Raw genomic sequence first — 51,867 nt, forward strand, 5'->3', positions numbered from 1 at the left:
GCGATCCCGTGCGACGGCCGCGGCCGCCTTCTGCTGGTGGCCGGCCTCCCTTTCGAGTTCGTCGGCGCGGCGCTGCTGCACCTCGGCCTCGGCCCGGGCCCGCTGCGCCTCGGCCGCCGCTGTCTCGGCGCGCTGCTGCGCCTCCACCACCGTGCCGTGGTTCTCCTTGGCACTGTGCCGCAGCTGCTGCGCCTCGTCACGGCGTGCGGCGGTGCGTCGCTTGCCCTGCCAGATCGCGATCAGAATGAGGATCAGGATCACCACGATGATCGCGATGATGATCCACCAGGTCGTGCTGTTCATGACATGCCTCCGTCAGATTCGGGATGTGGTGTACCCCGAACCCGCCGGTTCCAATCCCACCGGCGCCCGACGCCAGCGAGCACGGTCGCGTCGTTGACCCAAAAAACGTCCGCTACCTCGTCGCGTAGAACGCGACTGCCGAGGATGCGGCGACATTCAGGGAGTCCACTCCGCCGGCCATCGGGATGTTGACCCGCACGTCCAGCAGGCGGTCGGTGGCGCCGGTCAGCCCGTGCCCCTCGGTCCCGAAGACCAGCGCCAGCTTCGGATGGTCCCTGGCCACCAGTTCGTCGAGGGTGATCGAGTCCTCGCCGAGCGTCATACCGGCGACGACATAACCGTGCTCCTGCAATACCTCGATCCCCTTCGGCCACGGCTCGATCCGCGTCCACGGCACCTGGAAGACCGTGCCCATCGAGACCCGGATCGACCGACGGTACAACGGGTCCGCGCACCCCGGAGTCACCAGCACCGCGTCGACACCCAGCGCGGCCGCCGACCGGAACATCGCACCCACGTTGGTGTGCTCGACCAGCCCTTCCAGCACCGCGATCCGTGAACGACCGGCGGCCGCGAGGAGGTCCTGGTATGCCGGCAGGACCGGCCGGTGCACCGACGCCAGCGCGCCGCGGTGCAGGTGGAAGCCGGTCATTTGCTCGATCACGTCGTCGGCCGCGACATACACGGGTATGCCGGACGTCGTCGCCTGCTGCACCAGGTCCGCGAGGTCGGTGAGCCAGCGCCGACCCATCAGGTAGGACCGCGGCCGGTGACCGGCACCGAGTGCGCGCCGGATGACCTTCTCGCTCTCGGCGAGGTAGAGCCCGTGCTCGGGTTCCAGACGGCGGCGCAGCGCGACATCGGTCAGCCGGAAGTAGTCGCGGACCCGCTCGTCGCTGGGATCGGTGATCTCGATGACCGGCACGATGGATCAGCCTATGACTCGCTCACCGCGAACCAGCGACACGGTCGGACCGCGACGATCAGCGTCGGCGTCGATTCAGTCGCAGCCCAATGCGCTCCCCACGGAGTGAACCTCAGATCATCGTCGCGATCGCGATGACGCCGACCACCACGATGAACGCGCGCAGCAGCCAGGGCGGCAGCTTGCGGCCCACCTTCGCGCCGATGAATCCGCCGATGATCGAACCGATCGCGATGAGCAGCGCGACGCTCCACCGCACGTTGTGGAACGACACCGCGATGAAAACCAGAGCAGCCACGAAGTTGACGATCGTGCTCAGGATGTTCTTGATGCCGTTGAGTCGCTGCAGCGAGTCCGGCAGCAGGGCGCTCATCAGGCCCATCAGCAGCACACCCTGAGCAGCGCCGAAGTAACCGCCGTAGACACCGCACACGAACACGCCACCGGTCAGGATCAGCTGACGGCCGCCCGACATCGGTGCAGACTCGTCGGGTCGCCGCGCAGCCGCCCGGCGCTGCAGCCAGGGGCCGATGATCACCAGCACGATCCCGAGCAGGATCAACGTCGGGACGATCGTCTTGAACGCGGACGGCGGCAGCCAGATCAGCAGCAACGCGCCGACAGCCGCGCCCAGGAAGGACATCGGCGTGAGTTGCCGTAGCCGCGGTCCCGCACCCACGACTTCCTTGCGATAGCCCCAGGACCCGGAGACACCGCCGGCGACCAGACCGACCGAGTTCGAGATGTTGGCCGGCACCGCCGGGTAGCCGAACGCCAACAGTGTCGGGAAGGTGATCAGCGTGCCCGAGCCGACGACGGTGTTGATGGTTCCGGCCGCGACACCCGCAAGGGCGATCAGCAGGATGTGGGTCAGCGACATGTGGTCAGGGAAAATCAGCCTGCCGCGTGCCGGCCGCGGGGCTGCTGCACCGCACGCGCCGTCCATCGGTCACCGACTTGCTCGACGGTGAGGTCGAGACCGAAGGTGGCTGAGAGGTTTCCGGCGGTCAGGGTTGCCTCGATGGGCCCGGCGGCGACGACCTTGCCGTCGCGCAGCAGCAGGACGTCGGTGAAGCCGGGCGGAATCTCCTCCACGTGGTGGGTGACCAGCACCAGCGCCGGCGACTCGACGTCCTGGGCGATCTCGCCGAGCCGAATGACCAGGTCCTCCCGGCCGCCGAGATCGAGGCCCGCGGCGGGCTCGTCGAGCAGCATCAGCTCCGGGTCGGTCATCAGAGCGCGCGCGATCTGCACCCGCTTGCGCTCACCCTCGCTCAGCGTGCCGAACCGCCGGGCGGCCAGATGCCCCGCCCCGACGGCATCGAGCAACTCTGCGGCACGCTGGTGGTCGAGCTCGTCATACTGCTCGCGCCAGCGCCCGAGCATGCCGTATGCCGCCGTCACGACCACGTCGGCCACGATCTCGCCGTTCGGAATGCGCTCGGCGATGGACGCGGAGGCCAGCCCGATGCGCGGACGCAGCTCGAAGACGTCCACGGTGCCGAGGACCTCGGTCAGGACGCCGGCGACGCCGGACGACGGGTGCATGCGCGCTGCGGCAACCTGCAACAGGGTGGTCTTCCCGGCTCCGTTGGGCCCGAGCACAACCCAGCGTTCGCCCTCCTCGACCTCCCAGGTGACGGAGTCGAGCAGCCGCTTGTCTCCCCGTACGACGCTCACGTCGGCGAGTGCCAGCACATCGCTCATGGGAAGAGACCTTACGGCGTGGGGTGTGTCGGGCCGGCACCGGTCGTCCCTTGGGATTCTGTGTCCGGCATACGCTGGTGCGGCCATGCCCGATCTGCCTGCCGCCGTGCGTCTCAGCCTGTGGGTGACCGCTGCCTGGGCCGGCCACCTGGACCTGGAGGAGGCGGTCCGTCAAGCGCTGCCGGACGCCGACCACGTGGCCGGCGATGTCGGTCATCTCGCGATGTGGCAGGACTTCGGTGAGCGCGTGCTGGCGTGCGCTCTGCCGCGTGCCGGCGACGTCTCCGGCATGCCGCGCGGCAACCCCGAACTCAACGCAGCCGCAACCGAATCCGGGGAATGCGTCTTTGTGCCGGCCATCGGTGGCGCGCTGGTGCCGTCGGTCGAGATCTTCGGGCCTCAGGGCGACGAGGGTATGACGGTGCGCCTCACGGCCTACGACTGCTCACCGACCCCGACGCATCGCCTGGAGGAACTGCACGAGTCGCAGATCGAACGCGAGCTGCGCACCTCTCTCGCGCAGGCGTCGAACACGTTGGAGTCACTCGACATCGGGCCGTTCGCCGGCTCGAACCTGCGCGCCCGGGCCGACGAGGTGACCGCCCTGCGCGAATGGGGGCTGCCGTCGGGCCTGCCCGGCAGAGCTCTCCGCATCTTGCAGACCGCCGGAACCGTCGCAGCCGCTGCGGATTTCGCGCTCGACCACTCGCACGCGATCGACGTCGCCTCCGACGCCGGACGGCACCGGGCGCTCCGCGAGCTGCAGACCGCGGCTGATCGGGCCATGGCCCACGCCACGACCGCTGCGGCGTTGCATCTCGCCGGGCTACGCGCCTGAGACCGCTGCGTAGACCTCCTGAGTGCGCTGCGCGATGGTGTCCCAACCGAATTCGCGCACTGCACGCTCCCGTCCGGCCGCACCGCGCCGGCGCGCTTCGGCCGGATCGCTGACCGCGGCAGTGAGAGTCGACGCGAGGTCGGCGACGAACCTGTCCGGATCCTTCGGTGTGCCCGTCCCGTCTGTCACCTGGTCGATCGGGACCAGCCACCCCGTCTCCCCGTCGGCAACGACCTCCGGGATGCCGCCGGTCGCGGTGCCGACCACCGGGCAGCCGCACGCCATGGCCTCGAGGTTGACGATGCCGAGCGGCTCGTAGACCGAAGGACACACGAACACCGTTGCGGCAGAGAGCAACGCGATCACTTCCGCACGCGGCAGCATGTCCGGGATCCACACGACTCCGGATCGAGACTTCCGGAGCTCGGCAACCAGGTCTTCCACTTCTGCGAGGATCTCCGGGGTGTCGGGCGCCCCGGCGCACAGGATGAGCTGCACCTCCGACGGCAGCTCCGCGGCGGCGCGCAACAGGTAGGGCAGGCCCTTCTGCCGGGTGATCCGGCCGACGAAGATGACACTCGGTCGCGCCGGGTCGATGCCGTGCGCACGAACCGTCGCCGTCGCCTCGTCACTCGTGTCCCGATGCCACAGTTGGGAATCGATGCCGTTGTGCACCACGTGCACCTTCGCCGGGTCAAGACCCGGATAGCTCGCAAGCACGTCGGCGCGCATCCCGTGGCTCACGGCGATGACGGCGGCGGCACCGTCATACGCCGTCCCCTCGATGTATGACGACAGCCGGTAGCCACCGCCCAGCTGCTCGGCCTTCCACGGCCGCATCGGCTCCAGACTGTGCGCGGTCACCACGTGCGGCATGCCGTGCAGCAGCGAGGCGACGTGCCCGGCGAAGTTCGCGTACCAGGTGTGTGAGTGCACGATGTCTGCACCGGCGCAGTCGGACGCGATGGCGAGGTCGACTCCCATGGTCCGAAGTGCGGCATTGGCGTCCCGGAGTTCGGGCAGATCGGGATAGCCGGTCGTACCCGTCTCATCCACCGGACTGCCGAAAGCACGCACGCGGACGTCGTCGCCCACGCCGCGCAAGGCGCGCACCAGCTCGGCAACGTGCACTCCCGCACCGCCGTAGATGTTCGGCGGATATTCCTTGGTCAGCAGATCGACTCTCACAGGGCTGACGCTAGCGCTAGTCGGCCCTCTAAGTTATGTGCATGGTGCGACGTAATGGACCTTCTGTGTTGGCGATCGTCCTGGCCGGTGGCGAGGGCAAGCGGCTGATGCCGCTGACCGCCGACCGGGCGAAACCGGCGGTGCCGTTCGGTGGCATCTACCGGCTGATCGACTTCGCCTTGTCCAACCTGGCCAACAGCGGCTACTTCCGGATGGTCGTGCTCACGCAGTACAAGTCGCACAGCCTGGACCGGCACGTCGCCAAGGCGTGGCGCATGTCGACGATGCTCGGCAACTACGTCGCGCCGGTGCCGGCGCAGCAGCGCCGCGGCAAACAATGGTTCGCCGGCTCCGCGGACGCGATCTACCAGAGCCTCAACCTGATTCACGACGAGAAGCCCGACATCGTCGTGGTGGTGGGGGCGGACCACGTCTACCGGATGGACTTCGCCCAAATGGTCGATCAGCACATCGAGTCGGGTGCGCGCGCCAGCGTGGCCGCCATCCGGCAACCGATCGAGCTGGCAGACCAGTTCGGCGTCATCGAGCTGGCCGAGGGCGAGGGCCAGCGGATCGGCGCGTTCCGCGAAAAGCCTTCTGACCCGGTCGGTCTGGCCGATTCACCACACGAGGTTCTCGCGTCGATGGGCAACTACGTCTTCGACGCCGACGCGCTGGTGGAGGCGGTGATCACCGACGCTGACGACGAGTCCAGCAAGCACGACATGGGTGGCAACATCATCCCCGCCTTCGTCGACAAGGGCGATGCCTACGCCTACGACTTCCGGGACAACGAGATCCCCGGTGTGACCGAGCGCGACTTCGGCTACTGGCGCGACGTGGGCACGCTCGACTCGTTCTACGACGCGCACATGGACCTCGTGTCGATCCATCCGATCTTCAACCTCTACAACTACGACTGGCCGATCCGCACCATGGACACCGGCTATCCGCCGGCCAAGTTCGTGCACGGTGCCTCGGACCGCAGCGGGATGGCGACCGGGTCGATGGTCTCCCCCGGATGCATCGTCAGCGGATCGGTGATCGGCAACTCGATCCTGTCCACCAATGTGCGAGTGCACTCGTTCGCCCAGGTCGACGACGCCATCCTGATGGACAACGTGGACATCGGCCGGCACTGCCGCATCCAGCGCGCGATCATCGACAAGGACGTCCACGTGCCGACCGGCGCGAGTATCGGTCTCGACCACGACGAGGATCGCGCTCGTGGGTTCACCGTCACCGATTCCGGCATCGTCGTCGTCGGCAAAGGCACGGTCATCCCGGCGTGAACCTGCCTGCCGGACAACAGAATCCGTCATTCACCACCCTGCTCGTGACCCTCGTCGGCACGGACCGGCCCGGGGTGTCCGCGGACCTGCTGGCGGTCGCCGCTGCCGCCGGAGCGGTCGTCCTCGATCTCGAGCAGGCCGTGGTGCGCGGCCGCCTGATCCTCACGGCGTTGCTCGGACCGCGGGACGGCGCCGACAACCTGCCGACCGCCATCGAGCGGATGGCCGAGCGGCACGGGCTCACCGCGACGGTCGAGCCGGGTCACGGGGACAACCCATCCCGCCGCACCGGTCGAGCCTCCGTGGTGGTGCTCGGAGCACCCCTGGCAGCTGCCGGGCTGGCCGCCGTGACCGCAGCGATCGGCCGGCAGGACGCCAACATCGACCGCATCCGTCGGTTGTCCCGCGACCCCGTCACGACGATCGAGCTGGACCTGTCGGGTGCGGATGTCCCACGGCTGCGGCGCAGCCTGGCGTTGATCGCGGCCGAGCACGGCATCGACATCGCGGTGTCGCCCGGCGGCCTCGCCCGTCGCGGTCGTCGCCTGTTGGTGATGGACGTGGACAGCACCCTGATCCGTGACGAGGTGATCGAGCTCCTCGCCGCACATGCGGGACGCGAACGCGAGGTGGCCGCCGTCACCGAGCGGGCGATGCGCGGGGAGCTGGACTTCGAGCAGAGCCTGCACGAGCGGGTGCGCTGCCTGGCGGGGCTGGACGAGTCGGTCTTCGAGGACGTACGACGCGCCGTGCGCCTCACGCCCGGCGCCCGGATCCTGGTCCGCACCGTACGCCGGCTGGGCTTCTCGGTCGCGGTCGTCTCCGGTGGCTTTCTCGAGATCGTCGGTCCGCTCGCCGCCGAGCTCGGCATCGATCACGTACACGCCAACCGGCTGGAAGTGCGTGACGGGAAGCTGACCGGCCGGGTCGAGGGCACGGTCGTCGATCGCGCCGAGAAGGCACGTGCGCTGCGGCGATTCGCGGCCGCGGAGGGTCTACCGCTCTCCCGGACGGTGGCGGTCGGGGACGGCGCCAACGACCTGGACATGCTCGCCACGGCGGGACTCGGAATCGCGTTCAACGCCAAGCCGATCGTGCGCGAGCAGGCGGACACCAGCGTCAACGTGCCCTACCTCGACACAGTCCTGTTCATGCTCGGGATCTCGCGAGAAGACGTCGAGGAGGCCGACCGCATCGCCCCTGACGATGAGACGTCCGACGGGATCGGCGCTGCTTCCCTAGACTCGCCTCATGTCTGATCCTGCTCGTCGGTCGTTGCTGATCATCGGGGGTGCGGAGGACAAGGTCGGTCGCGTGACGATCCTGCGGCGCTTCGTGCGCCTGGCCGGTGGCCGCAAGTCCCGGATCGTCATCATCCCGACCGCCTCCTCGGTGCCGGAGGAGGTCGTCGAGGTCTACTCGACCGTGTTCTCGCGGCTCGGCGCCCCGCAGATCGACGCGGTCAACCCGCGCGACCGGGCACAGAGCAGCGACGAGGAGCTGCAGGCACTCATCGACGGGGCAACCGGCATCTTCCTGTCCGGCGGCAACCAGCTGCGCCTCAGCCAGCTCATCGTCGGCACTCCGCTGAGCGCGGCGATCCAGCGCGCCTACGAGAGGGGCGCCGTCGTCGCCGGGACGTCCGCCGGCGCCTCCATCATGAGCCGGTTCATGATCTCGATGGGCGACGAGGGCGTCACCCCCCGGCAGCGGTCCAGTCAGCTCACCGCGGGCCTCGGCCTGCTGCCCGGCGTCATCGTCGACCAGCACTTCGACCAGCGAGCCCGCTACGGCAGGTTGCTCTCGCTCGTCGCGTCGTCGCCCAGCCTGCTCGGGATGGGCATCGACGAGGACACGGCCGCCGAGATCACCGACGGCACGGAGCTGACCGTGGTCGGCTCGGGCGCGGTGTTCGTGGTGGACGCGCGCACCGCCGTCACCGACGCCCATGAGGCCGAGCGTGACGCGCCGCTGCTGGTCACCGGCGCGATCGTGCACACGCTGCCGTTCGGTGCGACGTTCGACCTGGAGTCGGCGACGCTCACCGATTTCGACGAGAAGTATGCCGATCTGGCCGTCTCCACCAGCCGCGATCGGCACGACACAGCCACCGCTGCTGCCGCACTGCGGCGGTGAGACACTCCACCCGTCATACAGCCACCACGAGAGGAGACGGTCGATGGAGCAGCCACCGATCAACGGGCAGCTGAAGGTCCTGCGGTCGCGCGTCTATCGCGGTCCGAACGTCTGGGACTACGGCCAGGCGGTCCACCTCCTCGTTGATCTCGGTGAGCTGGAGAACCATCCGACCAACACGCTGCCGGGCTTCACCGACGCGCTGCTCGAGTGGTTGCCGGGCCTCGCCGAGCACACCTGCTCGCGCGGTCACCGCGGCGGTTTCGTCGAGCGCCTGCGTGAGGGCACCTGGCTCGGCCACGTCGCCGAACACGTCGCGCTGCAACTCCAGCAGGAGGCGGGACACGACCTGCGCCGCGGCAAGACCCGCGGCGAGAAGGACCGGCCCGGCCTCTACAACGTGATCTTCGGCTTCTACGACGAGGGCGTCGGGGTGGCCGCGGGCGATCTTGCGATCCGCATGGTCAACGAACTGATCGTTCGCACAGCGGATTTCGACTTCGCCGCCGAGCTCGACCAGTTCCTCCGGCTCGCCGCGCGCACCGCCTTCGGCCCGTCGACCGCCGCGATCATCGACGAGGCGGTCAGCCGTGACATCCCGTGGACGCGGCTCAACCAGCACTCCCTGGTGCAGCTCGGCCAGGGCGTGCACGCTCAACGCATCCGGGCCACCATGACTTCCCGGACACCGGCGCTGGCCGTCGACATCGCCGGCGACAAGAACCTCACCGCCACCCTGCTCGGCTCGGCCGGGTTGCCGGTGCCCAAGGCCGTGACCGTGCGCACCGCCGAAGGCGCCGCCGCGGCAGCGCGCAGGATCGGCTTCCCCGTGGTGATCAAGCCGCTGGACGGCAACCACGGGCGCGGCGTGATCCTCGGCCTCCGGTCCGAGGAGGAGGTGCTGCGGTCGTTCCCGCTCGCGGCCGAGCAGAGCCGCCGCGGTGTCGTCCAGGTCGAGTCGTTCATCACCGGCAAGGACTACCGCTGCCTGATCATCGGCGGCCGGATGGCGGCCATCGCCGAGCGCGTCCCGGCGCACGTGATCGGCGACGGCACCCACACGGTCGCCGAACTCGTCGACATCACCAACGCCGACCCACGCCGCGGGGTGGGTCACGAGAAGGTCCTGACCCGCATCGCCGTCGACGATGCGGCGATCGAGCTGGTGCGCGAGCAGGGCTACGCAATGACCGACGTGCCGGTGAAGGACGAGATGGTCAAACTCGCGCTCACCGGCAACATGTCGACCGGCGGCATCTCGATCGACCGCACCTTCGACGCGCACCCCGACAACGTCGAGATCGCCGAGGAGGCAGCGCAACTCATCGGCCTGGACGTCGCGGGCATCGACTTCATCTGCCCGGACATCACTGCGCCGGTCCGGGAAACCGGCGGCGCGATCTGCGAGGTCAACGCAGCACCCGGCTTCCGTATGCACACGCATCCGACCGTCGGCGAACCGCAGTTCATCGCCAAGCCGGTCGTCGACCTGCTCTTCCCGCCCGGCTCGCCGTCGCGCGTGCCGATCGTCGCCGTGACCGGCACCAACGGCAAGACCACGACGTCACGGATGCTGGCGCACATCATGAAAGGCCTCGGCCGCAAGGTCGGGATGACGTCGACCGACGGCATCGTGATCGACGAGCGGCTGGTCATCAAGGCCGACGCTTCCGGTCCCCGCTCGGCGCGGATGGTTCTGCAGAATCCCCGGGTCGACTTCGCGGTGCTGGAGGTCGCGCGCGGCGGCATACTCCGGGAAGGCCTGGGCTATGACCGCAACGACATCGCCATCGTCACCAACATCGCGCCCGACCACCTCGGCATGCACGGCATCGACACGCTGGAGCAGCTCGCACGGGTGAAAGCTGTTGTCGTAGAAGCGGTTCCGCGCGACGGCTATGCCGTGCTGAATGCCGATGACTCCTTGGTCCGGGCGATGCGGCGCCGCTGCTCCGGCACCATCGTGTGGTTCTCGATGGAGCCGCCCGGCAGCCGGGTGCGTGATTTCATCGATGAGAAGTGCCGCCGGGGCGCTCGCGCCGTCGTGCTCGAGCCGTCGGACCGCGGCGAGATGATCGTGCTCAAGCAGGGCCGCCGGTCGATGCCGTTGGCCTGGACGCACCTCTTGCCGTCGACGTTCGGGGGCACCGCCCGGATGAACGTCGCCAACGCGCTCGCCGCGGCCGGAGCGGCGTTCGCGGCCGGTGCGCCGTTGCACGACATCCGACAGGGTCTGCGGACGTTCACGACGACCTACTACCTCTCCCCCGGCCGGCTCAACCGGGTCGAGGTCAACCACGCGGAGGTCTTCGTCGACTACTGCCACAACCCGCCCGGCATGCACCGGCTCGGGGAGTTCGTGCAGGGGTATGTCGACCAGCGCCAGGGTGCGGCGGACCACCGCATCTCGCGGATCGGCATGGTGGGCGCGGCCGGCGACCGTCGGGACGACGACATCCGCGAGTTGGGACGCGCAGCGGCGCAGTACTTCGACGTCCTGATCCTGCGCGAGGACGAGAACCTGCGACGTCGGGAGCCGGGCGCGGCCGCTGCGCTCGTGGAGGAAGGTGTCCGCGAGGCGATGGCCGCCGGCGCGCGCTGCCGGCAGGTGTTCACGGTCCTGAACGAACTGGCGGCCACCCGGCACGCGGTCCATCTGGCCAACCCGGGCGATCTGGTGATGCTGTGCGTCGACCAGCACGCCGCCGTGCTTGCGGAGCTGGAAAGCTTTACCCACCAAGCCAATGCCGGCGCTCGCACCGACGACGAACAACCGGGCGACCCCGACCTGGATCCACAGCAACTGGTCAGCGAAGCCGCCGAGGCGTCGGCCGCGGAGGACAGTGAATGGCGCGAGGCGGTCGGCGAGGGCGAGGACGCGCCGACGGCCAGCACCGTCTGAGTGGCTCGACGTCCGACACATCGCACGGTATGGCGCGCGCTCGGCATACCGGCGATGTAGCCAGCCATCCCGGTCCGACACATCGCGCGGTGTGGCGCGCGATGTGTATAACGGCCGGGCTGCCCGTCACTCGATCTCAGCAGTGAACCGCGTGAGCGATCGCAGGTAGCGCTGCACGTCGGGCTCGGCGCTGGAGGCCACCAGTCGGCTTGCCGTTGCCTTTAACGCCTCGGCGTCACGGCCGAGATCGTGCAGGGTGAGAGCACGGAAGAGCACGACGGCGACGTTGTCCGGATAGTCCGCAGCCAGTCTGTCGAGTATGGCGAGGGATTCCTCCAAGCGCCCCAGATGGCGCAGCGTCGACGCCTGCTGCATCAGCGCGCGATGCCGGTAGGGCTCGTCGATCCGGCTGTCGAGCGCCCGCTCGTACCACTGGAGTGCCTCAGCTTCGCGGCCCGCGGAGTCATAGGCACCGGCCAGCTCGTAAAGGACCCGACCGTCCTTCGGGAACCGCTGGTGCAGAGCCACCGCGGCCTCGATGCGCGCAGCGTCGTCGTCCAATTCCCACAGCTCGGCGATCTCGCGTTCGGCTTCGTGCTCGCCGCGTGCCGCCACGACCTTGCGCCGGACAGTCGCGGCATCGTCCGCGGTGGCACCGTGCGACATCAGCCACTGATGCAGCTTGGCCCGGTCCGAGTGCGTCATCAGCGCGAGCACGTCCCCGTCGTGGGCGGCGCCCAGCAATCCGGTCAGTCCACTGAACTCATCCGGCCACGACGCCGTCGGGATGACTCCGACGCGTGAAAGGCCTTGTCGCAGAAAGCTTTCCAACTCCTCCATGGACCGGCCACGCAGATAGTGCTCCTTGTGCTGGATCTGCACCCGATCTGCGCCCAGTCCGGCCAGCTCACCCATCCGGATGAGGATCTCGTCGGTCCGGTCACCACCGGTGCCCAACCCCAACTGCAGCTGGGATCCGGGGCGGACCAGGCCGCGGCCGACCCGCAACAGCGCCTCCAGGCCGCCCTCGTTGTGCGCCATGTCGAGGATGACGGTCGCCGTCCCGCCCTGCGGCAGGGTCACCGTGTAGATGTTCATCCGGCCAGGGTTGAGCCGATAGTCCGGCGTGAAGGTCCGCAGGCCCTCGACCACCGCCTCCCGGGGCAGCCCGGCTCCGAGACCCGCCGCGGCACCCGCCAGTGCATTCGCGATGTTGTGTTCGGACAGTCCGGACAGGGTCATCGGCACGTCCAGCAGATTCACCAGACGATCCGGCGACGCGCCGGGGAGCAGCACGGTGATGTCCCCGTCGAGCACGGTGATCCCGCGGCCGTGCGCTTCCAACGCTTCGCGCAGGGACGGCGACTCCGGGTCCAGGCTGAAGCACCACGGCTGCCCACTGGCGGAGGTGCGCATCGCCCAGACCCGCGGGTCGTCGCCGTTGAGCACGACCCATCCCTTGGGCTTGGTCACCTTGGTGATGATCGCCTTGACCTCGGCCAGCTGGTCGAGGGTGTCGATCCCGTCCATCCCCAGGTGGTCCGGGCTGACGTTCGTCACCACGCTGACGTCGTTGTGGGCGGTGCCGAGCCCGCGCCACAACATCCCGCCGCGCGCGGTCTCCAGCACGCCGAACTGCACACCGGGGGCTCCGAGCACGGCCCGCGCGCCACCGGGACCCGAATAGTCCCCGGTGTCGATCACCTCCCCCTGGACCAGCACACCGTCGGTCGAACTCCAGCCGGTGCGCAGCCCGGCCGTCATACCGAGGTGCGCGATCAGCCGGGTCGTGGTGGTCTTGCCGTTGGTGCCGGTGACCGCAACGACCGGGACCTTCGCGCGCAGCGGCCGAACTCGTTCACCGAGCGGCGCGACGCGCACCCGATCGCCTGCGGCAGCAACGGTTTCGTCGACCGGGGCACCGTCGAGCAGGTCGACGAGCAACGGCCCGAGCACGTCGGCAACCGCCTCGGCCCGGCCCGCGTTGGTGAGCGCGCACACCACCACGATCTCGTCGGGGGCGTCCCCGGGCCGCACTCGAACGCCGATCCGGACAACACCCGCTTCGCGCATGACCAGCCGGATCGCGCGCTCGACCAGCCGGCCCACGAAGCCCCGGCGGGCCTCACTGCCCGGCTCGCCCGCGTCCCGGGCGCGTACGCCCATGTCGCGCGCGAGGGTGCGCAGCTGCGCCGCGTCGGCAGCCAGATATCCGGGCAGCCGGAGGGTGAGTTTGGCCGCCGGACGGGTGAAATACAGATTGGGGCCACGCAGGATCCGCGCCCCGACGACGCGGACGCCGGCCGACGTGTTCATAGCCGAAGATGCTAGTGCGGCCGGCTACTGCCCCATCGCGTGCACGCCACCGTCGACGTGCACGATCTCGCCGGTGGTCGCCGGGAACCAGTCGGACATCAGAGCCACGCAGGCCTGGGCGGCCGGACCGGGATCGGTGATGTCCCAGCCGAGCGGTGCCCGCTCGCCCCACACCTGCTCGAACTGCTCGAAGCCGGGGATGGACTTCGCGGCCGTCGTCCGGATCGGCCCGGCCGACACCAGGTTCGAACGAATGCCCTTCGGTCCCAGGTCACGCGCGAGATAGCGGTTGGTCGACTCGAAGGCCGCCTTCGCCACACCCATCCAGTCGTAGACCGGCCAGGCGAACTTCGCATCGAAGGTCAGCCCGACCAGTGACGAACCTGCGCCCATCAACGGAAGTGCAGCAACGGCAAGCGACTTCAAGGAGTATGCCGAGGCCTGCAACGCCGTCGCCGCGTCCTCCCAGGTGCCGGCCATGAAGTCGAACGCTCCGGGCGGCGCGAAGCCGATGGAGTGCAGGACACCGTCGAGCGAGTCGACACCCGCGTCCTGCAGCCGGCTCGCGAGGCTGTCCAGCTGACCTTGATCGGTCACGTCGAGTTCGAACAGCTCCGGCGTGGTCGGCAGCCGTCTGCTGATCGTCTGGGTGATCCGCATGACGCGCCCGAACGACGTCAGGATCACCTCTGCGCCCTGCTCCTGGGCGATCCTCGCGACATGGAACGCGATGGACGACTCCATCGTGATGCCGGTGATCAACAGTCGTTTGCCTTCGACGATGCCTGCCACGTCGTCTCCTCGTTGTCTTCGTCGTTGCCGTCAGTGAATGGATGACGCTCAGTGGCCCATGCCGAGGCCGCCGTCGACGGGAATCACCGCGCCGTTGATGTATGCCGCCGCGTCGCTCGCCAGGAAGCGCACGACCTGCGCTACCTCGTCGGGCTCCGCCAGCCGCGCTGCCGGGATGGAGTCGACGTACGCCTTGCGCTGTGCCTCCGGCAGCGCCCTGGTCATGTCCGTGTCGATGAAGCCGGGGGCAACCACGTTGGCGGTGATGGCCTTCTTGCCGAGCTCTCGTGCGATCGAGCGCGCCATACCGACCAGACCCGCCTTGGACGCGGCGTAGTTGACCTGACCCGGTCCCCCCAACAGGCCGACCACACTGGAAACGAAGATGATCCGGCCACCCTTGCGGCGGATCATGCCCTTGGTGGCGCGCCGTGCACAGCGGAAGGCACCGGCGAGGTTCGTGTCGACGACCGTGTCGAAGTCCTCGTCCGACATCCGCATGAGCAGCGTGTCCTGGGTGATGCCGGCGTTGGCCACGACCACCTCGACGGGTCCGCCGAAGTGCTCCTCCGCGGCGCTGAACGCCGCGTCGACCGAGGCCGTGTCCGTCACGTCGCAGGCCACGGTGAGGGCACCTTCCGGGCCGTCGCTGCCGCTGCGCGAGGTGACCACCACGTCGTCGCCCGCCGCGACGAACGCTTCGGCGATCGCCCGGCCGATCCCTCGGTTTCCTCCGGTGATCAGCACGTTCTGCGGCATCTGGGCATCTCCTGACGTTGCTCTGCCCGGCCCGGACGGGCGCGGCGAGGACAGGCTATTCGACTACCTCCCGGTAGCGCGCACGGCGTGCACGGAGCGGAAGCCTAGACTGGAAAACGTGCCCCGCCCGAACGAACACCAACCTGTGCAGTCAGCCACCGACCTGCCGCTGCCGGGCAAGCACGACCTCGACACCCGGATGCGCAACTACGCGATCGCGATGGGCATCCGCACCGCGGCCTTCGTGCTCGCCTATTTCCTCGGCGGCCCGCTGCGCTGGGTCTGTGTGGGACTGGCCGTGCTGCTGCCGGAGGTCGCGGTCATCGGCGCGAACGCGGCCAATCAGAAGCGTCGTGCGGTGCGCGGCCGGCAGCGCCCGTTGTCCCCGCGGCAGCAGCTGCACGGCCCGCGCTCGTAACCACGCCTCGTGAACCTTTCCCGTCCGGAGCCGGCCCGGCCCACCCAGTGCAGCGCGAAGGGCTGCCGTCGCGACGCCTCATACGCAGTGCTGTGGCGCAACCCGAGGATCCACGCCGAGGATCGGCAGAAAACCTGGCTCGCCTGCGACGAGCACCGCAGCACGCTCTCGGATTTCCTGTCGCTGCGCGGCTTCCCGATCCAGGTCGTCCCGATCGACGAAATCGTGGGGATTGACTAGCCGCCGATGGCGGACATCGGGCGGTCGGGCTGCTGGAAGTTGGGTTCGCCGATGCCGTGCCCGCGGCGCTTGGCCAGCATGTTCGCCCGTATGACGTCAGCGAGTTCCTCGTCGCTCGCACCGGCCCGCAGCGGGGCGCGCAGATCACTCTCGTCACGTGCGAACAGACAGTTGCGCACCTGACCGTCGGCGGTCAGCCGCACCCGGTCGCAGGCCGCACAGAACGGCGCCGTGACACTCGCGATGACACCCACCGTCGCCGGGCCGCCGTCGACGAGGAACAGCTCCGCCGGGGCGCTGCCCCGTGCCTCGTCGGGCTGCGGCGTGAGGGTGAACCGCTCCCCCAGGCGCTCCCGAAGCTCCGCGGCCGTCAGCATCCGGTCGCGCTCCCAGGTGTGGCCGGCGTCGAGCGGCATCTGCTCGATGAAGCGCAGCTGCAGCTCCCGGTCCAGACACCACTGGAGCAGGTCAGCCGGGTTGTCCCGCCCGCTCGGGTCGTGCATCGCGACCGCGTTGATCTTGACCGGGTGGAGGCCGGCGTCCTGCGCCGCCTTGATGCCGCGCTCGACGTCGGCGAACCGGTCGCGGCGGGTGAGCTCCTTGAAGCGCTCCGGGTCCACGGTGTCGAGCGAAATGTTGATGCGCTGCAGCCCGGCCTCGGCGAGCGGCTGTGCCAACCGATCCAGGCCGATGCCGTTGGTGGTCATCGCGATCCGCGGCGCGTGCTCCAAGGCGGCGATCCGGCGGATCAGATCCGGCAGGCCACGACGCAGCAGCGGTTCACCACCGGTGAGCCGGATGGAGCGGATTCCGAGCCGGGTGAAGACGTCGATGACCCGGACCAGTTCGTCGTCCGTGAGCATCTCCGGACGCGGCAGCCAGTCGAGTCCCTCGGCCGGCATGCAGTAGGTGCAGCGCAGGTTGCAGCGATCGGTCAGCGAGACCCGCAGGTCCGTCGCAGTGCGGCCGAAGGTGTCCGGCAGGCCGGTGCCGGGAGTGTCGAGGCTGCTCATAGGTGTCCAGGGTAAGCCGGTTACGGTCGGGGTGTGCTTCGCAGGTTCCTCACCCGACGCTGGTTGGCGTGGTTGCTGGTCGCCGTGGTGTGGTCCGTCGCGTGTGTCTTCCTCGGCCGCTGGCAGTGGCACCGCTATGAGGGGAAGAAGCTGTCCCAGCACCAGCTCAACGACAATTACAACGCCAAAGCCGTTGGTATTGCGTCGATTCTGCCGGACCGGCACAGTGTGCTGACCCCGGACGACACCTGGAAACAGGTGGTCCTCAAGGGTCATTACCTCCCCGCCGGCCGCCTGCTGGTCCGCAACCGGCCGAACAACAGTTATTACGGTTACGAGGTCGTCATACCGTTCCAGCAATCGGACGGCGCCACGGTGCTGGTCGACCGCGGCTGGATCAACAACGGGCGCACGGCGGCGGGACCGTCCGCCGTCCCGCCGGCGCCGACCGGCACGATCACCGTCGTCGGCTGGCTCCGTCCCGGCGAAGCGGTCAAGGACAAGAAGTCCGTGCCCGGCCAGGTCAACTCGATCAACCTCGGCCAGATCTCACAGCTCACCGGCGAGCCGCTGCTCACCGGTGGCTACGTGCTGATGCGTTCGGAGAAACCGTCAACGGCGCAGAACCGGCGCGGCTTGGCGCCGCTCGAGAAGCCGTCGCCGGGCGAGTATGCCGGGATCAATCTCAGCTACGCGCTGCAGTGGTGGTTCGGCTCGGTCGCCGGACTGGTCTTCTATGTCGTACGACTGCGCCGGGAGGAACTGGCCGACGACGAGACCCGCCCCAAGAAGCCGAAGAAGGTCCGCATCTGGGACGAGGAAGACGAGTACCAGTAGGTCGAGCGCCGGTCAGTCGGCGGGAACGGGACTCGCGGCCGGTGTGTCGCGGAACTGGGTGTGATAGAGGTCGGCATACGTGCCGCCGGCGGCGAGTAGCTCCTCGTGGGTGCCGCGCTGCACGATGCGCCCTTCCTCCATCACGAGGATCACGTCCGCGTCGCGCACCGTCGACAGGCGGTGTGCGATGACGATCGAGGTGCGTCCCTCCAGCGCCGAGTCGAGCGCGCGTGAAACCGCCGCCTCGGATTCGGAGTCCAGGTGCGCGGTGGCTTCGTCGAGCACCACGACGGACGGCGCCTTCAGCAGCAGCCGGGCGATCGCCAGCCGCTGCTTCTCACCGCCGGAGAGCCGGTGTCCGCGGTCGCCGACCATCGTGTCCAGGCCGTACGGGAGCCGGCTGACCAGCTCCCAGACCTGCGCCTCGCGAAGGACCCGCTCGAGCTCGGCGTCGGTGGCGTCCGGCTTGGCGTAGAGCAGGTTGGCACGGATCGTGTCGTGGAACATGTGCGCCTCCTGCGTGACGACGCCGACCCGGTCGCGCAAGGAGTCGAAGGTGACGTCGCGCAGATCCACGCCGCCGAGCCGCACAGCGCCCGACGTCGGATCGTAGAGCCGGGATACCAGCCCGATGGTCGTCGTCTTACCGGCTCCGGACGGGCCCACCAGTGCGATCATCTGGCCGGGCTGCGCGCTGAACGAAATGCCCTGCAGCACCGTCGATCCACCGCCCTTGTCACGAGTGAGGACCGTCTGCAGCGACTCGATCGAGACCTGCTCCGCGGTCGGGTAGCGGAACACGACGTCGTCGAACTCGATGCCGAGCGGACCGGCGGGCAGCGCTCGGGCAGCTGCCTTTTCGGCCACCAGCGGCTTCAGGTCCAGTACCTCGAAGACCCGCTCGAAGGAGATCAGTGCGGTCATCACGTCGACGCGCACACTGGACAGCTGGGTCAGCGGTGCGTAGAGCCGACCGAGCAGGGCCGCCAGAGCGAGCAGCGTGCCGATGGTCAGCGCGCCGTGCACGGCCATGACGCCGCCGATGCCGTAGACGACGGCAGTGGCGAGCGTCGCGAGCAGGGTCAGGCCGACCAGGAAGATCGCGCGCTGGACAGCGATGCTGATCCCGAAATCACGCACCTTGGCAGCACGCTCGGCATACTCCCGGTCCTCCTGGGCCGGCCGGCCGAAGAGTTTCACCAGCAGCGCACCGGCGACGTTGAATCGCTCGGTCATCCGCGCGCCGAGGTCGGCGTTCTCGATCATCTGCCCACGGGTGAGGCCGGCGAGCCGGCGGCCGAGGATGCGAGTAGGGATGAGGAAGAACGGCACCAGCACCAGCGCGGCAAGGGTGATCTGCCAGGACAGCGCCGCCATCGCGGCGACGATCACCAGAACGCTGACCAGGTTGGAGACCACGTTGGACATGACCGAGGTGAAGGCCTGCTGTGCGCCGATGACGTCGGAGTTGAGCCGTGTCACCAGCGCACCGGTCTGCGCCCGAGTGAAGAACGCGATCGGCTGGCGCAGCACGTGCCCGAAGACCTCGCGACGCAGGTCATAGATGAGCCCCTCCCCCAACGTCGCCGACAGCCAGCGTTCGACCACACCGAGCGCCGCGTCGACGACCGCGACCACACCCGCCGCCGCTGCCAGCCAGACGACGAGAGCGGTGTTCTTGTCACCGACTCCCTTGTCGACGATTTCCTTGAGAATCAACGGTGTTGCGATCACCAGCAGCGCGTCGAAGACGACGAGCACCAGGAACGTCGAAATCGTCCCGCGGTAGGGACGGGCATAGCCGAGCACCCGCCGCGACGTCCCGGGCTTCAGTTTGGAGCCGTCTGTGGACTCGCGGGTCAGCGAGTGCAGCACCTGCCAGTTGCTCATCGTCCTCCTCGGCCGTCACGCCACGCCATTCTCCGTCAACGATGGCTTCCTCGCCGAAAGACGATGCCATCACACCGTCATTCGAGCGATTCGCCGTCAGTCGGCAACAACGGCGGTCGCTGATGTATGCCGGACGCCGGCGACACGGTGCACCGCTGCACACACCTCGCGACCGTCGCGACTTCCGCACGCCATACCGCCCTACACGCACACACCTCGCGACCGTCGCGAGTTATGTGCACAATCTCGCGAAAACCCGCCCACAACTCGCGACCGTCGCGACTTCCACACGGCCCGCCCGACGACGCGTTACGCCAGCTCCACGAGATCGGCGTAGTCCGGCCCCCACAGGTCCTCGACGCCGTCCGGCAGCAGCAACACCCGCTCCGGCTCCAGCGCCTCCACCGCACCGGGATCGTGTGTCACGAGCACGACGGCTCCCTCGAACGCGCGCAACGCACCGAGGATCTCCTCGCGGGAGGCCGGGTCGAGGTTGTTGGTGGGCTCGTCCAGCAGCAGCACGTTGGCGGCCGAAACCACAAGGAGGGCAAGGGAAAGCCGCGTCTTCTCGCCACCGGACAGCACGCGCGCCGGCTTCTGCACGTCGTCGCCGCTGAACAGGAACGAACCCAGCACCTTGCGGGTCTCCGTCTCGTCGAGGTCCGGCGCCGCGGACTTCATGTTCTCCAGCACCGTGCGATCGACGTCGAGGTTCTCGTGCTCCTGGGCGTAGTAGCCGAGCTTCAGGCCGTGGCCGGGCTTCACCTCGCCGGTGTCCGGCTGGTCCACGCCGGCCAGGATGCGCAGCAAGGTGGTCTTGCCGGCACCGTTGAGCCCGAGCACCACCACCTTGGAGCCACGGTCGATGGCCAGGTCGACGTCGGTGAAGATCTCCAGCGAGCCGTAGGACCGGGACAGCCCCTCCGCCATCAGCGGCGTCTTGCCGGAGGCCGCCGGCGTCGGGAAGCGCAGCTTGGCGACCTTGTCCTGCTGCCGCTGCCCCTCGGCACCCTGCAGCATCCTCTCGGCACGGCGGATCATGTTCTGCGCGGCGGTCGCCTTGGTCGCCTTGTAACGCATCTTCTCGGCCTGGGCGAGCAGTGCGGACGCCTTCTTCTCGGCGTTCTGCCGCTCGCGGTGCCGGCGGCGCTCGTCGGTCTCCCGTTGTTGCAGGTAGGTCTTCCAGCCGACGTTGTACTGGTCGATCGCCGCCCGGTTGGCGTCCAGGTGGAACACCCGGTTGACGACCTCGTCGAGCATCTCGACGTCGTGGCTGATGATGATCAACCCGCCGGAGTAGGTCTTCAGGTAGTCCCGCAGCCAGTGGATCGAGTCGGCGTCGAGGTGGTTGGTCGGCTCGTCGAGCAGCAGCGATTCGGCACCGGAGAACAGGATCCGGGCGAGCTCGACCCGGCGTCGCTGGCCACCGGACAGCGTCTCCAGCGGCTGGTCCAGAATGCGGGACGGCAGTCCGAGGGACGACGCCAGCGACGCGGCCTCGGACTCGGCGGCATACCCGCCCTTGCCGATGAATTCGTTGTCGAGGCGTGCGTAGCGGCGCATCGCCCGCTCACGCTTCTCGTCGTTCTCGTCGGCCATGGCCTTCTCGGCGGCGCGCAGGTCCCGTATGACGACGTCCAGTCCGCGCGCCGACAGAATGCGGTCCCGCGCGACCATCGTCAGGTCACCCGTGCGCGGGTCCTGCGGTAAGTAGCCGATGGCACCGGACGACGTCACCGTGCCGGCCGCGGGCTGTGCCTCACCGGCCAGCACCTTGGTGAGGGTCGTCTTGCCGGCGCCGTTGCGCCCGACCAGACCGACCCGGTCACCGGCGGCGACCCGGAAGGTCGCCTCCTCCAGAAGGATCCGTGAACCCGCACGCAACTCGATCCCCTGTGCGGTGATCACGATCGTCCTTTCTCACACATGACTGAGCGCCCGTCGCATGCGCTGGATGCCAGCGCGTTGCTTCAGGCGCCCGAACCTCTTCACTCGCTAGTGTACGTCCAGGGTCAGCAGCGCCCCAATCCGTTTACGGCGCTGCGGTGAGGAAGGGAACCCGGTCGTGACGTTCGACGACAACGCCAACATCGGCACCAGTGACGTCTCCAGCGGAGGCAGCGGTGGCGGCGGCGGCCTGATGCCGGGCGGCATCGCCGTCGGCGGCGTGGGCGGCGTGATCGTGATGATCCTGATGGTGCTCTTCGGCGGCGACCTGACCGGCGGTTCCTCCGGGGGCGGATACCCGGGGCAGATCACCAATGAGCAGGCAAATCCCTACGGACAGAACCAGATCGGCGGCAACGACGCCATCCAGCAGCAGCTCGACCAGTGCACGACCGGCGCCGACGCCAACAAGAACGACCTGTGCCTCATCAAGGGCACGGTCGCAAGCGTCGAAGGTTTCTGGAAGGTCTACCTGCCGGAGCAGACCGGCAAGCAGTACACCCCGGCCGTCACCAAGGTCTTCTCCGGCCAGATGCAGTCCGGCTGCGGGACGGCCAGCACCGAGATGGGCCCGTTCTACTGCCCGCTCGACAAGCAGGTCTACATCGACGCCGGCTTCTTCCAGGAGTTGCAGAGTCAATACGGTTCGGACGGCGGGCAATTGGCCAAGGAATACGTGCTGGCGCACGAGTACGGTCACCACGTCCAGGACATTCTCGGGCTGCTCGGCAAGGCGCAACAGGACCCGCAAGGTGCCGAGTCCGGCTCGGTCCGCACCGAGCTGCAGGCGGACTGCTTCGCCGGCATCTGGGTGTCGTATGCCGACGGCACCCGCGACTCGAGCATCAAACCGCTGCTGAAGAAGATCACCGACAAGGACATCGACTCCGCCCTCTCCGCGGCGGCCGCGGTCGGTGACGACCGGATCCAGCAGAAGGCGCAAGGGCGCGTCACGCCGGAGACCTGGACGCACGGGTCGTCCGCGGCCCGGCAGAAGTGGTTCAAGACCGGCTACCAGAGCGGCAGCATCAACGCGTGCAACACCTTCGACGTCGCCAACGTCGAGTGAGTCCGAGCCGGATGTGAGCCAGCTCACATTTGCCGGTCCTCCCGAGCAACCTGCCGTATGACGCGGGCGTCCTTCCTGCACACCACATCGCGTGGTGTGCACGAAGGAAGGGAAACGTCATGTCTCGCACCATTTTCCGCGGCAAAGCCGCGCTTGCAGTGTGCAGTCTGAGTGCGGCCGCCGTCATACCGCTGGCGTCGTCAGCACCGGCGCAGGCAGCGCCGTACTGTGGCATCACCTGGGGTTCGACCGCCAAGGTCACGACCGCCGTCACGTCGGACACCGTGCGCGGTGCCCGCGCCGGTCAGCACACGTGCTACGACCGGCTGGTCCTCGATCTGAGCGGCTACGGACGCAGCACCGGCTACCGGGTGCGCTATGTCACAGCGGTGACCGGGCCGTCCGGCAATGCCGTGCCGCTGGCCGGCGGCGCGCGGCTGCAGATCGACGTCAGCGCGGCGGCATACAACTCCTCCGGGAGTCCGACCTACCGGCCCGCTGATCCGCGGCACGCCGTGAACGTCACGGGCTACCGGACGTTCCGGCAGGTCGCGTTCGTCACGTCGTTCGAGGGGCAGAGCACCTTCGGCCTCGGCGTGCGGGCCCGGCTGCCGATGCGCGCGTTCGTCATCCAGGACCCGGCCGGCCAGCGGCTGGTGATCGACGTGGCTCACGCTTGGTGACAACCTCCGGCCGACAGGCTCACCAAACGCCCAGAGGCTCAGAAAACCGGGGCTCACGCCGGCGATTTTCTGAGCCTCTGAATACGTTTCTGAGCCTCTCGGCGAAAGGTGCCGCGGCTCGCTCAGATGTTGAAGCCGAGGGCGCGCAACTGCTCGCGACCGTCGTCGGTGATCTTGTCCGGGCCCCACGGCGGCATCCACACCCAGTTGATCCGGTGGGTCGCGACCAGCCCCTCGAGGGCGGCCGCCGTCTGATCCTCGATCACGTCGGTCAACGGGCAGGCCGCCGAGGTCAGCGTCATGTCGAGGACGGCGTTGTTGTCGCCGTCCACCGTGATCCCGTAAACGAGTCCGAGGTCGACGACGTTGATCCCGAGTTCGGGATCGACGACGTCACGCATCGCCTCCTCCACGTCGGCGACGTTCGGAGGGCTCACTACCTCACCCATGGTCATACTTCCGATCTGGTTGTCGTGTTGATGTCGACACCGGTCTGCGCCAAGGCATCGGTGTATGCCGCCCACGGCAGCAACGCGCACTTCACTCGTGCGGGATATTTCGACACTCCGGAGAACGCCACCCCGTCGCCGATGATTTCCTCGTCGCCCGGGTCCTGGCCCTTGGAGGTCAGCATCGCCCGCATCGCGTCATAGGTCCGCAGCGACTCGGCCACGGTGTGCCCGATGATCTGCTCGGCCAGCACGGAGGCAGAGGCCACCGAGATCGAGCAGCCGAGCGAGTCGTAGGAGACATCGGCCACCGTCTCCTCGACGAGGTGCACCCGCAGGGTGACCTCGTCACCGCAGGTGGTGTTGACGTGGTGGGCCTGCGCGTCGTACGGCTCGCGCAGCCCGGCGTGCTCCGGGTGCCTCGAGTGATCGAGGATCAGCTCCTGATAGAGGTCCATCAGCCGGCCGCTCCGAAGATGTCCGGCACCCGGTCCAGCGCCTCGAGGAAGACCTGCACCTCGTCCAGCGTGGTGTAGGGCCCGAAGCTGGCCCGCGTGGACGCGGTCAGCCGCGTCGCGCGGTGCAGCGGCCAGGCGCAGTGGTGACCGGTGCGGACGGCGACTCCCGAGTCGTCCAACACCTGTCCCACGTCGTGCGGGTGCACGCCTTCGACCACGAATGCCACGGCGCCCGTGCGCTTCTCGGCATCGAGCGGACCGAGCACGCGCACCCAGGACCGCGTCGCCAAACCGTCCAGGACTGCCTGGGTGATGGTGCGGTCATGTGCCGCGACGGCGTCCATGCCGAGGGCCGACAAGTAGTCACAGGCGGCGGCGAGACCGACCGCCTGGGATTCGTTCGGCACGCCGGCCTCGAATCGCTGGGGCGGCGCGGCATACGTCGAGCCCTCCATCCGGACCAGCTCGATCATCGAACCTCCGTAGAGGAACGGCGGCATCGCCTCGAGCAACTCCCGGCGGCCGACGAGCCCACCCACGCCATACGGCCCGAGCATCTTGTGGCCGCTGAACGCCAGGAAGTCGACACCGAGGGCGGCGAAGTCGACCGGCAGATGCGGCACCGACTGGCACGCGTCCAGCACCGTGATCGCGCCGACGGACTGCGCCCGTCGCACAATCTGCTGCACCGGGTTGATCGTGCCGAGCACGTTGGAGACGTGCGTGAACGCAACGATCTTCGTCCGCTCGTCGATGATCTGGTCGAGACCGGTGAGGTCGAGCTCTCCGTCATCGGTGACGTCGATCCAGCGCAGCGTCGCACCGGTGCGCCGGGCCAGCTCCTGCCACGGCACCAGGTTGGCATGGTGCTCCATGACCGTGGTGACGATCTGGTCGCCCGGCCCGATCCGGAACCGGTCGGTCACCGCCGGGTCGGCACCCGGGATCCCCAACTCCCCGGGAACTGAAGCGTTCCCGAACGCGTAAGCCACCAGGTTGAGCGACTCGGTCGCGCTCTTGGTGAAGACGACCTCGCCCGGGTCGGCACCGACGAATCGGGCGACCGTCGCGCGGGCACCCTCGAACGCCTCGGTGGCCTCCTCGGCGAGTTGGTGCGCGCCGCGGTGGGCGGCCGCGTTGTGCTGCTCGTAGAAGGCGCGCTCGGCGTCCAGCACGGCGCGCGGCTTCTGTGAGGTGGCGCCCGAGTCCAGGTAGACCAGCGGGCGCCCGTCGCGCACCGTGCGCCCGAGGATCGGGAAGTCGCCGCGCACCTGGTCGACGTCTAACCCGGACATAACGGTCAACTCCTCACGTGCGTTCGGTGATGTATGACGAGCCGTCGCTCAGGCGCGCGCCGGAGCGAGGAACCGGTCGTAGCCCTCTTCCTCGAGGCGGTCCGCCAGCTCCCGGCCGCCCTCCTCGGCGACCTTCCCGTTGACGAACACGTGCACGAAGTCCGGCTTGATGTAGCGCAGGATCCGCGTGTAGTGGGTGATGAGCAGGATGCCGGCGTCGGTGGACTCCTTGGCACGGTTGACGCCTTCGGAGACGATGCGCAGCGCGTCGACGTCCAGACCCGAGTCGGTCTCGTCGAGGATGGCCATCTTCGGCTTCAGCAGCTCCAGCTGCAGGATCTCGTGGCGCTTCTTCTCACCTCCGGAGAACCCCTCGTTGACACCGCGCTCGGCGAAGCCCTCCTCCATGCGCAGGTCGCCCATGGCCTGCTTGACGTCCTTGACCCAGTGCCGCAGCTTCGGCGCCTCGCCGTCGATCGCCGTCTTGGCCGTGCGTAGGAAGTTGGACACCGTCACACCGGGGACCTCAACGGGATACTGCATGGCCAGGAAGAGCCCGGCGCGCGCCCGCTCGTCGACCTTCATCGCGAGCACGTCCTCGCCGTCCAGCGTGACGGTGCCACCGGTCACGGTGTACTTCGGGTGGCCGGCGACGCTGTAGGCCAGCGTCGACTTGCCCGAGCCGTTCGGGCCCATGATCGCGTGCGTCTCCCCCGACTTCACGGTCAGGTTGACACCCTTGAGGATCTCCTTGGTGCCCTTGTCGGTCTCCACCGACACATGCAGGTCACGAATCTCCAGCGTTGACATGTTCTGCTCTTTCCTCAGCTTGCGGGGACCGCGACGTAGACGTCGCCGTCCTGGATTCGAACGGGGTAGACGGCGACCGGAACGGTCGCGGGCGGAGACGTCGGCACACCGGTGTTGAGGTCGAAGCGTGAGCCGTGCAGCCAGCATTCGATGGTGCAGCCGTCGACCTCGCCCTCCGACAACGACACGTTTGCGTGTGTGCACGTGTCGTTGATGGCGTGCACGATGCCGTCGGCATCACGCACCATCGCGACCCGGACGCCGTTGATCTCGGCGAGTGCTGCCTCGGCGATGCCCAGATCGTCGACTGCACACACCAGCTCGAACTCGTCGGTGATCTGCTCCGCCTCGCTCATCACTCGCCCCCTGCAGCGAGCTCGACGTCGATGGCCTCCATCAGCGGCTCGACGACGGACGGCACGCCGATCTTGCCGATCAGGTCGGCGAAGAAGCCGCGCACGACGAGCCGGCGTGCCTCGTGCTCGGGGATGCCCCGTGCTTGCAGGTAGAACAACTGCTCGTCGTCGAAGCGGCCGGTCGAGCTGGCGTGGCCGGCACCTTCGATCTCACCGGTCTCGATCTCCAGGTTGGGCACCGAGTCGGCGCGCGCGCCGTCGGTCAGGACCAGGTTGCGGTTGAGCTCGTAGGTCTCGATCCCCTCGGCCTCGGCACGGATCAGCACGTCGCCGACCCAGACGCTGTGCGCCGAATCCCCTTGCAGCGCGCCCTTGTAGGTGACCAGCGACTTGGTGTGCGGCGCATTGTGGTCGATGAAGGTGCGGTGCTCCAGGTGCTGGCCGGCGTCGGCGAAGTAGACGCCGAAGAGAGTGGCGTCGCCCCCGGGACCGTCGTACCGCACGTTGGAGTTGATCCGCACCACGCGGCCGCCGAGCGTCACGGCGATGTGGCGGTAGGTCGCGTCCCGGCCCACCAACGCCTCGTGCTGTGCCAGGTGCAGCGCATCGTCGTCCCACTGCTGCACGCTGACGACGGTCAGATGAGCACCGTCGCCGACCACGATCTCGACATTCGCGGTGTGCTCGCCGGAGCCGGTGTGCTCGATGATCACCAGGCCGCTGGAGTTGATGCCGGCCTCGATCACCACGTGGCCGTTGGACCGCTTGCCCGCGGCGCCGTGCACGTCCACGCGCACCGGCTCGGGGTATTCGGTGTCGGCAGCCAGTTTCAGGTGCAATGCCTTGGGGCTGCGCGCGTGGGCCAGGGCCGACGCCCGGTCACCCGGCCGCAACGCCGTCCCGCGCGGTGCTTCACCGGCAGCGAGCGGCGCGGCGACGACCGACTTGTCCGAGACGGTGACGCTCAGCGCCCCCTCGGCGGTCGGCTCGTCCGCGAACAGCCCGGTCAGCCGGTCGACCGGCGTGAACCGCCAGTCCTCCTCGCGCCCGTGCGGAATCGGGAAGTCGGCGCAATCGAACGACGTCTTGCGTGCACCGCGCGACTCGTCGGGGGCGAGGACCTCCGGGGTCAGTGACGGGTCGGTGTGTGTCTTGGCCTTGTCAGACAACAGCGGCATCAGCCGACTGCTCCTTCCATCTGCAGCTCGATGAGGCGGTTGAGTTCGAGGGCGTACTCCATCGGCAGTTCCCGGGCGATCGGCTCGACGAAACCGCGCACGATCATGCCCATGGCCTCGCTCTCGGTCATCCCGCGTGACATCAGATAGAACAGCTGGTCGGCGCTGACCTTGGAGACCGTCGCTTCGTGGCCCATTTGCACGTCGTCCTCGCGGACGTCGACATACGGGTAGGTGTCGGAGCGGCTGATCTGGTCGACGAGCAGCGCGTCGCACACGACGTTGGACTTGGAGTGCTTGGCGCCTTCGAGGATCTGCACCAGGCCGCGGTATGACGACCGCCCACCGCAACGGGCGACCGACTTGCTGACGATGGTCGAACTCGTGTTGGGCGCGCCGTGCACCATCTTGGCGCCCGCGTCCTGGTGCTGGCCCTCGCCGGCGAAGGCGATGGACAGCGTGTCGCCGCGCGCGTGCTCACCGAGCAGGAAGCACGCCGGGTACTTCATGGTGACCTTGGAGCCCATGTTGGCGTCGATCCACTCCATGGTGGCGCCCTCGCCGACGGTCGCCCGCTGCGTCACCAGGTTGTAGACGTTGGTCGACCAGTTCTGGATCGTCGTGTAACGCACCCGGGCGTTCTTCTTGACCACGATCTCGACAACCGCCGAGTGCAGCGAGTCGGTGGTGTAGACCGGCGCCGTGCAGCCCTCGACGTAGTGCACGTAGGAGCCCTCGTCGGCGATGATCAGGGTGCGCTCGAACTGGCCCATGTTCTCGGTGTTGATCCGGAAGTAGGCCTGCAGCGGGATCTCCACGTGCACGCCCGGCGGCACGTAGACGAAGGAGCCACCCGACCAGACCGCGGTGTTCAAGGACGCGAACTTGTTGTCTCCGGGCGGGATCACCGAGCCGAAGTACTCCTTGAACAGCTCCGGGTGCTCACGCAAGCCGGTGTCGGCGTCGGTGAAGATCACGCCCTGCGACTCCAGGTCTTCGCGGATCTGGTGGTAGACGACCTCGGACTCGTACTGTGCCGTGACACCACCGATCATCTGCTGCTTCTCGGCCTCCGGGATGCCCAGCCGGTCGTAGGTGGTGCGGATGTCGTCCGGCAGGTCTTCCCAGCGGGTCGCCTGCTTCTCGGTGGACTTCACGAAGTACTTGATGCTCTGGAAGTCCAGCTTGCTCAGATCCGACCCCCACGTCGGCATCGGCTTCTTCTCGAACAGCCGCAGCGCCTTCAGCCGGGTCTTGGTCATCCACTCCGGCTCGTTCTTCAACGTGGAGATGTCGCGGACAACCTCTTCGTTCAGGCCGCGACGAGCGGTGGCACCCGCTTCGTCGCTGTCGGCCCAGCCGAACTCATAGGCACCGAACTCCTTCAGTCCCGGGTTGAGCTCTTCGATGGTGCTCATCGCGAATCCCTTTCTGTCGATGCCGTAAGGGCGGTTGGAACGAACGTGGTGCAGACGTGATCACCGTGCGCGAGCGAGGCAAGACGCTGCACGTGGACTCCGAGGGTCCGCGAGAACGCCTTGGCTTCCTCTTCGCAGAACTGCGGGAACTCCGCGGCCACGTGCTGCACGGGACAATGTCCCTGACACAATTGAACGCCGGCGCGGGGGGTGCCATTCCCGACCGGCCGGGTGCTGGCGGCGAAACCCTGCTCGGTGAGCGCGGCGGCGAGCGCCTGGGTCCGGCTGTCGATGTCGCGTCCGGCGGACTCGACGACCGGGGTGGCCCGCTGCGCCATCGCGTCGGCGCGCCGGCGCGCGAACTCGGTCACCGCCTCGTCGCCTCCGGTCTCCCGCAGGAAGTGCAGCACGGAGCCGGCCAGCGAGTCGTAGTCGCCGCGCAGTCGTGCGTGGCCCAGCGCGGACACCACGAAGGAGCGGGCCGGACGGCCGCGCTTGCGCCCGGCGGCACCGGTCGGCTCGTGCTCTTCGACGAGCTCCTCGTGTGCCAGCCCGTCGAGGTGGCGGCGTACGGCGGCGGGGGTCAGGCCGAGCGACTCCCCGAGCTCGGCCGCCGTGATGGGGCCCCGCTCGGAGATCGTTCGCAGCACGCGCTCGCGCGTGCCGACCTCTCCACCGATAAACACAACATCAGTGTGACGTAATTCGACAGCCTGGATCCAGCCAGGCTTACCTAAGTTCGGGAATTCGGTGCTGTGATGCTCTTCACACTCGTCGCAACAACCCTGGGCCGCCGCTCCTGGGGACGAGGGGACGGGCACGAGCGTGCAGAATCACGACCTACACTTGGCGGTCGTGAGTGCTCCCGTTCCGCCGGTCGTCGTCGACGGCGTGACGCACCACTACGGCAGCAAGCTCGCACTGGACGGCATGAGTTGGCAGGCACCGCAGGGCGCGATCACGTGCGTTCTCGGTCCCAACGGCGCCGGCAAGACCTCGATCATGGAGATGGCCGAGGGGCTGCGTCGCCCCGAGAGCGGCACCGTCCGCGTGCTCGGCACCGACCCCTGGCGCGCCGACGCCACACACCGTCGCCGGGTCGGCGTCATGCTGCAGGACGGAGGTCTGCCCGGCTCCGTCAAGCCGCTGCGGCTGCTCGAGCACGTGGCGCGACTGTATGACGCCGGCAGCGACTTCCCGGCTCTTGTCGAAGAACTCGGCATCGACGAGTTCCGCCATACCTCCATCCGGCGGCTCTCCGGCGGGCAACGACAGCGGGTCGCGCTCGCCGCCGCATTGGTCGGCCGGCCCGACGTGGTCTTTCTCGACGAACCCAGCGCCGGACTCGACCCGCACGCACGACTGGACGTGTGGGAACTGGTCCGGCGCACCCGCGACCGGGGCTGCTGTGTGGTCGTGACGACCCACTCGTTCGAGGAGGCCGACCGGCTGGCCGACCGCGTCATCATCGTCGCGGCCGGCTCGGTGGCCTCCCAGGGCACCGTGACCGAGGTCAGCGGCACCGACGGCCTCGAGGGCACCTACTTCGCACTCACCCGCACGACCAAGAAGACACTGTCATGACGACACCGGCACTGCGGGCACGGAGCCAGGCGGGCTTCGAGATCCGCACGCTGCTCTCCAACGGCGAACAACTCCTCGTGTCGCTGCTGCTGCCGGCCCTCGCGCTCGTGGGGTTGGCCGTGAGCACGACGCCCGATCTCGGCCCGGGGCGCCGCATCGACATCGTCGTGCCCAGCGTGCTGGCGCTCGCCGTCGTCTCCACCGCGTTCACCGGGCAGGCGATCTCGACCGGTTTCGACCGCCGGTACGGCGTGCTGCGCCTGCTCGGTGTCACCCCGCTCGGCCGCTCCGGGTTGCTCGCCGGCAAGGCGCTCGCCGTGCTGGTGATCGTCGCCCTGCAGACTGTTGTGCTCGGCGTTCTCGGCGCGTGCTTCGGCTGGCACCCGGACCCGCTCGATGTCGTCGTCGGTCTGCTCATCATGCTCGTCGGCACCTGGACGTGGGTCGCGCTGGCACTGCTGATCTCCGGGGTGCTGCGCGCCGAGGCGGTGCTCGCGGTCGCGAACCTGCTCTGGGTGCTCTTCGCCGGTCTCGGTGGTCTGCTGCTGCCCACCCACCGGTTCCCCGAGGCAGCGGGCGCGCTGATCCGGCTCCTCCCGTCGGGAGCGCTCGGCGACGGCCTGCGTGACGCGATGACCGGCCACTTCGGCTCGCTCGGAGAGCCGGTCGTGGTCCTGCTCGTCTGGGGCGCTGTCCTCACCGCCGCCACCGCGGCCACCTTTCGATGGGACGACCGATGACCACCCGCATCCTGCCCGAGGTCCACCGCGACGAGGTGCCGGTCACCGGCTGGTCCCCGTTGCCGCCGGCCGCCGACACGAGAGGGCTCGCCGGCTGGCTGCGCCGGCTGTTCTGGCTCAACCTGGTCGTCGAGGTGCTGATCGTCGCGAGCGGCGGTCTGGTCCGGCTCACCGCCAGCGGACTCGGCTGCCCGGACTGGCCGCAATGCGTGCCCGGCTCCCTCACCCCGGTCAAGCACCAGGCCCAGTCCTGGCACAAATTCGTCGAGTTCGGCAACCGGACCCTGACCGGGCTGGTCAGCGTCGTGGCGCTGGCGCTGCTGGTCGCTCTCATCGTCGACCAGCGGCAGGGGTCCCGCCGCCGCGGCCTGTGGCCGCCGGTGGCGTTCATCCTCGCCGGCATCGGCGTGCAGGCCGTCGTCGGCGGCATCGCCGTGCACACCGAACTCAACCCGGCGATCGTCGCGACCCACTTCCTTGCGTCGATGCTGCTGGTGTGGGCGTCGGCCTGGCTGGTCTACCGGTCCCGCGAAACGGACCGTCCGGCACGGCCGGTCGTGCCGCGCGAGGTCCGCTGGCTGGCATACGTCACCGGCGCCGTGGTGGCCGTGGTGCTCTTCCTCGGCACCGTGGTGACCGGCTCCGGCCCGCACTCCGGCGACGATGCGGAGCATCCGGCCCGGTTGCACTTCGACATGCGCACGGTCGCCTGGCTGCACGCCGACACCGTCATGCTGCTCACCGGCCTGGTGGTCGCCGTGCTGCTCGCCACGGTGCTCGTGGCCCGGCATACCCGCGCACCGCGCGCGTGGACCTGGGTCATCGGCGTGATCGTGCTGCAGGGGATCGTCGGCTACACGCAGTACTTCCTCCAGGTGCCGGCCGGCCTCGTCGAGGTGCACATGATCCTCGCCAGCCTGCTGGTCGTCGTCACGACCTGGGCCGTGCTCAGCCTCCGCGAGCGCTGAGCGGCCGGTCAGCACTCACGGCGCCGCCGGATGGTGAAGAGCTGCAAGCCTTTCGGCCGGCCGGCATTGGTCGCCGTGATCGACTGCAGCGCCGGATACTTGCGGCGCACTTCGACCTCCAGGCGGTCGTGCAACGTGATCCCGGTCGCCGGGCAGTGGCCACACGTGCCGTCGAACGAAACCTCGACCCGGCCGTCCATGACCGACTCGACGTGGACCGCTCCCCCGTGCGAGCGCACGTAGTCTCCGGCCGGCCCGGCGAGCACCTCGTCCAGCGCCGCGGTGAGCAGCGCGTCGCCGCCGCACTGCGCCTCGTCATACGGCTGCCAGCCCGGCTCGACGATCGACGCCGAGAGGGCGTCCCTGATCTCCGGCAGCGCGTCCCGCCGGCCACGGCCGTCGGCCAGCCGGACCAGTACGGCACAGGACTCGCAGGAGATCTCGCGGACGACACCGGCGGCGACGAGTTCACCGAGCGCCCCGGGAGCCTCGCGCACCGGACCGACGAACGGCACCGACGACGGCGGCACCACCCACCGCACGGCCTGGGGATCGCCGGCGACCGTCTCGGGGTGCATCGGCAGCACGGCATCGCCGACGCTGGTCACGTGAGGGCCGCCACGACGGTGTGCACCAGCAGCGCGGCCGACCAGGCGAGCACGAACATGTAACCGAACGCGATCGCCGGCCACCGCCACGTGCCGGTCTCCCGGCGCATGACGCCGATGGTCGACATGCACTGGAGGGCGAAGAGGAAGAAGGTCAGCAATGCTGCGGTCGTCGGTGCGTCGAAGAGCTTCTCCTGGTGACCGTCGCGCTCGGTGGTCATGTGCTGCAGCGTGGTCTTCGGCGAGTCCGGATTCTCCGCCGCCGCCACCTGCCCGAGCGTCGCCACGAACACCTCGCGCGCCGAAAGCGAGGCCAGGACGCCGACATTCACCCGCCAGTCGAAGCCGAGCGGCTCGAAGACCGGCTCCACAGCGTGCCCGACATCGGCGGCGAGGCTGTGATCGAGGACGTATGCCGACGTGGCGGACGAGCTGGTCGTGTCGACACCCGCGTGACGCATCTCGGTGACGCTTCGGGTCGGCAGGTTGAGCAGCAGCCACAGCACCACCGTGACCACCAGGATGATGCGGCCGACCTTGCTCAGGAAGGCCTTGCTGGAGTCCCACACCGCGAGCCCGACCGACCGCAGACGAGGGAGCCGATAGCTCGGCATCTCCATGTAGAACGGCAGCAGCGCACCGTGCCGGCCGGTGATCCGCTTGAACACCCAGGCGGTGCCCATGGCGGCGAGCGCACCGACGAGGTAGAGCACGAACATCACCACGCCCTGGGCGCTGAACGGCCCGACACTTGCCGACGACGGAACCAGGAGGCCGATGAGCAGCACGTAGACGGTGAGCCGGGCCGAGCACGTCATCAGCGGCGCGCCCATCATCGTCGCGATCCGGTCTCGGGCGGACGGCAGCGAACGCGTCGCCATGATGCCCGGTATGGCGCACGCCCACGCCGACAACAGCGCCACGAACGCGCGGCCCTCGAGGCCGGCGCGCGCCATCAGCCGGTCCATCAGGAACGCCGCGCGGGAGAGGTAGCCACTGCCCTCCAGGATCGCGATCATGAGGAACAGCAAGGCGATCTGCGGCACGAACACCATCACGCTGCCGAGACCGCCGATGAGCGCATCACCCACGAAGCTGCCGAACCAGCCGGACCCGAGGTGCTCATGGGCCCACGCTCCCCCGGCGTCGAACCAGGACTGCACCAGGTCCTGCAAGGGAGTCGCCAGCGTGAAGATCACCTGGAAGAAGAGGAACATCGTCGCGGCGAAGATCAGCGTGCCGAACACCGGGTGCAGCAGCACCGCGTCCAACCGGCGGCTGCGCGCGTCGTCCTTGGGCGGCTCGTGGCGAGCCACGTCGAGCACCGACTTCGCCCAGGCCCGCGCCGGTCCGCGCTCGGTCGGCGGCGGTAACTCCGGAGCCCGCCATGCGTCGACGGTGCCGAGCCGGTCGCGCAGCGCGGCGAGCGCCTCGCGGTCCCCGGCGGACACCGCCAGCACGGGGACGCCGAGTGCGCGCTCCAGGGCGGCGACGTCGAGCGACCCCATCCGGCGGTGCAGGTCGTCGCCGAAGGTGAGCACGACGGTGGCGGGTATGCCGGTGTTGAGCGCTTGCCCGACGAGGATCAGGGAGCGTTCGATGGTGGTCGCGTCGAGCAGGATCAGCAGCGCGTCCGGGGTGCGCAGGCCGTCGTCGGCGGCGTCGAGCACGTCACGCACGACCTGCTCGTCGGGGCTGATCGGGTCGAGGCTGTAGGTGCCGGGCAGATCCTCGATGGTGACCTGGCCGGCGGGTGTGCGGGCGGTTCCCTCGTAGCGCGCGACCGTGACGCCCGGGTAGTTGCCGGTCTTGGCGCGCAGCCCGGTGAGCGCGTTGAAGAGGGTCGTCTTCCCGGAGTTCGGGCTGCCGAGCAGGGCGACGCGGGTGGTCCCGGCCGCGGACTCGACGAGGGTGTCACCCGGCTGGCAGTGGCTCACCGCGGCGCGACGAGGAGATGCCGGGTGTGCTCACGCCGGATGGCGATCTCATAGCCCGCGATCCCGTAGATGAAAGGGTCGCCCAACGGCGCGCGCCGCAGCACGGTGACTTCCGCGCCGTCGGCGAAGCCCAGGTCCTCGAAGCGACGCACGCAGGACCGGTCCAGGACGGCGTTCCAGCCGACGATCACCCCGCTCTGACCGGGCCGCAACTCGGCGAGCGGCCGGGCCCCGGTGTGGTCGACCCGATCAACGCTTCCGCCGGCCGGGCGCACTCGCGTCGCGATCGTCATCGAAAACCTCCGTAGGAGAGCCTTACCTTTCCCGTACTTAGGCGAGGCTACCCTCTATTCGGGGTTGGACGAAACCTGCCGATGCGTCGGCACCGGACAGCAGCGGCGTGATCAGTGGAGGTGGAGGAGCGGGTCGATCGCGACGCCCACGAAGACCAGCGTGAGATAGCTGATCGAGTAGTGGAACAGGCGCATCGGCTTGAGCACCTTGTATGACGCACCCGTCCGGGCGCGCTGCAGGAGCAGGTGCGCCTCGCGCAGGAAGACCGCACCGGAGGCCACGGCGATCACGGTGTAGACCACACCCATGTCGCCGATCGGGATCAGCGCCAGCGTGGTCAGCACCGTCACCCAGGTGTAGACGAGGATCTGCCGGGCGACGTTGACGTCCTCTGCCACCACCGGGAGCATCGGCACGCCTGCGTTGGCGTAGTCGTCCCGGAAGCGCATCGACAGCGGCCAGTAGTGCGGCGGCGTCCAGAAGAAGACGACCAGGAAGAGGATGAACGCCGACCAGCTCAGCGAGTCGGTCACCGCCGACCAGCCGATGAGCGTCGGCATACAGCCCGCGATGCCGCCCCAGACGATGTTCTGGGAGGTGCGGCGCTTCAGCAGCAGCGTGTAGAAGCCGACGTAGAGGACGATGGCGCCGAACGACAGCACCGCCGACAGCCAGTTGACCAGCAGTCCGAGCCAGAGCACCGACACGATGCCCAGCACCACGCCGAAGACGAGTCCGTTGCGCGGACTGATCACGCCGGTGGCGAGCGGCCGCCCCTCGGTGCGGTGCATCAACCGGTCGATGTCGCGGTCGAGATAGCAGTTGAGCGCGTTGGCCGAACCGGCCGAGAACGAGCCGCCGATCAGCGTCGCGAGGATCAGCCAGACGGACGGCACCCCCCGGTCGGCCAGGAACATCACCGGGAACGTCGTGACGAGCAGCAGCTCGATGATGCGTGGCTTGGTCAGCGCCAGGTAGTCGCGCAGCACCGCGCCGAAGGTCCGGGGCGGCGGGGGGCCGATGGTGCGGTCGGAGGCGCGGCCTTCGGCCGGGCGCGGCTCGATCGCAGTCACTCGCGTCACTTCCATGCTTGGGGAGGCGTCTGCCGGGAGCAGCCCGGTCCGCCTCGGGAACGCCCCGAGTCTATCCCGCCATGACACTTTGCTTTCGGTGCGGGTCGCGGGACTAGGCTCGACGAGGAAAGATCCAGTTTCGCCGATTCTTCGTGGGAGCCATCTGCCGTGACCCAGGACACCTCAGCCACCACCGGACGCCGGGACCCGGCGCTCGCGGAGCCCATCGCCACCGACGCCGGCTGGACCCCGGTCGACGTCCGGGCGGTCGACACCGTTCGAGTCCTCGCCGCCGACGCCGTGCAGAAGACGGGCAATGGACACCCGGGCACCGCGATGAGCCTCGCGCCGCTGGCCTACCTGCTCTACCAGCAGGTGATGCGCATCGACCCGAGCGACCCGGCCTGGATCGGTCGCGACCGGTTCGTGCTGTCCTGCGGGCACTCCAGCCTCACCCAGTACATCCAGCTCTACTTCTCCGGCTACGGCCTGGAGCTGAAGGACCTCGAGGCGCTGCGCACCTGGGGCTCGCTGACTCCCGGTCACCCCGAGTTCGGCCACACCGACGGCGTCGACATCACCACCGGTCCGCTCGGTTCGGGCATCGCCTCGGCGGTCGGTATGGCGATGGCCCAGCGCCGGCAGCGCGGCCTGCTCGACCCGGAAGCCGCGCCCGGCACCAGCCCCTTCGACCACCGCATCTGGGTGATCGCGTCCGACGGTGACCTGATGGAAGGCGTGTCGGCAGAGGCCGGTTCGCTGGCCGGGCACCAGGAGCTCGGCAACCTCATCGCGTTCTACGACCAGAACCAGATCTCCATCGAGGACGACACCGACGTCTCGTTCACCGAGGACGTCGCGGGCCGCTACGCGGCATACGGCTGGCACGTGCAGACCGTCGACTGGCGCCCGGGCAACAAGCCGGACAGCGACCGGGACACCTACACCGAGAACGTCGACGAGCTGCTGGCCGCGATCGAGCAGGCCAAGCAGGTCACCGACAAGCCGTCGCTCATCTGTCTGCGCACCATCCTCGCCTGGCCGGCACCGACCAAGCAGGGCACCGGCAAAGCGCACGGCAGCGCCCTCGGCGACGAGGAGGTCGCCGGCACCAAGAAGCTGCTCGGCTTCGACCCCGACAAGTCGTTCCAGGTCGAGGACGAGGTCATCGAGCACGTCCGCAAGGTCAAGGACCGTGGGCAGCAGGCGCACGCCGAGTGGGACAAGGCATACGGCGCGTGGCGAGAGGCCAACCCGGACCGCGCGAAGCTGCTGGACCGGCTGCTCAAGCGGGCGTTGCCGGACAACTTCGCCGCCGCGTTCCCAGTCTTCGACGCCGACCCCAAGGGCATTGCGACCCGCGCCGCGTCGGGCAAGATCCTCACCGCTCTCGCGCCGGTGGTGCCGGAGTTGTGGGGCGGCTCGGCCGACCTGGCCGAGTCCAACAACACCACGATGGCCGGCGAGCCCAGCTTCGTCCCGGCCGACTGGCAGACCGAGGAGTGGAAGGGCGGGCCCTACGGCCGCACCCTGCACTTCGGCATCCGCGAGAACGCCATGGGTATGTCGCTCAACGGCATCGCGCTGGAAGGTCTGACCCGGCCCTACGGCGGCACCTTCCTGGTCTTCTCCGACTACATGCGACCTGCCGTCCGGCTGGCCGCCATCCAGAAACTGCCGGTGACGTTCGTGTGGACGCACGACTCGATCGGCCTGGGCGAGGACGGCCCGACGCACCAGCCGATCGAGCACCTCGCGTCGCTGCGCGCCATACCGGGCCTGGACGTGGTGCGCCCGGGTGACGCCAACGAGACCTCGGTCGCGTGGCGCACCATCCTGGAGCACACCGACCGGCCCGCGGGCCTGATCCTGTCCCGCCAGGCGATCCCGACCGTCGACCGGTCCGAATACGCCTCGGCCGAGGGTGTCGCCCGTGGCGCCTATGTGCTGGCCGACACCGACGGCACCCCTGACGTGATCCTGATCGGCACCGGTTCCGAGGTCAATCTGGCGCTCGAGGCCCGGAAGGCTTTGGCGCAGCAGAACGTTGACGCACGTGTGGTGTCCATGCCCTGCCGTGAGTGGTTCGAAGCGCAGGACGAGGACTACCGCCACGAGGTTCTCCCCCCGGAGGTCAAGGCCCGGGTCAGCGTCGAGGCCGCGACGCCGTTCGGCTGGCGCGACATCGTCGGCGACGCGGGACGCACGGTCGGCATCGACCACTACGGCGCGAGCGCGGCCGGATCGGTGCTGATGGAGAAGTTCGGTTTCACGGTGGACCATGTCGTGTCCGCCGCGCAGGAGTCCATTCAGGCAGCTGCAGGAGGCAAGTGAGATGGCAAACGACAACACACAGGCACTGAGCGACCTCGGGGTCTCGATCTGGCTGGACGACCTGAGCCGTCCGCTGATCACCGGTGGCGACCTGCAGAAGCTGGCCGACGACAAGAACGTCGTCGGTGTCACCACCAACCCGACGATCTTCGCGACCGCGCTGTCCGACGGCTCGGCATACAACGACCAGGTCGCCGAACTCGCCAAGGCCGGCGCGGGCGTCGACGAGGCGGTCTTCGAGATCACCACCCGCGACGTGCACGACGCGTGCGACGTGCTCCGCCCGCTCTACGACGCGACCGACGGGCAGGACGGCCGCGTGTCCATCGAGGTCGACCCGCGGTTGGCGCGCGACACCGAGGGCACCGTCACGATGGCCAAGGAGCTGTGGGCCAAGGTCGACCAGCCCAACGTGATGATCAAGATCCCGGCGACCGAGGAAGGTCTGCCGGCGATCACCGCGGCCCTCGCCGAGGGCATCAGCGTCAACGTGACGTTGATCTTCTCGCTCGAGCGCTACCGCGGGGTGATGAACGCGTTCCTGTCCGGCCTGGAGCAGGCCAAGGAGGCCGGCAAGGGCCTCTCCGAGATCCGGTCGGTGGCGTCGTTCTTCGTCTCCCGGGTCGACACCGAGGTCGACAAGCGGCTCGACGCCATCGGCACCGACGAGGCGAAGGCGCTCAAGGGCAAGGCCGGCATCGCCAACGCCCGGCTGGCCTACCAGGCGTTCGAGGAAGTCTTCTCGACTCCGCGCTGGCAGACCCTCGCCGACGACGGCGCGCACGTGCAGCGTCCGCTCTGGGCGTCCACCGGTGTCAAGGACCCGGCATACCCCGACACCATGTATGTCGTGGAGCTGGCCGTGAAGGACACCGTCGACACCATGCCGCCGAAGACCCTCGACGCCCTGGCCGACCACGGCGAGATCAAGGGCGACCAGGTGACCGGCAACTACGCCGACGCAGCCGGTGTGCTCGACGCGCTGGAGAAGCTCGGCGTCTCCTACAGCGACGTCGTCGAGGTGCTCGAGAACGAAGGCGTCCAGAAGTTCGACAAGTCCTGGGACCAACTGCTCGGCTCGGTGAAGAGCGAGCTGGAGAAGGCGGGAGCGACCCTGTGAGCGATGCCGACCTCACCGTGACTGCGGTCGGTGCCGCGGCGGACGCGATCAGCGCCCACGTGCCGCAGCTGGTGGCCGACAAGTTCGCCAGCAAGCTGTTCGCCCAGGACCCGACGTTGTGGGGCCCGGCAGCAGAGTCCGAGTCGGCCAAGCGCCTCTCGTGGGTGAGCCTTGCTTCGTCGTCGCGTCCACTCGTCGACGAGATCACGTCGCTGCACAGCAAACTCGCCGAGCAGGGCGTCGACCACGTGGTGCTGTGCGGCATGGGCGGGTCGTCGCTCGCGCCGGAGGTCATCTGCGCGACCGACGACGTGCCGCTCACCGTGCTCGACTCCTCGCAGCCGGACATGGTGCGTGCGGCGCTCGACGACCGGCTGGCGCAGACGGTCGTCGTGGTGTCGTCCAAGTCCGGGTCGACCGTCGAGACCGACTCCCAGCGGCGGGTCTACGAGCAGGCGTTCAAGGACGCCGGCATCGACCCGGCCGAGCGCATCGTCGTGGTCACCGACCCCGGTAGCCCGCTGGACAAGGAGGCCCGGGAGGCCGGTTACACCGTGTTCAACGCCGACCCCGGCGTCGGCGGACGCTACTCCGCGCTGACGGCCTTCGGGCTGGTCCCGAGTGGCCTGGCCGGCGCGGACATCGGCCGGCTGCTGGACGAGGCCGAGGCGGTGACCGGCGCGCTGTCGTCGGACGACGAGGCCAACCCGGCGCTCCGGCTGGGCGCCGCGCTCGGTGGCACGCAGCCGCTGCGCGACAAGATCGTGCTCATCGACGCCGGCACCGCCGCGGTCGGCTTCGGTGACTGGGCCGAGCAGCTGATCGCCGAGAGCACCGGCAAGGACGGCAAGGGCCTGCTTCCGGTCGTGGTCGGCGACTCCCCCACCGGCGACCAACTCACCGACGAGCTGTGGGTGCGGCTGGTGGCAGCCGACGACGACTCCCGGCCGTCTGGCGACGCCGTCGTCGACGTCGGCGGGTCGCTCGGCGCCGCGATGCTGCTGTGGGAGGCCGCCGTCGCGGCCGCCGGCCGGCTGATCGGCATCAACCCGTTCGACCAGCCGGACGTCGAGAGCGCCAAGGCCGCAGCACGCGACCTGCTCGGCAAGGGCACCGGTGAGGCAGCCGCACCGGCATACACCGACGGAGCGGTGGAAGTGCGCACCGCCGGGCCGGAGTTCCTCGGTGAAGCGTCGACCGTTGCCGACGCGCTCCGTGCGCTCTTCGCGCAGTTGCCCGCCAGCGGCTACCTCGCGGTCATGGCGTATGTCGACCGGATCGCCGATCAGTCGCTGGCCGACGTCCGAGTTCCGTTGGCGCGGAAGCTGAACCGCCCTGTGACGTTCGGTTTCGGCCCGCGCTTCCTGCACTCGACCGGCCAGTACCACAAGGGCGGCCCGGCCGACGGCATCTTCTTGCAGATCACCACGGCACCGGCCCAGGACCTGTCGATCCCGGGGCGCGAGTTCACCTTCGGGGACTTCATCGCCTCGCAGGCGGGCGGTGACGCCAAGGTGCTCGCCGAGCACGGCCGGCCGGTGCTGCGGCTGCACCTGACCGACCACGATGCGGGACTGGCCCAGCTGCAGCAGGCGATCGCCGAGGTCACCGCTTGAGCGACGACCCGAGCGAGGCGCGGCCAACGGGTGCGACGAGGGGCAGGCGCCCGGCCCGGGTCGCGCCGGGGATCAACCCCCTGCGGCAGGCGGACGACCGCCGCCTGCCGCAGATCGCGGGGCCGTGTGCGCTGGTGATGTTCGGTGTCACCGGCGACCTGGCCCGCAAGAAGCTGCTCCCAGCCATCTACGACCTGACCAACCGCGGGCTGTTGCCGCCCGGCTTCTCGCTCGTCGGCTTCGCGCGCCGCGACTGGGACGACGCGAAGTTCGCCCAGATCGTCCGCGAGGAGGTCCGGGCGGGCGCCCGGACGCCGTTCCGGGAAGAGGCGTGGCGCAATCTGGCGGACGGACTGCGTTTCGTCCGAGGCGCGTTCGACGACGACGAGGCGTTCGACGAGCTGGCCAGGACGTTGGAGAAACTCGACGAGGAGCGCGGCACCGACGGCAACGCGGCGTTCTACCTGTCGATCCCGCCGGGCGCGTTCGATGCGGTCTGCGCACAGCTGGATCGCTCGGGTCTGGCTGCGGCGCAACGCGGTTCGTGGCGTCGGGTGGTCATCGAGAAGCCGTTCGGCCATGACCTGGCCAGTGCGCGGGAGCTCAACGCGACGGTGGAGCGGGTCTTCCCCGCCGATTCGATCTTCCGCATCGACCACTACCTCGGCAAGGAGACGGTCCAGAACCTGCTGGCGCTGCGGTTCGCCAACCAGCTGTTCGAGCCGGTGTGGAACGCCCACTACGTCGACCATGTGCAGGTCACGATGGCCGAGGACATCGGCATCGCCGGCCGCGCCGGCTACTACGACGGCATCGGCGCCGCGCGCGACGTCATACAGAATCACCTGCTGCAGCTGCTCGCGCTCACCGCGATGGAGCAGCCGAACTCGTTCGGCGCCAACGAACTGCGCGCCGAGAAGGAGAAGGTTCTCGCCGCGGTCCGGCTGCCCGACGACCTGGCGACGGCGACCGCCCGCGGCCAGTACACCGCCGGCTGGCAGGGCAGCGAGAAGGTCATCGGCTACCTCGCCGAGGACGGCATCGACCCCAAGTCGACGACCGAGACCTATGCCGCGCTCAAGCTCGAGGTGCACACCCGGCGCTGGGCGGGTGTGCCGTTCTATCTGCGCACCGGCAAGCGGCTGGGCAAACGGGTCACCGAGATCGCGGTGATCTTCAAGCGCGCACCGCACCTGCCGTTCGACGACACCGCGACCGAGGAGCTGGGGCAGAACGCCATCGTGATCCGGGTGCAGCCCGACGAGGGCACGACCATCCGCTTCGGGTCCAAGGTCCCGGGCGCGGCGTCGATGGAAGTCCGTGACGTGACAATGGATTTCGCGTACGGCAACGCGTTCACCTCCTCGAGCCCGGAGGCCTACGAGCGGCTCATCCTGGACGTGCTGCTCGGCGAGCCGCCGTTGTTCCCGCGGCACGAGGAGGTCGAGCTGTCCTGGCGGATCCTCGACCCGGTCGAGCGCTTCTGGGCGCGGAAGGGCCGACCGGAGGGCTACGAGGCGGGCACCTGGGGGCCGCCGAGCGCCCGGGAGCTGCTCGCGCGCGACGGCCGGGAGTGGAGGCTGCCGTGATCGCGGATCTCTCCGGTACGACGACGAAGGTGCGCGAAGCGCACCCCGACCCCACCACAGAGGTGAGGGCGCAGTGATTGCCGACCTCTCCGGTACGACAACAAAGTCAGTGAGCAAGCTGCTGGTGCGGCTGCGCGCCGAGAGCGGCGCCATGGCTCTGGGTCGGGTGATGACGTTGATCGTCGTGGTGGACGAGGCGGAGGCGGATTCCGCGGTCGAAACCGCGATCCACGCCAGCCGCCAACACCCCAGCCGGATCATTGCGCTGGTCTCCGGCAGCCCGCGCGGCGCCAGCCGGCTGGACGCGCAGGTGCGGCTCGGCAGCGATGCCGGCGGTAGCGAGGTCATCGTGTTGCGGATGTTCGGTGAGATGACCAAGCACGGCGCGAGCGTGGTGACCCCGCTACTCGCCGCCGACACCCCTGTGGTGGCCTGGTGGCCAGGAGTCGCCCAGGACGTCGCCTCCTCCCCGATCGGCCGGCTCGCGCGCCGGCGCATCACCGACGCGTCGCTGGCCAAGGATCCGCGAAAAGCATTGCAGCGCAGACGTGCCGAGTATGCCGATGGAGACACCGACATGGCGTGGTCCCGGACGACGCGGTGGCGCGGATTGCTCGCGACCGCGCTGGATCTGCCGCCGTACGAGCCGGTGACCTCGGTGACCGTGACCGGAGCCTCGGACTCCGCCAGCAGTGATCTGCTCGCCGGCTGGCTCGCGGTGCGGTTGAAATGCCCCGTGCGACGCGACCGGTCCCGGCCGGGCACCGGGTTGGTGCACGTGCGGATGGAGCGCAAATCGGGACCCATTGAGCTGGACCGACCCGACCGGCGCACGGGCAAGCTCACGCAGCCCGGTCAGCCCGAACGTCGTCTCGACCTCACGCGTCCGGGCACCGACGAGTCGCTCGCCGAGGAGCTCAGCCGGCTCGGTGCCGACGACGTCTACCGGGAGGCCCTCGTGGAGGGACTGCCACTCGNGTCAGCCCGAACGTCGTCTCGACCTCACGCGTCCGGGCACCGACGAGTCGCTCGCCGAGGAGCTCAGCCGGCTCGGTGCCGACGACGTCTACCGGGAGGCCCTCGTGGAGGGACTGCCACTCGTCACCAATGCGCGAGCCGCTCGGAAGAAGGCAGACCCGTGAACGTCGAACAGCGGCCGACCAAGGAAGAGCTCGGCACGGCGATCTCCGACCAGCTGGTCACCGAAATCATCGCTGCACAGCGTGAACGAGGCGTCGCGCACATCGTCCTCACCGGGGGGTCGATGGGCGGGCTGTCCCTGCAGTCACTGCCCGGTGCGTCGGGCATCGACTGGTCCACCGTGCACTTCTGGTGGGGTGACGAGCGATTCGTGCCCACTGGTTCGCCCGAGCGGAACGACGTCGAGGCCGACAAGGCCGCGCTCGATGCACTGCCCGTGCCGGCCGGGAACGTGCACCGGGTGGCCGGACCGGACTCGGTGGCAAACGCGGAAGCGGCTGCGGCGGCATACAGCGCGGCGGTGCGGGACACGGAGGGCGACGGGCTCTTCGACGTCACGATGTTCGGCATGGGGCCCGACGGGCATGTCGCATCGCTGTTTCCCGGCCATCCGGCACAGCGCACCGAGGACGCCGTCGCGATCGCGGTGCACGACTCGCCCAAACCGCCGCCGGACCGCGTCTCCCTGACGTTCGAGTGCCTCAACCGCAGCCGGAAGGTGTGGCTGATGGTGGCCGGTGCGGAGAAGGCGGATGCGGTTGCGGCCGCCATGGCCCCCGGCGCCGACCGCTGGGACGTTCCCGCCGCCGGCGTGCACGGCACGGAGTCGACCGTCTGGTGGCTCGACGCCGACGCCGCGTCCGCACTCCCCGACTGAACTCGCCCCCATCCCGCGAATGACGGCTTTCTCGCCGTCAGTCAGTGAGCAATCCTGGTGCGACACGGCTACACGAACAGCACCGAACGAGCCGGCGACACGGTGGTCAAGCGGTATGCCGGGCCCGACTCGCTCCGCGTCGATGGGATGGGGCGCATCCAGGCATCTCTCGCTGGCACGCGCGCCGCGATCGAACCGCGACGTGGTTCGCCCTCCCGGACGACGCCGGATGACGGCTGTCGTCCGCAAACACTCGGTGCGACGATGTGGGCATGGACGACAAGAGCATCCACGATCACATCAACGAACTCATCGCGACCGAGCACGAATTGCGGGCCAAGCTCGCGCAGGGTGATGTCGCCGCGCCCGAGGAACGCGCGCAACTCCGCGAGGCTGAGGTGCAACTCGACAGGTTGTGGGACCTGCTGCGGCAGCGCCAGGCGCGCCGTGAATTCGGGCAGGACCCCGAGGACGCGACCGAGCGTCCCGCGGACGTCGTGGAGAACTACCGCGATTGATTACGTCCGGCTGGGACGCAGCAGCGGACACCCACCCGCGAACGCGTCACCGGCCAGCCGGTGCTCGGTCCAGGTCATCAGCTGCGGAACGAGCGGCGCGCCAAGGGATTCCACGCCGGAGTGGCTGCGCCCGGGATACTGGCGATAGTCCAGGCGGGTGCCCGTCGCACACAGCATGCGCGCGTAGGCCCGCTGCATCGCCGGCAGCACCGTATGGTCCGCCCCGCCCTGGGCGAGTAGCAACGGCACGCCACCTGTGCTCGTCGGCGTGTTCTGACGCAGTCGTGTGCCGAACGGCCCGGTGTTCGGGGATCGGTCGAGCAGCGACGTCCGCAGGCTCGGTGAAACACCGGGTGCGAGGAGCACCAGGTGGGTGGTCGTGCCACAGCGTCGCACGATCTGCCGAACCACAGGTACTGCAGCCGGTTTCAGGTAGTCGGCCGCCTTCACGTCAGGGTATGCCGCGGAGTATGACGCCACGACATACGCCATCAGATCGCGTCCGCTCGACGTGGTGTTCAGGTGCTGCACGAACGCGGGCATGTTGCTCGTCGGCGCAATCGCCGCGACACCGACGATTTTCACGTCGGGCGCGTACGTCCGCCGGATCTGCGCGGTCCAGAGCGCCGCGCCACCGCCCTGCGAGTGGCCCCACACGACAACGCGATTCGCGACCCACAGCTCTGTGAGGTGGCGCGTCGCACGCACCGCGTCGAGCACAGCGCGCGCTTCACCCTGCCCGATGAGATAGGGCTGCGGACCAGGCGTGCCCAGGCCGGTGTAGTCGGGCGCGACATAGATCCAGTGGTGCCGGAGCACCTGCTCGGCGTCGCGGCCGATGCCACCCTCGAACGGGCTTCCCGCCAGACTCGGCGCACAGTTCCGCGCGTAACCGGTCGTGCCGTGTGCCCAGACGACGACAGGCTCCGGCCGAGCTGACGGAGCACGGCTGGCCACCACGACCGCGCTGGCAATCGCCGCGCTCCCGTTCGCACGCGTGGTGGTGTAGAGGATGCGCCAGCCGCGGGCCGTGTCGGGTATTCCGTCGACGTATGGCGCGCTCCGCAGGAGCTGCCCCGGCTGTCGCGGCACCGCGGCACCGCGGCAGGAGGACGGTAGAACGCTGCGCTCCGCGACTCACTGCTGCGCGCGGCACCGGGTCCGATCAGCGCCAGCACCCCGACCAAGGCCGCCGACACCAGAATCGTCCACCGAAACCACCGCAACCCCACCCCGTTGACGTGCATGCGTCTTGGTTAGCACGGCGTCCCACGCACCCCCTGGGAATACGTGGGACGCAGCCTGGAACCGCTCAGCGGCGGCTCACCGCTTCGCCTCCGGCGGTGCCCCCTGCACGACGACGGTGCTGACCACCTTGTCGGCGAAGGTCTGCCGCGTGCTGTCCCAGAGCGGCCAGAGCCAGCCGATGTAGCAGGCGAGGCTGTCGAGCATGTGCGCGATGTCGCGCACGAACGCCATCCCGCCGCCGATCGGCTGCCCGGTCGACTGGCTGACGAGCGAGATGTTCAGCACCTTCTTGCCGATGGACTGTCCCTGCCCGCCCTTGATCCAGCGATTCCAGATCTGGATCGCCAGGGCCAGCACGAAGCCGAGGAGCAACAGCACGTAGGCCACCGGCGAGGCCGCGTGCCCGTCGTTCACCGTGTAGCACGAGTTGGGATCCGAGGCGACCAGACACCGCTGGGTCGTCTGGCCGGCTGCGGAGATGATCATCACGTACGCCGGGATCAGCAGGATGTATGCCGGGATCAGCACGAGCATGTCGATGAGGTAGGCGCCGACGCGTTGGCCCCAGTTGGCGAATTGCGGTGTGCCGCCATAGTGCTGACCGTAGGACGACTGCGCGCCGTAGCCGGGCTGGCCGTAGGGCTGTTGCCCGTACGGCTGCTGCCCGTAGGGCTGCTGCCCGTAGCCAGGGCCCTGCCGCCCGTAGCCAGGGCCCTGCTGGCCGTACGGCTGGTGCGGACCGCCCTGCGGCTGACCGCCCTGCGGCGGACCGGCGTAAGGATCATTGCTCATGGGTTCCCCCTGATGACTGGTGTGGTGATGTCCGGGCAGACACTAGTGCGGACGCATCCGTAAGACCGCGGGTTCCACGAATCGCCGGCATCATCGAAACCGGCCGATAACGCGAGAGATCCAGCATCTGCGACGTCACTCGTGGATCGGTCGACCGCAACAACCGGATGTCCGGGATCCGCTTGCGCAGCATCAACGCCCGGGTCCAGTCCGAGCCCGGCCGCGATCCCCGACCACCGGCTCGACGACATGCCGGCGGCATCGAGCAGCCACGACGCGATCAGTCCGCCCTCGGCGAGCTCGAGCCACTCTCCGGAACCCGGATCGAGCACGTCGAGCTGCAGCCCCCCGGTGGTGTAGCTGTGCGGCGACGGAGTCACCCGCCAGTGCCGCGGCCGGTATGGCCTATCGCCGCGACGCGATCGACCGTACGCACACCGGCGGTCTGCGGGGCCCCCGCGAAGTATGGAGGAGCGAAGCCGGGGGAGAAACTTTGAGTTTTTGTTCAACCGAATGGTTGACGACGACGATCCGAGCGCGGCAGACTTACCCTTGTTCAACCATCCAGTTGAAGACGAAAGGCACGATCGCCGTGGATCAGCTCTCGCGGGTGTTCGCCGCACTGGCCGACCCGACCCGACGCGACATCGTCGCCCGGCTCACCGAGGCCGACGCGACGGTCAGCGAGCTCGCTGCACCGTACGACGTGAGCATCCAGGCGGTCTCCAAGCATCTCAAGGTGCTCGAAGGCGCCGGCCTCGTCACGCGCACCAAGGAGGCCCAACGCCGCCCGGTGCATCTCCAAGCAGAGGTGTTCGACCTGATGACCAAGTGGATCGAGCGCTACCAGCGCCAGGCAGAGCAGCGTTACCAGCGGTTGGACGCCGTGCTCGACGAACTCAACGACCGCGACACCCGCACCGTCACGAAAGGCACCGCATCATGAACACCACGACCTACGCAGAAGCCGTCATCGAGGCGGACAAGGAGGTCCCGATCATCCGGATCACCCGTGACTTCAACGCGACTCCGGCACAGTTGCACCGCGCGCACACCGACCCGCAGCTCTACGCACGCTGGGTCGGGCCGGACGGCATCACGACCGAGATCGACTACTGGGATGCGCGCACCGGCGGCAGCTGGCGCTTCCTCAACCAGCACGACGGCGAGCAATACGCCTTCCGCGGCTGCTTCCACGAGGTGAGCGAGTACCGAATCGTGGAGACCTTCACCTGGGAGGCGATGCCGGAGGCGGTCTCGCTCGAGACGCTGACGTTCGAGGACCTCGGCGACGGCCGGACCCGGTTGCACGCCCAGTCGCTGTGCGACTCGTTCCAGGCACGCGACGGCTGGCTGGCCAGCGGCATGGAGGTGGGCGTCAACGACGGCTACGCCAAGCTCGACGCCCTGCTGAGCGACGGAGCCCTGTGATGAGCGAGGTCGTGACACGGATCCGCCCCTGCCTCTGGTTCCACGACAGCGCCGAGGAGGCGATGAATTTCTACGTCGACCTCTTCCCGGACTCCCGCATCGACGGGATCGACCGCTACCCGGACGAGTCGCTGAGCGAGCATTTCACGGGTATGGCGGGCAAGGTGATCAACGGCCGGTTCACCCTGAACGGAGTGCCGTTCGTCTGTCTGGACGGAGGCCCGGCGTTCACCTTCAACGAGGCGATCTCGTTCACCGTCGCCTGTGCCGGTCAGGAGGAGATCGACCGTTACTGGTCAGCGCTGTCCGCGGTGCCGGAGGCGGAGCAGTGCGGGTGGTGCAAGGACAAGTACGGCGTGAGCTGGCAGATCCTGCCCGCGAATCTCGCCGACCTGATGACCGGGCCGGCCGCCGTGCAGGCGCTGATGGGAATGAAGAAGATCGTGATCGACGAGTTCGCGGCTATTTGATCAGGCCGCGGGAGCGGAGGGTGCCGAGTGCCTCGTCGAGGATTTCGGCACCCTCCTCGTCGCTGCGCCGCTCCTTCACATAGGCCAGGTGCGTCTTGTAGGGCTCGGCCTTCGGCGGCGCGGGTGGGTTCTCCTCGTCCTGACCGGCGGGGAATCCGCACCGCGGACAGTCCCATGTCTCGGGCACGGCGAGGCCGGGCTCCTGGGCGAAGCTGGGGCGGGTCTCGTGTCCGTTGGCGCACCAGTAGGAGACGATCACCCGTGGAGCGGCCTCACCGCGCTCGGCCTCGCCCATCGGGCCGGCGCCGACTCGGCTGCCTCGAATTGCATTGCCACCAGCCACGATTGCTCCTTGACAGCGTCGGGAATGGGATGGGGATCGGAACTAGTGGAACCGCGCGACAAGACCGAGACCGACGATCGCGGCGAGCCAGACGATGCTCACCAGCACGGTCAGCCGGTTGAGGTTGCGCTCGGCGATCGACGAACCGCCGAGGCTGCTGCTCACGCCGCCACCGAACATGTCGGACAGGCCCCCGCCCTTGCCCTTGTGCATCAGGATCAGCAACACGAGGAAGAGACCACTGATGACCACGACCGCCTGGAGGGCGATGCGCATGACGTCCACGCTGGAGACACCTTCACGTCGAGAACTTCGGACCGGCGCCCGATGAGCGCCCACACAAGATTACCTGCGAATGACCGCCGCATCGATCGGGGTCCCCGCGAAGTATTCGGGGGAGCGATGGCGGGGTCCCCATGAAGTACTCGGAGGAGCGAAGCGGGGGAGAGACTTCGTGGGGTGCCGGAGCGGAGGAGAAACTTCGTGGGGTTAGATCGCGCCCTGGTGGGCCTTGAAGCGGCAGATGGCGGCGAACTCCGCTGCGTCCAGCGAGGCGCCACCGACCAGCGCGCCGTCCACGTCCTCGCGCGCCATGATCGACGCCACGTTGCCGGACTTCACCGAGCCGCCGTACAAGAAGCGCACCTGGTCGGCGACGTCGCCGGAGTAGAGCTTCGCAACGGTGCTGCGGAGCGCGGCGCACGCCTCCTGCGCGTCGTCCGGGGTCGCGACCTCGCCAGTGCCGATCGCCCAGATCGGTTCGTAGGCGACGACCATCGTCGCGACGTCCTTGGCAGCGACGCCGGCCAGGTCGGCCGTCAGCTGGTCGACGATGTGCTGGACCTGGCCGCCCTCCTTGCGCACCTCGAGCGGCTCGCCCACGCACAGGATCGGCGTCAGCTGGTGCCGGAACGCGGCCTTGACCTTCGCGCCCACGACCTCGTCGGTCTCGCCGTGGATGGTGCGTCGTTCGCTGTGCCCGACGATGACGTATTCGCAGCCCAGCTTGGCCAGGAACTCCCCGGAGATGTCGCCGGTGTAGGCACCGGCGTCGTGCGGGGACAGGTCCTGCGCACCCAGTTTGAGCTTCAGCTTGTCGCCGTCGATCAGCGTCTGCACGGACCGCAGGTCGGTGTATGGCGGGATGACCGCCACCTCGGTCTCGGCGTGATCGTGCCGCTTGTCCTTCAGCGTCCAGTCCAACTTCTGGACCAGCACCGTCGCCTGCTGGTGGTCCAGGTTCATCTTCCAGTTGCCCGCGATCAGCGGGACCCGACCGGTCGACGTCTCCTTGGTTTCGGCCATCGCTCAGTCCTCCAGGACGCTGAGGCCGGGCAGCGTCTTGCCCTCGAGCAGTTCGAGGCTGGCGCCCCCACCGGTGGAGATGTGCCCGAAGTCGTCGTCGGCGAACCCCAGCTGCCGCACCGCCGCGGCGGAGTCACCGCCACCGACGACGGTCAGCGCGCCGTCCTTGGTGGCGTCGGCCAGCGCCTGGGCGACCACCCGGGTGCCCTCGGCATACGGCTGCATCTCGAAGGCACCCATCGGACCGTTCCAGAACACCGTCCGGGCGCCGCGGATCACGTCGGCGAACTGCTTGGCCGACTCCGGGCCGATGTCCAGTCCCATCCGGTCGGCGGGTATGGCGTCGGCGGCCACCACGTCGTGGTCGGCGTCGGCGGAGAACGCCGTCGCCGCGACGATGTCGGTCGGCAGCACGATCCGGACGCCGCGCTCGTTCGCGTCCGCCAGGTAGCCGCGCACCCGATCGACCTGGTCGTGCTCGAGCAGGCTCGTGCCGACCTCGTGGCCCTGCGCGGCGAGGAAGGTGAAGACCATGCCGCCACCGATGAGCAGCACGTCGGCCTGGCTCAGGAGGTTCTCGATCACGCCGAGCTTGTCGCTGACCTTGGCACCGCCGAGCACCACGGCATACGGACGCCGCGGTGCTGTGGTGAGCTGATGGAGCACCCGCACCTCCGCCTCGACCAGGCCGCCGGCCGCGTGCGGCAACCGCTCGGCGATGTCGTAGACGCTGGCCTGCTTGCGGTGCACGACGCCGAAGCCGTCCGAGACGAAGGCGTCCGCGAGATGGCTCAGCTGGTCGGCGAACGCGCCGCGCTCC

General features: G+C 68.8%; 51 protein-coding genes and 1 pseudogene. 22 read left to right on the plus strand and 30 right to left on the minus strand.

Annotation, left to right across the window (positions count from 1 at the left end; translation table 11 throughout):
- The 4 genes and pseudogenes from ACN8HC_RS18690 to ACN8HC_RS18705 all read right to left on the minus strand — a co-directional run.
- Window positions 1-303: pseudogene (locus ACN8HC_RS18690) on the minus strand (hypothetical protein); the annotation flags it as partial.
- Window positions 304-415: 112 nt separating this feature from the next.
- Window positions 416-1,228 carry a TrmH family RNA methyltransferase gene (locus ACN8HC_RS18695; protein ID WP_490076360.1) on the minus strand — a complete coding sequence of 271 codons (813 nt, stop codon included), beginning with the start codon at window positions 1,226-1,228 and terminating at the stop codon, window positions 416-418.
- 112 nt (window positions 1,229-1,340) lie between these two features.
- Complete coding sequence (locus ACN8HC_RS18700) at window positions 1,341-2,108, minus strand: sulfite exporter TauE/SafE family protein (protein ID WP_490076361.1); 768 nt, start codon at window positions 2,106-2,108, stop codon at window positions 1,341-1,343.
- A gap of 14 nt (window positions 2,109-2,122) precedes the next feature.
- Window positions 2,123-2,935, minus strand: a complete 813-nt coding sequence (locus tag ACN8HC_RS18705; protein ID WP_490076362.1) for an ABC transporter ATP-binding protein — start codon at window positions 2,933-2,935, stop codon at window positions 2,123-2,125.
- Window positions 2,936-3,020: 85 nt separating this feature from the next.
- On the opposite strand from ACN8HC_RS18705, the gene ACN8HC_RS18710 reads away from it, so the two are divergent.
- Window positions 3,021-3,773 (plus strand): Rv1486c family protein, encoded by a 753-nt coding sequence (locus ACN8HC_RS18710; protein WP_490076363.1) that lies wholly within the window; start codon window positions 3,021-3,023, stop codon window positions 3,771-3,773.
- Here the strand turns inward: ACN8HC_RS18710 and glgA are convergent.
- The gene (glgA, locus tag ACN8HC_RS18715; protein WP_490076364.1) at window positions 3,762-4,961 is read right to left on the minus strand and encodes a glycogen synthase; all 1,200 of its coding nucleotides are present in this window, start codon (window positions 4,959-4,961) and stop codon (window positions 3,762-3,764) included. The two genes, ACN8HC_RS18710 and glgA, sit on opposite strands and share 12 nt — an antisense overlap.
- A 41-nt stretch (window positions 4,962-5,002) precedes the next feature.
- On the opposite strand from glgA, the gene glgC reads away from it, so the two are divergent.
- Genes glgC through cphA form a run of 4 tightly spaced genes read left to right on the plus strand, consistent with a single transcriptional unit; the run spans window position 5,003 to window position 11,291 of the window.
- Window positions 5,003-6,253: a glucose-1-phosphate adenylyltransferase gene (glgC, locus tag ACN8HC_RS18720; RefSeq protein ID WP_490076365.1), complete on the plus strand. Its 1,251-nt coding sequence runs from the start codon at window positions 5,003-5,005 to the stop codon at window positions 6,251-6,253.
- A complete protein-coding gene (serB, locus tag ACN8HC_RS18725; RefSeq protein WP_490076366.1) occupies window positions 6,250-7,512 on the plus strand; it encodes a phosphoserine phosphatase SerB in 1,263 nt (420 codons plus the stop codon). The genes glgC and serB overlap by 4 nt, the downstream gene beginning before the upstream one ends.
- The gene (locus ACN8HC_RS18730; protein WP_490076367.1) at window positions 7,505-8,389 is read left to right on the plus strand and encodes a cyanophycinase; all 885 of its coding nucleotides are present in this window, start codon (window positions 7,505-7,507) and stop codon (window positions 8,387-8,389) included. The genes serB and ACN8HC_RS18730 overlap by 8 nt, the downstream gene beginning before the upstream one ends.
- A gap of 43 nt (window positions 8,390-8,432) precedes the next feature.
- Entirely contained in the window at window positions 8,433-11,291 is a 2,859-nt protein-coding gene (gene cphA / locus ACN8HC_RS18735) for a cyanophycin synthetase (RefSeq protein WP_490076368.1), read from the plus strand.
- Between the two features lie 126 nt (window positions 11,292-11,417).
- On the opposite strand, the gene ACN8HC_RS18740 is transcribed toward cphA, so the two are convergent.
- Genes ACN8HC_RS18740 through ACN8HC_RS18750 form a run of 3 tightly spaced genes read right to left on the minus strand, consistent with a single transcriptional unit; the run spans window position 11,418 to window position 15,158 of the window.
- Window positions 11,418-13,607 carry a tetratricopeptide repeat protein gene (locus ACN8HC_RS18740; protein WP_490076369.1) on the minus strand — a complete coding sequence of 730 codons (2,190 nt, stop codon included), beginning with the start codon at window positions 13,605-13,607 and terminating at the stop codon, window positions 11,418-11,420.
- Between the two features lie 24 nt (window positions 13,608-13,631).
- Complete coding sequence (fabI, locus tag ACN8HC_RS18745; RefSeq protein ID WP_490076370.1) at window positions 13,632-14,399, minus strand: enoyl-ACP reductase FabI; 768 nt, start codon at window positions 14,397-14,399, stop codon at window positions 13,632-13,634.
- 48 nt (window positions 14,400-14,447) lie between these two features.
- Window positions 14,448-15,158 (minus strand): beta-ketoacyl-ACP reductase, encoded by a 711-nt coding sequence (locus tag ACN8HC_RS18750; RefSeq protein ID WP_490076371.1) that lies wholly within the window; start codon window positions 15,156-15,158, stop codon window positions 14,448-14,450.
- A 118-nt stretch (window positions 15,159-15,276) separates the two neighbouring features.
- On the opposite strand from ACN8HC_RS18750, the gene ACN8HC_RS18755 reads away from it, so the two are divergent.
- A complete protein-coding gene (locus ACN8HC_RS18755) occupies window positions 15,277-15,576 on the plus strand; it encodes a DUF3099 domain-containing protein (protein WP_490076372.1) in 300 nt (99 codons plus the stop codon).
- 9 nt (window positions 15,577-15,585) lie between these two features.
- Window positions 15,586-15,816, plus strand: a complete 231-nt coding sequence (locus tag ACN8HC_RS18760; RefSeq protein ID WP_490076373.1) for a hypothetical protein — start codon at window positions 15,586-15,588, stop codon at window positions 15,814-15,816.
- On the opposite strand, the gene moaA is transcribed toward ACN8HC_RS18760, so the two are convergent.
- Entirely contained in the window at window positions 15,813-16,829 is a 1,017-nt protein-coding gene (gene moaA / locus ACN8HC_RS18765; protein WP_490076374.1) for a GTP 3',8-cyclase MoaA, read from the minus strand. The two genes, ACN8HC_RS18760 and moaA, sit on opposite strands and share 4 nt — an antisense overlap.
- A gap of 33 nt (window positions 16,830-16,862) precedes the next feature.
- On the opposite strand from moaA, the gene ACN8HC_RS18770 reads away from it, so the two are divergent.
- On the plus strand, window positions 16,863-17,666 hold the full coding sequence (locus ACN8HC_RS18770; protein ID WP_490076375.1) for an SURF1 family cytochrome oxidase biogenesis protein: 804 nt from the start codon (window positions 16,863-16,865) through the stop codon (window positions 17,664-17,666).
- Between the two features lie 12 nt (window positions 17,667-17,678).
- Here ACN8HC_RS18770 and ACN8HC_RS18775 read toward each other — a convergent pair whose 3' ends face one another.
- Both ACN8HC_RS18775 and ACN8HC_RS18780 read right to left on the minus strand, forming a co-directional pair.
- A complete protein-coding gene (locus ACN8HC_RS18775) occupies window positions 17,679-19,556 on the minus strand; it encodes an ABC transporter ATP-binding protein (protein WP_490076376.1) in 1,878 nt (625 codons plus the stop codon).
- Between the two features lie 309 nt (window positions 19,557-19,865).
- On the minus strand, window positions 19,866-21,464 hold the full coding sequence (locus ACN8HC_RS18780) for an ABC-F family ATP-binding cassette domain-containing protein (RefSeq protein ID WP_490076377.1): 1,599 nt from the start codon (window positions 21,462-21,464) through the stop codon (window positions 19,866-19,868).
- A 157-nt stretch (window positions 21,465-21,621) separates the two neighbouring features.
- Between ACN8HC_RS18780 and ypfJ the strand changes: the two genes are divergently transcribed.
- Together ypfJ and ACN8HC_RS18790 are read left to right on the plus strand one after the other, a co-directional pair.
- Window positions 21,622-22,572, plus strand: coding sequence for a KPN_02809 family neutral zinc metallopeptidase (gene ypfJ, locus ACN8HC_RS18785; RefSeq protein WP_490076378.1), 951 nt, complete (start codon window positions 21,622-21,624; stop codon window positions 22,570-22,572).
- Between the two features lie 119 nt (window positions 22,573-22,691).
- Entirely contained in the window at window positions 22,692-23,255 is a 564-nt protein-coding gene (locus ACN8HC_RS18790; protein ID WP_490076379.1) for an AMIN-like domain-containing (lipo)protein, read from the plus strand.
- A 122-nt stretch (window positions 23,256-23,377) separates the two neighbouring features.
- Here ACN8HC_RS18790 and ACN8HC_RS18795 read toward each other — a convergent pair whose 3' ends face one another.
- The 8 genes from ACN8HC_RS18795 to ACN8HC_RS18830 are packed head-to-tail and all read right to left on the minus strand — an operon-like array spanning window position 23,378 to window position 29,905.
- Window positions 23,378-23,692, minus strand: a complete 315-nt coding sequence (locus ACN8HC_RS18795) for a metal-sulfur cluster assembly factor (RefSeq protein WP_490076380.1) — start codon at window positions 23,690-23,692, stop codon at window positions 23,378-23,380.
- Between the two features lie 14 nt (window positions 23,693-23,706).
- Window positions 23,707-24,162: a Fe-S cluster assembly sulfur transfer protein SufU gene (gene sufU, locus ACN8HC_RS18800; RefSeq protein WP_490076381.1), complete on the minus strand. Its 456-nt coding sequence runs from the start codon at window positions 24,160-24,162 to the stop codon at window positions 23,707-23,709.
- Window positions 24,162-25,457, minus strand: coding sequence for an aminotransferase class V-fold PLP-dependent enzyme (locus ACN8HC_RS18805; protein WP_490076382.1), 1,296 nt, complete (start codon window positions 25,455-25,457; stop codon window positions 24,162-24,164). The genes sufU and ACN8HC_RS18805 overlap by 1 nt, the downstream gene beginning before the upstream one ends.
- Before the next feature lie 48 nt (window positions 25,458-25,505).
- The gene (gene sufC / locus ACN8HC_RS18810; RefSeq protein ID WP_490076383.1) at window positions 25,506-26,267 is read right to left on the minus strand and encodes a Fe-S cluster assembly ATPase SufC; all 762 of its coding nucleotides are present in this window, start codon (window positions 26,265-26,267) and stop codon (window positions 25,506-25,508) included.
- 14 nt (window positions 26,268-26,281) lie between these two features.
- On the minus strand, window positions 26,282-26,623 hold the full coding sequence (locus ACN8HC_RS18815; RefSeq protein WP_490076384.1) for a non-heme iron oxygenase ferredoxin subunit: 342 nt from the start codon (window positions 26,621-26,623) through the stop codon (window positions 26,282-26,284).
- Window positions 26,623-27,801, minus strand: a complete 1,179-nt coding sequence (gene sufD, locus ACN8HC_RS18820) for a Fe-S cluster assembly protein SufD (RefSeq protein ID WP_490076385.1) — start codon at window positions 27,799-27,801, stop codon at window positions 26,623-26,625. Before sufD ends, ACN8HC_RS18815 begins: the two co-directional genes overlap by 1 nt.
- The gene (gene sufB, locus ACN8HC_RS18825) at window positions 27,801-29,219 is read right to left on the minus strand and encodes a Fe-S cluster assembly protein SufB (RefSeq protein ID WP_490076386.1); all 1,419 of its coding nucleotides are present in this window, start codon (window positions 29,217-29,219) and stop codon (window positions 27,801-27,803) included. Before sufB ends, sufD begins: the two co-directional genes overlap by 1 nt.
- Window positions 29,216-29,905 carry a helix-turn-helix transcriptional regulator gene (locus tag ACN8HC_RS18830; protein WP_490076387.1) on the minus strand — a complete coding sequence of 230 codons (690 nt, stop codon included), beginning with the start codon at window positions 29,903-29,905 and terminating at the stop codon, window positions 29,216-29,218. The genes sufB and ACN8HC_RS18830 overlap by 4 nt, the downstream gene beginning before the upstream one ends.
- Before the next feature lie 244 nt (window positions 29,906-30,149).
- Between ACN8HC_RS18830 and ACN8HC_RS18835 the strand changes: the two genes are divergently transcribed.
- Genes ACN8HC_RS18835 through ACN8HC_RS18845 form a run of 3 tightly spaced genes read left to right on the plus strand, consistent with a single transcriptional unit; the run spans window position 30,150 to window position 32,511 of the window.
- Complete coding sequence (locus ACN8HC_RS18835; RefSeq protein ID WP_490076409.1) at window positions 30,150-30,803, plus strand: ABC transporter ATP-binding protein; 654 nt, start codon at window positions 30,150-30,152, stop codon at window positions 30,801-30,803.
- On the plus strand, window positions 30,800-31,543 hold the full coding sequence (locus tag ACN8HC_RS18840) for an ABC transporter permease (protein WP_490076388.1): 744 nt from the start codon (window positions 30,800-30,802) through the stop codon (window positions 31,541-31,543). Before ACN8HC_RS18835 ends, ACN8HC_RS18840 begins: the two co-directional genes overlap by 4 nt.
- Window positions 31,540-32,511 (plus strand): COX15/CtaA family protein, encoded by a 972-nt coding sequence (locus ACN8HC_RS18845; RefSeq protein WP_490076389.1) that lies wholly within the window; start codon window positions 31,540-31,542, stop codon window positions 32,509-32,511. The genes ACN8HC_RS18840 and ACN8HC_RS18845 overlap by 4 nt, the downstream gene beginning before the upstream one ends.
- A gap of 8 nt (window positions 32,512-32,519) precedes the next feature.
- On the opposite strand, the gene ACN8HC_RS18850 is transcribed toward ACN8HC_RS18845, so the two are convergent.
- The 4 genes from ACN8HC_RS18850 to ACN8HC_RS18865 form a co-directional block, all read right to left on the minus strand.
- On the minus strand, window positions 32,520-33,119 hold the full coding sequence (locus tag ACN8HC_RS18850; RefSeq protein ID WP_490076390.1) for a NifU family protein: 600 nt from the start codon (window positions 33,117-33,119) through the stop codon (window positions 32,520-32,522).
- On the minus strand, window positions 33,116-35,056 hold the full coding sequence (gene feoB / locus ACN8HC_RS18855; protein WP_490076391.1) for a ferrous iron transporter B: 1,941 nt from the start codon (window positions 35,054-35,056) through the stop codon (window positions 33,116-33,118). The genes ACN8HC_RS18850 and feoB overlap by 4 nt, the downstream gene beginning before the upstream one ends.
- The gene (locus tag ACN8HC_RS18860) at window positions 35,053-35,349 is read right to left on the minus strand and encodes a FeoA family protein (protein ID WP_490076392.1); all 297 of its coding nucleotides are present in this window, start codon (window positions 35,347-35,349) and stop codon (window positions 35,053-35,055) included. The genes feoB and ACN8HC_RS18860 overlap by 4 nt, the downstream gene beginning before the upstream one ends.
- 111 nt (window positions 35,350-35,460) lie before the next feature.
- Entirely contained in the window at window positions 35,461-36,423 is a 963-nt protein-coding gene (locus tag ACN8HC_RS18865; protein WP_490076393.1) for a heme o synthase, read from the minus strand.
- Between the two features lie 168 nt (window positions 36,424-36,591).
- Here ACN8HC_RS18865 and tkt point away from each other — a divergent pair, with 168 nt between their 5' ends.
- The 6 genes from tkt (at window position 36,592) to ACN8HC_RS18895 (ending at window position 45,458) form a co-directional block, all read left to right on the plus strand.
- A complete protein-coding gene (tkt, locus tag ACN8HC_RS18870) occupies window positions 36,592-38,757 on the plus strand; it encodes a transketolase (protein ID WP_490076394.1) in 2,166 nt (721 codons plus the stop codon).
- 1 nt (window position 38,758) lies between these two features.
- The gene (gene tal, locus ACN8HC_RS18875) at window positions 38,759-39,877 is read left to right on the plus strand and encodes a transaldolase (protein ID WP_490076395.1); all 1,119 of its coding nucleotides are present in this window, start codon (window positions 38,759-38,761) and stop codon (window positions 39,875-39,877) included.
- Window positions 39,874-41,493 (plus strand): glucose-6-phosphate isomerase, encoded by a 1,620-nt coding sequence (locus tag ACN8HC_RS18880; protein ID WP_490076396.1) that lies wholly within the window; start codon window positions 39,874-39,876, stop codon window positions 41,491-41,493. The genes tal and ACN8HC_RS18880 overlap by 4 nt, the downstream gene beginning before the upstream one ends.
- Entirely contained in the window at window positions 41,490-43,082 is a 1,593-nt protein-coding gene (gene zwf, locus ACN8HC_RS18885; RefSeq protein ID WP_490076397.1) for a glucose-6-phosphate dehydrogenase, read from the plus strand. Before ACN8HC_RS18880 ends, zwf begins: the two co-directional genes overlap by 4 nt.
- A gap of 169 nt (window positions 43,083-43,251) precedes the next feature.
- Window positions 43,252-44,940, plus strand: coding sequence for a 6-phosphogluconolactonase (gene pgl, locus ACN8HC_RS18890; protein WP_490076410.1), 1,689 nt, complete (start codon window positions 43,252-43,254; stop codon window positions 44,938-44,940).
- A gap of 272 nt (window positions 44,941-45,212) precedes the next feature.
- A complete protein-coding gene (locus ACN8HC_RS18895) occupies window positions 45,213-45,458 on the plus strand; it encodes a DUF2630 family protein (protein WP_490076398.1) in 246 nt (81 codons plus the stop codon).
- Here ACN8HC_RS18895 and ACN8HC_RS18900 read toward each other — a convergent pair whose 3' ends face one another.
- From ACN8HC_RS18900 to ACN8HC_RS18910, 3 genes are all read right to left on the minus strand, one after another.
- Window positions 45,459-46,550 carry an alpha/beta fold hydrolase gene (locus ACN8HC_RS18900; RefSeq protein WP_490076399.1) on the minus strand — a complete coding sequence of 364 codons (1,092 nt, stop codon included), beginning with the start codon at window positions 46,548-46,550 and terminating at the stop codon, window positions 45,459-45,461.
- A gap of 231 nt (window positions 46,551-46,781) precedes the next feature.
- On the minus strand, window positions 46,782-47,498 hold the full coding sequence (locus tag ACN8HC_RS18905) for an RDD family protein (RefSeq protein WP_490076400.1): 717 nt from the start codon (window positions 47,496-47,498) through the stop codon (window positions 46,782-46,784).
- A complete protein-coding gene (locus tag ACN8HC_RS18910; protein ID WP_490076401.1) occupies window positions 47,495-47,878 on the minus strand; it encodes a tRNA ligase subunit PheS family protein in 384 nt (127 codons plus the stop codon). The genes ACN8HC_RS18905 and ACN8HC_RS18910 overlap by 4 nt, the downstream gene beginning before the upstream one ends.
- A gap of 20 nt (window positions 47,879-47,898) precedes the next feature.
- On the opposite strand from ACN8HC_RS18910, the gene ACN8HC_RS18915 reads away from it, so the two are divergent.
- From ACN8HC_RS18915 to ACN8HC_RS18925, 3 genes are read left to right on the plus strand one after another with little or no spacing between them, the layout of a single operon-like run.
- The gene (locus tag ACN8HC_RS18915; RefSeq protein ID WP_490076402.1) at window positions 47,899-48,444 is read left to right on the plus strand and encodes an ArsR/SmtB family transcription factor; all 546 of its coding nucleotides are present in this window, start codon (window positions 47,899-47,901) and stop codon (window positions 48,442-48,444) included.
- Window positions 48,441-48,929 (plus strand): SRPBCC family protein, encoded by a 489-nt coding sequence (locus ACN8HC_RS18920; protein WP_490076403.1) that lies wholly within the window; start codon window positions 48,441-48,443, stop codon window positions 48,927-48,929. The genes ACN8HC_RS18915 and ACN8HC_RS18920 overlap by 4 nt, the downstream gene beginning before the upstream one ends.
- Window positions 48,929-49,399: a VOC family protein gene (locus ACN8HC_RS18925; RefSeq protein WP_490076404.1), complete on the plus strand. Its 471-nt coding sequence runs from the start codon at window positions 48,929-48,931 to the stop codon at window positions 49,397-49,399. The genes ACN8HC_RS18920 and ACN8HC_RS18925 overlap by 1 nt, the downstream gene beginning before the upstream one ends.
- Here ACN8HC_RS18925 and ACN8HC_RS18930 read toward each other — a convergent pair.
- The 4 genes from ACN8HC_RS18930 to ACN8HC_RS18945 all read right to left on the minus strand — a co-directional run.
- Window positions 49,392-49,742 carry an RNA polymerase-binding protein RbpA gene (locus tag ACN8HC_RS18930; protein ID WP_490076405.1) on the minus strand — a complete coding sequence of 117 codons (351 nt, stop codon included), beginning with the start codon at window positions 49,740-49,742 and terminating at the stop codon, window positions 49,392-49,394. The genes ACN8HC_RS18925 and ACN8HC_RS18930 overlap by 8 nt on opposite strands.
- A gap of 42 nt (window positions 49,743-49,784) precedes the next feature.
- Entirely contained in the window at window positions 49,785-50,027 is a 243-nt protein-coding gene (gene secG, locus ACN8HC_RS18935; RefSeq protein ID WP_490076406.1) for a preprotein translocase subunit SecG, read from the minus strand.
- Between the two features lie 204 nt (window positions 50,028-50,231).
- Window positions 50,232-51,047, minus strand: a complete 816-nt coding sequence (gene tpiA / locus ACN8HC_RS18940) for a triose-phosphate isomerase (protein ID WP_490076407.1) — start codon at window positions 51,045-51,047, stop codon at window positions 50,232-50,234.
- Window positions 51,048-51,050: 3 nt separating this feature from the next.
- The coding region (locus ACN8HC_RS18945; protein ID WP_490076408.1) for a phosphoglycerate kinase at window positions 51,051-51,867 on the minus strand (817 nt) is incomplete at its 5' end.

This window comes from Flexivirga sp. YIM B11880 (assembly GCF_058148645.1).

Excerpts from the sequence above, each read along its gene's own strand:
- tpiA (WP_490076407.1), bottom strand. The coding sequence starts at position 51,047 with ATGGCCGAAACCAAGGAGACGTCGACCGGTCGGGTCCCGCTGATCGCG.
- sufB (WP_490076386.1), bottom strand. The coding sequence starts at position 29,219 with ATGAGCACCATCGAAGAGCTCAACCCGGGACTGAAGGAGTTCGGTGCC.
- ACN8HC_RS18835 (WP_490076409.1), top strand. The coding sequence starts at position 30,150 with ATGAGTTGGCAGGCACCGCAGGGCGCGATCACGTGCGTTCTCGGTCCC.
- sufD (WP_490076385.1), bottom strand. The coding sequence starts at position 27,801 with ATGCCGCTGTTGTCTGACAAGGCCAAGACACACACCGACCCGTCACTG.
- glgC (WP_490076365.1), top strand. The coding sequence starts at position 5,003 with ATGGTGCGACGTAATGGACCTTCTGTGTTGGCGATCGTCCTGGCCGGT.
- ACN8HC_RS18700 (WP_490076361.1), bottom strand. The coding sequence starts at position 2,108 with ATGTCGCTGACCCACATCCTGCTGATCGCCCTTGCGGGTGTCGCGGCC.
- ACN8HC_RS18790 (WP_490076379.1), top strand. The coding sequence starts at position 22,692 with ATGTCTCGCACCATTTTCCGCGGCAAAGCCGCGCTTGCAGTGTGCAGT.
- ACN8HC_RS18710 (WP_490076363.1), top strand. The coding sequence starts at position 3,021 with ATGCCCGATCTGCCTGCCGCCGTGCGTCTCAGCCTGTGGGTGACCGCT.
- sufU (WP_490076381.1), bottom strand. The coding sequence starts at position 24,162 with ATGGACCTCTATCAGGAGCTGATCCTCGATCACTCGAGGCACCCGGAG.
- ACN8HC_RS18845 (WP_490076389.1), top strand. The coding sequence starts at position 31,540 with ATGACCACCCGCATCCTGCCCGAGGTCCACCGCGACGAGGTGCCGGTC.
- ACN8HC_RS18705 (WP_490076362.1), bottom strand. The coding sequence starts at position 2,935 with ATGAGCGATGTGCTGGCACTCGCCGACGTGAGCGTCGTACGGGGAGAC.
- tal (WP_490076395.1), top strand. The coding sequence starts at position 38,759 with ATGGCAAACGACAACACACAGGCACTGAGCGACCTCGGGGTCTCGATC.
- sufC (WP_490076383.1), bottom strand. The coding sequence starts at position 26,267 with ATGTCAACGCTGGAGATTCGTGACCTGCATGTGTCGGTGGAGACCGAC.
- ACN8HC_RS18775 (WP_490076376.1), bottom strand. The coding sequence starts at position 19,556 with ATGAGCAACTGGCAGGTGCTGCACTCGCTGACCCGCGAGTCCACAGAC.
- ACN8HC_RS18840 (WP_490076388.1), top strand. The coding sequence starts at position 30,800 with ATGACGACACCGGCACTGCGGGCACGGAGCCAGGCGGGCTTCGAGATC.
- ACN8HC_RS18805 (WP_490076382.1), bottom strand. The coding sequence starts at position 25,457 with ATGTCCGGGTTAGACGTCGACCAGGTGCGCGGCGACTTCCCGATCCTC.
- ACN8HC_RS18750 (WP_490076371.1), bottom strand. The coding sequence starts at position 15,158 with ATGCCGCAGAACGTGCTGATCACCGGAGGAAACCGAGGGATCGGCCGG.
- ACN8HC_RS18860 (WP_490076392.1), bottom strand. The coding sequence starts at position 35,349 with ATGACGATCGCGACGCGAGTGCGCCCGGCCGGCGGAAGCGTTGATCGG.
- ACN8HC_RS18920 (WP_490076403.1), top strand. The coding sequence starts at position 48,441 with ATGAACACCACGACCTACGCAGAAGCCGTCATCGAGGCGGACAAGGAG.
- ACN8HC_RS18905 (WP_490076400.1), bottom strand. The coding sequence starts at position 47,498 with ATGAGCAATGATCCTTACGCCGGTCCGCCGCAGGGCGGTCAGCCGCAG.
- moaA (WP_490076374.1), bottom strand. The coding sequence starts at position 16,829 with ATGAGCAGCCTCGACACTCCCGGCACCGGCCTGCCGGACACCTTCGGC.
- ACN8HC_RS18915 (WP_490076402.1), top strand. The coding sequence starts at position 47,899 with ATGGCCTATCGCCGCGACGCGATCGACCGTACGCACACCGGCGGTCTG.
- ACN8HC_RS18740 (WP_490076369.1), bottom strand. The coding sequence starts at position 13,607 with ATGAACACGTCGGCCGGCGTCCGCGTCGTCGGGGCGCGGATCCTGCGT.
- ACN8HC_RS18895 (WP_490076398.1), top strand. The coding sequence starts at position 45,213 with ATGGACGACAAGAGCATCCACGATCACATCAACGAACTCATCGCGACC.
- cphA (WP_490076368.1), top strand. The coding sequence starts at position 8,433 with ATGGAGCAGCCACCGATCAACGGGCAGCTGAAGGTCCTGCGGTCGCGC.
- ACN8HC_RS18730 (WP_490076367.1), top strand. The coding sequence starts at position 7,505 with ATGTCTGATCCTGCTCGTCGGTCGTTGCTGATCATCGGGGGTGCGGAG.
- ACN8HC_RS18925 (WP_490076404.1), top strand. The coding sequence starts at position 48,929 with ATGAGCGAGGTCGTGACACGGATCCGCCCCTGCCTCTGGTTCCACGAC.
- ACN8HC_RS18815 (WP_490076384.1), bottom strand. The coding sequence starts at position 26,623 with ATGAGCGAGGCGGAGCAGATCACCGACGAGTTCGAGCTGGTGTGTGCA.